The following is a 57,671-nucleotide window of genomic DNA, read 5'->3' on the forward strand; positions in this document are numbered from 1 at the left end:
ATTACCAGAAGCAGAAGCGTAAAGTGGCAAGACGCCATGAAAAGGTCAGAAACCAGAGGAAGGATTATCTTCACAAGCTCAGCTTCAGACTGGCAGAGGAATATGATGCTATAGCAGTGGAGAATCTGAATCTGAAAGCAATGAGCCGGAGCCTGAACTTCGGGAAAAGTGTGTTGGATAATGGATACGGGAGCTTTCTGAACATGCTGTCCTATAAGCTGGAAGAACGGGGAAAGGTACTCGTAAAGACAGACCGGTTCTATCCCTCTAGCAAGAAGTGCAGCAAATGCGGGAAGGTGAAAGAAAGACTGGAATTATCCGAGCGGACCTATCATTGCAGCTGTGGAAATCATATGGACAGGGATGTAAACGCGGCAATCAATATCCGGGAGGAAGGAAAGCGGTTATTATGCGCATAACTGCGCGGAAAAAGATGTCTGTATCCGGACAATAAAAGAACCGCCGGGCCGGCGGGGATAGCCTGTTGATACTTAGCCCGTTGGGGCTAATGAGCAGGAAGCTCCCACTTCAAACCGTCAGGTTAAGTGGCGGGAGGAGGTCACAGTGGGAAACATGGAAGTGAAGAACCGCATCGGTATGTCACCCATGGGAACAAACTCCGCTTTTACAAACGGAAGGAAAGACGCACAGGGGATCGATTATTTTATTGAGAGGGCGAAAGGCGGCGCAGGCATCATTTTCATGGGATGCCAGATGCTCAACGAGAAGATCGCCCAGGAATCTATGGAGGGCTACCTGGATTCCTATACGGTACTCCCGTTTCTGACTTCGGTTTGTGACGGCATGCACAGATATGGGACGAAGATCGTCTGTCAGGTGAGCCCGGGAACCGGAAGAAATGCTTTCCCGGATACTTGATCGACCAGTTCATGTCCCCGGTATGGAACTTAAGGACAGACGAGTACGGCGGAAGCCCGGAGAACTGTGCAAGGTTCCCGGTGGAGATTGTCCAGGCGATCAAGAGCGTGGTCGGAAATTCCATGCCGGTTATCTTCCGTATTTCCCTGGATCACCGCTTCCCGGGCGGACGGACAATGGAGGACAGCCTGAAGCTTCTGAAGATCCTGGAAGCGGCAGGCGTGGATGCATTTGACGTGGATGCGGGCTGTTATGAGACGCTAGATTACATATTGACAAAATGGTATACCGTACAGCTTGAGAAGCTGAATGTGGATGTGCGGCTGAATACGGCAATTACCGGAGACGAGGATATTCTTGCAGAGTGCGACAGGATTATTGTGGGCTGCGGAGCAGTTCCGGTGATGCCCGCCATCCCGGGAATTGACGGGGAGAATGTCATCTCTGTTTTGGATGCGCATAGGGATCTTGACAGGATCAAAGGCGACAATATCGTGGTCTGCGGCGGCGGTGCGTCGGGGTTGGACTGCGCCCTGGAACTGGCGTCCGAGATGGGCAGAAAGGTGACGGTTGTGGAGATGCTTCCACAGTGCGGAAAAGATGTATTCTTCATCAACCAGATCACACTGTTCCGGAAACTGGAGGAGTCAGGCGTCACACTGATGACGGACACGAAAGTCGTGGCGATGGACGAGAGCGGCCTCACAGTGGAAGGAAAAGACGGAGAACAGAAGAAGATTGCGGCGGATACGATTATCGCGGCATTCGGCATGCGCCAGGATCTGTCTGTGGTAGATAAGATCAAGGAAAAATATCACATCAAGACGAGAGTCGTGGGAGACAGCGCACGGATCGGCAAGATCGGCGAGGCTGTGAGAGACGGATTCTACGCGGCGACAAGTCTGTGAGAGAGACAAGCCTGTAAACTGTAAAAAAGAGGTTACTGGAGAATACAAAAAACGGTCAATGAACATTGCTTTTACATGGAACCGGGAGCAGGGCAGCCCGCAGGAGGAGAAAAAACCTTCTGCGGGCTGTGAGTTATTTTTCGATACTTTGGCACTTTAAAAATCGGTGATTTGGCACTATTTTTTTTCGGAAGCTTTGCAGAAATCAGTCTGCTTCATACAATCTGTTTTGCTTCCGACTTTTCTTCCGGATCGTCATCTTCCGCCTTTCTCCTTCCTCTCATCATCAAAACTGCCGCCAGAATAAAAATACCATACCCGGCAACCGCAAATGCAGACGCCTCCACGCCGAAATCTCCTCCCGTGACCAGAAAATCCCGGCTGGTTAAGACATAATTGAAAATATACAGGTCATTTTTCTCCGTACCGATGTAGAATATCCCTCCGACCAGAAGGATATTCCACACCGCATGCATAAGTGCGCTGTTCCAGATACTTCTGCTCTCCAGCGTAACAAGAGAAAACAGGATCCCGGTCAGGCTTCCGGCGATGAGAAGCTGGAGGATACTGGGAAGATCCAGATAGGCACCGATTACATGGGAAAGTGCAAAGATTACAGATGGAACAAGAACGGCAGCGACTTTATTCCAACGCTTTTCCAGAGCAGTCATGATGATTCCCCGGAAAGTGATCTCTTCCACGATCCCCACTGCGATCCCGTAAAACAGTACTGCGTCTGCAACTGTATAGATCAATTCTCCCATATTCATGTCAGTTATAATCCATCTGCCGGAAGTCTGAGTGACCATCAGGATGACGAGAAGAGGCATGACCGCTGACGAGACTGCCCATATTGGTCTGACGGATACCGGGAAAGTGATCCGACAGCCCGAAAGAGAAGTTTTTAATATTTTTTTGCTGATAAGATTTATGAAGATCAATGCCGCTGCCACATAAAGGATGGCGGAGATAACACTGGATATGATAGAACCGGTTATGGTCCCCGCCACAGACTCTGCTGCAGTTCCTGCCGTAGTTCCCAACACAGTGCTGACTGCATTTCCCGCAGCCTGCCCCGCCAGAAGTGCGAGAAGCTGTGCGGCAATCAGGGCAAAAAAAGACAAAATGCACCCGCCCACAGCTCGTGCTGTAGTAATCTGTTTCTGATTTTCTGTTTTCATTTCTTTTATTCTCCGTATTTTTTGATAAATTTTCTGAAATATAGACGATGCCTGCCCAACGCAGCAGAGCAGGCAATATGCTGAAAAGCTTATGACGGATTCTGCTGCGGTCGCTCCAAAGGAAAACGGATTTCAACCATAAAGGTATTCCCTTCAAGATCTGCATGGATCTCCCCGCCCATTCTTTCGACGAGTCCTCCGGCAATAGAGAGACCAAGTCCGGCAGACGTGTGTGTCCGGGCAGAATCAGCTTTGTAAAACCGGGTAAATACCTGTGATATATCGATCTCCTCCGGATGTTCTGTATTGTTGGAACAGCGGAAGAAGGCGATTCCGTCTTTTTCTCCCAGGGTGAGCGAGATGGAGGAACTGCCGTGTACCAGGGCATTTTTAATCATATTCTGCATGGCGCGGCGTATGGCTTCCGCATTTCCGAGGATAAAGAGATGACCTTCACAGAAATCGATCTGCGGTTCGATTCCTTTCTTCTGAAATTCATCGTAGAAGGAAAAGGTTGTGTCGAACGCGCAGCCGGCAAAGTCAGTTCTCTCCAGATCCATCTCATACCCGGCGTCCTGAAGCCGGGCGTAGGTGAAGAGCTCTTCCAGCATATCCTTCAGACTTGCGATACGGGACTGGATGATGGCAGTATATTTCCGGTGTTCTTCCTCCGACCCGCTTGTGCTCAGGAGCTGAAAATATCCGTCCAGGGAGGTCAGGGGAGTGCGGATATCGTGGGAGAGATTGGTGACGGTTTCCCGAAGCTGCGCCTCTTCCTTCTGCGTCTCCCTGCGGTTCTCTTTTTCACGGTCCAGTACGTCGTTGACCGAATCGATCAGATCGTTGAATTCCGGGAGGGGCAGATCTGAGGTGAGCCGCAGATTGGTCTGATTGTTTTTCAGAAAATCCAGCTGCCGGATGATTTTGCGGATCTGCCTGCGGCAGAGGATTAAAAGGATAATGGAAATAATCGCCGCTGCAGTTGCGGCCAGCGCCCAGATCAGCATAGAAGTCCCTCCTGTATGTTTCGTGTTCTGCAAGATAATTTCTTAGATCCGTGGATGAATTCCACGGATAAATTTTGTGGCTGCATACCGCAGATACTTCTGAAAAAAGGGCTTTAACGTACATCCCTTTTCTGCATGACAGTCATGGCCGCTGCCGCTGATACAATGAGGAAAACTAATCCCACTGCCACGGCGCGCAGCATGGTTCCGGCCGGTGCGCCGATCCCTGCCATCTGAATATTCCCTTCCAGCATATAAAGGCTGAGGTTGAAATCTTTCCCGGGCAGGATGCTGCTGATTCCCCGGCTGATCAGGGCGTAGACAGAAAACAGCACGCCGAGGACCATGAGGATCCCCGCTGTCATACCGAAGGCGGAGCTTCTGGTCAGAGTACACAGAAGGAGAATCAGCGCGCAGAACCCCATGTTCAGCAGGTACTGCGTTCCCAGGCAGGCAAGAAGGTCTGAGAAAGAGCCTGCGACAATCCGCCCATGCCAGAAGATCTCTCCGGAGAGCAGAGTTGACAGGATAAATACTGCCATGATAAACAGCACCTGGACCGCGCACGCAGCAAGCTTGGATAATATAAGAATTCCGCGGTTGGACAGCTGTCCGGCGATGTTTTTGACGTAGCCGTTTCTCTGTTCTGCGTTTACGAATACTGCGGTGAAAATGATGCACAGAAGCGCCAGAATTCCGCTCTGTATCTGTGTGCCTACCAGCTCTCCGGCGTCGATGTCTCCATTTACCCAGTTCGGGTCTGTCACGGAATAGAGTCCGATCTGCAGATCCTCCGGGGCGCTTTCGGCAGCGGGGGCTTCATCAAACATTTCCTCCAGGTAGGCAGGATCCTCCGCCATGGATTCTATATCGATGTTTACCATGGAAACGCAGAAAAGCGCGGCTCCCGCGGTAAACAGCAGGACGATCCAGGTTGAGAGGGAGTGAAACATGCGGTAGAGATCCATTTTTATCAGATTAAGCATTGCGGTCACCTCCTGTGAGATTTAAGTAGTAGTCTTCCAGAGCTTCATTTTTCACGGTAATGCCCATGGTGCGGATCTGATTTTCCGCCAGTGCCATGGTAATTTCACCGCTGTCACCCAGCCGCTCGAAGATGTGGATGGTATCCGGGTCCACGACTTTGTACCGGGTGATTCCCATCCGTTCCAGCACGGTGCAGGCTTTCCGGGTATCGTCTGTCTTTAACTCGATCCGCTCACTGCATCTTTCCAGCAGTTCCTCGCGCGTGAGCTCCTGGAGCAGCACACCGTCGTGGATGATGCCGTAGCGGGTGGCGATCTTTGAAAGTTCCTCCAGAATATGACTGGAGATAATCAGGGTGATATTCCGCTCACGGTTGAGGCAGGACAGAGTGTCGCGGATCTCCGCGATCCCCTGGGGGTCAAGTCCGTTGATGGGCTCATCCAGGACGACCAGGTCCGGATCTCCCACAAGAGCCAGGGCGATACCGAGGCGCTGCTTCATACCGAGGGAGAAGTTCTTTACTTTTTTCTTTCCCGTATCTGCAAGTCCTGCGATATGGAGAAGCTCCTCCACCTCATTTTTCCTGCGGACGCCCATTGCCAGACATTTCAGGCGGAGATTGTCAGCCGCGGACATATTCGGATAGACGCCGGGAGACTCGATCAGAGTTCCCACGCGGGAGAGATATCTGCAGGCTTCTTTTCCGCGCGCGCCGAACAGAGTAAAATCCCCCTCCGTCGGGGACGCCAGCCCGCTGATCAGCCTGAGGAGCGTGGTCTTTCCCGCTCCGTTGCGGCCGATCAGCCCGTAGATGTCGCCCTGACGGATGTGGATATTCACGGAATTTACCGCTTTATGCCTGCCGTACTGTTTGGTCAGGCTGTTTGTACTTAACAAGTATTCCATCATGTATGCCTCCTTTGCTTTACGTTCTTTATCTTATCTGTCAACCTCTAAAAAAGCGCAAAGCAAAGTTTAAGAAATGTTAAAGATCATTTCTTCAGCCGGAAGCCGATCCCCCATACGGTTTCAATATATTCTTCTTCCGTAACCGCCTTCAGCTTTTTCCGGATATTGCTGATATGTACGTTTATGGTCTTATCTTCACCGATGTAAATATCATCCCAGGCATAGTCGTAAATGTCCTGTTTGGAAAATACTTTGTTCGGGTGGAGCAGGAGAAGTTCCAGGATCTTGAACTCCTGCCTTGTCAGGTCGAGCGGTTTCCCGCAGACCGATACAGAATAGGAATCCATATGAAGTTCCATTTCCTTAAAGGTGAGGACATCCGCCTCCGGTGAACCGCTCCCGGATAAATCTCTGGCAAAGCGCCGGATCTGCACTCCCACCCGGGCGATGAGCTCCTGGATGTCAAAGGGTTTCGTGAGATAGTCTTCCGCCCCGGAAGTCAGAAGGTTCACCTTGCTGTCAATGCTGTCCTTTGCGGAAATCACAATAACAGGAATGTCCTGCTTTGCCCGGATCTTCGGGAGCAGATCCTCGCCGTTTAATCCCGGAAGCATGAGATCCATGATCACCAGGGAAAAGGGCTCTCTCTCAATATACAGAAGTCCTTCCGTGCCGGAAAACGCCTGGGTGGATTCATACCCTGCTTTTTTCAGGGCTTCGGCTGTCATGTTGTTGATGTCGGTGTCATCTTCGATGATTAAGATTTTATTCAATGGGGAGTCTCCTTCCGGTTACAGTTTCCCGTGCATTTTCAGCAGCTGAATCAGCATCTTATCCCGGTATTCTTCCAGAGATTCCCGGGTGTTTCCGGTCTCGGGAGCCCGGTTTTTCAGCTCCTCGTTCACTCCGTCCTGCGCTACCTGCGCCCACTCCTTCGGAAATTCCTTCCAGTCAGCCATGTCGTTGAGCCAGAGGGTGATAGAGTCGTTCAGGTGGTTCATCAGACCGGATACGCCGCCTTTGCCGCCGCCCAGTTCAAACACAAGAGAGGGTCCCATGATCCCCCAACGGATACCCGGACCGAAAGTGACCGCTTTATCCGCATCCTCCACTGTGCAGACTCCGTTCATCACCAGATTGCACACTTCACGGTAGAGCGCCATCTGCAGCCGGTTGCAGATGAATCCGAGGGCTTCTTTCTGCAGGACCACAGGCTCATTTCCGATTTCCTTATAAAATGCCTTCGCTCTTTCCACTGCGCTGTCACAGGTCTTATCGCCCTTCGTGATTTCAACAAGGGGAATGAGGTGAGGCGGATTGTAGGGGTGGCCGCCGACGAAACGCTCCGGATGTTCTGCATATTTTGCAATCTCTGTGACAAGCAGACCCGAGGTGGAACTTGCGATTACCGTATCTGCAGGAGCGTACTTCTCGATCTCCTTTACGAGCTCGTGCTTTACCTCATAATGTTCTGCTGAAGATTCCTGGATAAACGCCGCGTCCCGGACTGTTTCCTCAATGGAGGTCGTGTAGTGGATGCGTTCCCTTACTTTCTGTGCATCCTCTTCTGTGAGCACTTCGTTTTTTATCAGTGATTTCAGGCTTTCCTCCACGTTGGCTCTGGCGCCTTCCGAGGATGCTTCACTGCGGTTCCATGCGTAGGTCTCATAGCCCGCCATGGCGAATTTGAGCGCCCAGCTGTAGCCGATAACGCCGCAGCCCACGGAAGCGGCTTTCTTTGTGTCAGTTGACATATGTATCCCTTCTTTCCTGTAATTGGGGCGTGATGTACGGAAAGATCTGTGTACATTACGTTCCAGGGATATTGTAGCGCGGGGGTGAGGGGATGGCAAGGAAAATAAGAGGGGCCGGCGTGATTTACGACTTATCACGCCGGCCCCTGTGGGATTTACATTTCTGGAGCATAATCTGCGGCAATATTTTCTTTCATATCATCCTCCGTAGAATGTTCCTGCACCGGTGCCTGGCTTATGGCAAGCGTATGAAGCCGGTGGCGTCATCCAATTCCATCTCCGCCACAGCGATCCGTTTATGCATCAGGGTACACTTCAAGCTGTTCACCTCATTTCAAAAGGAGTATATCCTTGTTAACTTCCTTTTGTCGAAAAATTTTTATCCATCCTGACTTTTTGCCCTCCTCAGTTGTTATACTCGATAGAAAGGGATAAACGTTTTGAACTTCAACAGACGGGAAAGGAGGATTTTGTGGATATTGATTTTCTTTTGATCAGAAAGATGAAGCAGGGCGACGATGAAGCTTTTGATACATTTGTCCGAAAATATTACGGAGATATCCTGAAATACTGCGGATATCACTGCTCCGATGCGGAGTATGCCGAAGATCTGACGCAGGAGACTTTCGCCAGCTTCTTCACAAAATTGTCTGATTATCGTCATAAAGGAAAAACAAAAAATTATCTGTACACCATAGCAGGAAATCTGTGTAAAAACTATTATAAGCAGCAGAAACCGGCTTCCATTGATGATGAAAAAATGTCAGAAATAGAGGCCTCCGGAGACCAGGAGAAGAAGATCACGGACAAGGTTACGCTGGAATGGGCGCTGGAGCAGCTCCCGGCTGAATTCCGGGAAGTGATTGAGCTGTACTATTTTCAGGAAATGAAACTGACGGAGATCGCAGAACTTCTGGGAATCGGGCTGTCACTGGTAAAATACCGGCTGACGCAGGCCAGAAGCCGCCTGCAGGATTTGCTGGGAAAGGAGGAGACGGAAGAATGAATCTGGATGAACAGCTCAGGGAGTATAAAGGGAAAAAAGAAATGAATCCCAGAGAAGAGAAGATAAGGGAAACGGTTGAGACTTCGAAGGAAAACTTCCTTCATGCCGAAGCGGAGAAAATATTGTCTTACCGCTCTTTCCTGTATATACAGTTCCGGATGATAAAGAAAAGATGGTGGCTCTTCCAGATCCTGGTTCTGGTCGCTTTATGGGCGGTGTTCCCTCTTGCAGACGACGCCCTGTATGCATACAGAAGTATGGGAGTCGCGGCGGCGCTGTTTATTATTCTGATCATTCCGGAACTCTGGAAAAACAGGACAAATCAGTGCATGGAGATCGAATCTGCCACCTATTATTCGCTCCGCCAGGTTTACTCTGCGAGAATGCTGCTGTTTGGCATTGCAGATGTTGCCATTCTCACGGTATTCTGTGCGGCGGCATCCGTCTCGCTGAAATTATCCTTAACGGATCTTCTGATACAGTTTCTGTTTCCCATGGTGGTCACCGCCTGCATCTGTTTTGGCATTTTGTGCAGCAGACGGGCGTTCAACGAAGTGATCGCCATCGGAATGTGTATGATCTGGAGCGCTCTCTGGTGGTTTGTCCTGCTGGATGAAAAGCTCTACGCTGCCATCACGATTCCTGTATGGGTCACACTTTTTGGTATTGCTCTGATATTTATGGTATTTACTGCATACCGGTCCGTCCGTCAGTGCAGTAAGATATGGGAGGAAAACACAGATGGAACTGAAAATGATTAATCTCACGAAACAATTCGGCGATTTTACGGCAGTCGACCATATGAATCTCACCATGACAAACGGGGTCTATGGTCTGCTCGGTGTAAACGGCGCCGGAAAAACGACTCTTATGAGGATGATCTGCACGCTGCTGCAGCCTACCGGAGGGAGGATCATCTGCAACGGGAAAGATGTTTTTAAAATGGGGGCAGATTACCGCAGGCTGCTGGGATATCTGCCTCAGGATTTCGGATTTTATCCGGAGTTTACGGTGAAAGATTATCTCCTTTACATTGCGGCATTGAAAGGGCTCCGGCCGGCGGTGGCAAAAAGGCGCGTGCGGGAACTGACTGCAAAGGTCGGTCTTTCCAAAGCGGCGAACAAAAAAATGAAAAAGCTGTCCGGCGGAATGAAGCGCAGGGCGGGAATCGCACAGGCGATGCTGAACGACCCGAAGATCCTGATTCTGGACGAACCTACGGCAGGTCTGGATCCAAATGAAAGAATCCGTTTTCGGAATCTGATCAGCGAACTTTCCGAGGACCGGCTGGTGCTGCTTTCCACACATATTGTGTCTGATGTGGAGTATATCGCCAACGAGATCTGGCTGATGAAGGACGGACGGCTTCTTCATCAGGGCACATCCGATGAACTGATCGGTTCCATGGAGGAAAATGTGTGGAAGTGTTATGCGGCAAAATCGGATGTTCCGGCGTTGATGAAGCGGTATAAGATTTCCAATATCAAATCCGAAGCCCATGGCGTGGAATTAAGGATTATCTCCGGAGAAAAGCCCCTGCCGGATGCGGTTATGGAGGAGGCAAATCTGGAGGATGTATTTCTGTATTATTTCGGAGAAAAGGCGGGTGTTCATGATGCTGTTATTTGAAATAAAAAAAGTTCTTTCAAAACCTTTAAATAAAGCTGCCCTTCTGATCCTGGCGGCAGTTCTGATCATAGGGAGTATTCTGACTATAAGAGATGTGAAGTATATTGATGCGGACGGAAATTCATCCGCAGGCATATCGGCGGCCAGAAGTCTGCGGGCAGAAAAGAATCAGTACAAAGGATATCTGACTGAGGATGTCATAAGGCAGGTCATTGAGGAAAATGCGGCGGTTTCCGCTTCCCCGGAAGCGCAGTCGGAAGATGCGCAGGAGAACAATAAGGCTGCTGCAGAGGCGCAGGGATTTGCCGATATCCGGGAGATGATCAACCTTGCCTTTGGAGAAATGGAAAATTATGACTACTACAGAATCAACAGTGTATCGGAGGACGAGGCGGGGAGCTTTTATGAGCAGAGAATTGCCGGGCTGAAAGACTATCTGAACAGCGATGATGTAACAGACAGTTTCACGGAAGAAGAAAAAGAATGGCTGATTAATAAGTATGAGAGTCTGGATACACCTCTGTACTATGAGTATGCGGATGGATGGAAGGCGCTGATGGATTCCCAGTATCTTCCCACACTGATGATGATTACGGTTCTGATTACCGGATTTCTGGTATCCGGAATCTTCTCCGATGAATTTGCCTGGAAAGCAGACTCGATTTTCTTTTCCGCAAGACTGGGGAGGGGAAAGGCCATTCTCTCCAAAATGGGCGCGGGTTTTCTGATCACAACTGTCCTGTACTGGAGCACGGTGTTCCTGTTTGGCTTTATCGTACTGGCTGTACTGGGATTTGGCGGGGGAAACTGTGCGGTGCAGACCGGGGTGAGCAACTGGAACAGTATCTACAATATTACGTATTTTCAGGATTATCTGCTCAGTACCGCCGGCGGATACGTGGGAAGCCTGTTTATTACAACACTCGCCATGCTGGTCTCCGCAAAAACCCGTTCCACGGTATTTGCAATCACGGTCCCGTTTATACTGACCTGCGTTCCGCCTTTTGTGGGACGGCTGGAAGCCTTTGCACGGATCATGACACTGTTTCCGGACCAGCTTCTGTCCATCAATAAAAATCTGGAAGATTTCAGCCTCTACCATATCGGCGGCGGTATATTCGGCGGGGTAACAGTCATCATCCCGCTGTACCTGATCCTGTTCTGCCTGGTATTTCCGGTTCTGTTCCTTGTATACCGGAGAACGCAGATCAGGTAGCAGGAGATATCCGTTCTACACTTCTTTTTCTGTAAAACCTTCTGCAAAGGGTCCCGGAAGGGCGTTCAATCCGCGGGGATCACCAAAGTAATCTCTGTTGAAGATGATCGCTCTTCCGTCCGGCTCTTCGAAGCGCTGCTCCGGTTCAAAGGCTTTCCCGAGAGTATCGCTGTCGATTATGCCGGTGGTCCAGTTTTTCAGGAGTTCGTAGACATTTGTCTCAATATAATACTTCCCGTTCTTTTCTGTGAGCTTTACACAGGCTTTCACATCATCGGAAGCGATAAATTTTTCTTTTTCGTTCTTCCAGTTCACTGCACCGTTGAAATATGCGTTCCCGTTGATCCATACAGGAAGCTTTCCGAAATGATAGTCCTGCATCGCGCCCATATCAGGCTGGGGATTCTCCAGTTCAAAGGGGACGATCCACTCGTCGTAGGTCGGGTAATCGTCAAATACCCCTGTTCCCTGCACTTTGGTGTCATACTTGACGAATCCCATATCTTCTGTTTCTTCCGCCGGTTTTACCGGCCAGTTCTGGATAAAGATATTGTTGTATATACGGTCGTCGCCGTGGAGGATCGTCATCATTCCCGCAACCTCTGTCCTGTGGCGGATGTGATAAGGCGTATATCTGGGAGTCATGGTTCCGTCTTTCAAAGCCATGTCCGTACCGCTTCCGATCGAATTCATTGCGCCGAGGGACAGGTTGTGGACCAGTGCGCAGCCCTGGGTGGCGAGTTGGAATGACACCCTGGAAAGAGAGATATTATTGTCAATCAGAGTCGGACCGTGGCTGACTTCCACGAATACATCACAGCTTGACATTCCGCCCGGGACAAGGGGAATCTTTTCATCCGGGGCATGGTTGTCGTGGAAGAGGTTCTGGGAGATCCGTGTTCCCTGTGCCTGCCAGTCGCACCAGACCCCGATCGTCGAATGATGGATGTGGTTCCTCCGGATCGTGACATCGATCGCCGCGTGGAGCTTGATCCCTGCCACCTCGGCCCCGGCCAGCTCCTGCATACAGTTGATATGGTGGATATGGTTGTCTTCTATGGTGGAGAAAACTCCGCCCATCCTTCCCACAATTCCTGTCTGCTCACAGTGGTGGATATGGCACCGGCGCACGATGTGGCTTCCGATGCGCTCTTTCGTCCAGCCGTGATACTGCCCCCTGCACACGGCGTCCCGCTCCATCTGTGTCGGACTTTTTACATGTTTTCTTGTGAAATAGTGATCATTTTCCGGGTCATAATATTTCCCCAGGGAGATGCCGCAGCATCTGCTGTTGCTGATCTCGCAGTCTTCGATGATCCAGCCCTTCGACCAGTGGGGACCGATCATGCCGTCCTGGTACGCCGCAGGCGGAGCCCATGTGGTTGCGGCCTTATTGATGTTAAAACCGCTTACCGTGATATATCCGATCTCTGTCCTGGAAGGCATGAAGCAGTTGCGCCGGACATTGATCTCCACATCTTCCTCATTTGGATTCTTTCCCTGGAAGTTTGCGTAGATCACGGTTCTGTTCTCTTCTGTGTCCTGTTCGGTATACCATTTGTATACAGACCATTCCGGCTCCCAGGAGTGGATATAGGTCTCGCCTTTTATGCACTCCTCCAGTGTCTGCGTCTCATAGAACTGGCGCCCGTTCAGGTAGACTGCGCCCGTGTGCCTTACAAACGGTCCGAAATACCAATCCCCCATGATCAGTGTGGTGTAAGGGTTATATGCGCCGAATATCCCGTTGTCCACACAGAGCATCCATACATTACCCTGAAAGTGCTGCCAGCCTTCCGCCTTTTCCGCTCCTGTGATGACAGCTCCCAGAGGGATCTCGCTTCTGTATGTGATCCTTGCATCCTCACGTCCGGCATTTCGCGGGTCTACATATTCGCGGTAGACGCCGGGGGCAACGACTACTTCATCGCCGGGGCATGCAGCCCGGGCTGCGTCGTTTATATGCTTATAAGGATACTCCCTGCTTCCGTTCCCGTCTTTTCCTGCGTTGACATCTACATAGATAACCATGGACATTTTCCTCCTTGTTCTTCGTATTTTTCCTGCTGTTTCATGTCAGGGATAAAACAGTCAGGGCTAAACGCGCTTGATGTGCCTTCGGGCTTATTATATAATCGTGATATAAGTTAAATAATATCGGAAATAGAAAAGGAATACATAAAATGTATCTGAAATCGACTTTTACCAAAGAGGAAAACACCAGGGAGCAGGATGATATCTCCGGGAGAAGGATCATCCGGGCAGACGACATGAATTATACGCATCTGATCCTTCACGATGAGGATGGCTCCGTATATCAGTCCTTTGATATAAACATGCCCTATCTTATTCTGTACAAATCTGTGGATGTGAGAGCGGATACTTATGTTTATCAGGAATTCAGTGAAAACTCCAAGGTACTGACAGGATCGTCATATGCAGAATTCATAGCTGCCACGGAGACGGAAAAACAGCATTTTCACAATTTTTATGAGCTGACTTTCGTACTTTCCGGAGAACTGACGATGAAGATCGAGGACGAATTTGTCGTCTATCATCAGGGAGACTGCTGTCTGTGCAACAAAAATATCCATCATCTCGAGTTTATGGAAAAAAATGCGGAGATCTTGCTAGTCCTGATGAAAGAAGAGTACATCCATGACGTCTTTGACAGAAATTACTATTATGACCGTCTGGGCAATCCGCATCCGATCAGGACGGTATTTGATGTGTTCTTCTCAAACAACCGGAAAAATCCGATGTACGACGCAAAAGTGTATGCAGATTACAGATGTAAAAATGCGGAATTTTTAGAGTCTGCTCTGGGGATCGTCAATCAGATGATCACGGAGATCGCGGGGACGGGATCCGGCAAATGCCACATGATGAAAGCTCTGCTGTGCCGTTTTTTTGAGATGCTGGAGGACAGCCGCATCTACCGCGGGGAAGTACACCGGGCAAAGCTTTCAAACGAGGAACAGGTCATCTGGAAGATCACCGAGGCGTACAGAAAAAAAGACGGACTATTTTCCCGGGGAGAGATCGAGCAGATCACCGGCTATCACGGAGATTACGTGGAGAGGATCGTAAAGAAGCTTACCGGAAAGACCCTTCTTGCGTTCGGAAGAGAGTTCCTCGTCCAGAAAGCCGCAGTGCTGTTAAAAGACACGGATCTGAGCATTGAAGAGATATGCGGAAAGATGGGCTACTCCAACCGTTACTATTTCAACCGCATATTCGCAGAAAAATATGGCATGACCCCATCCGAATTCCGGCGCCATTCTGCATAGTTATAAAAAGAAAAAATAAAGAAGAGAACTTGCATTTTTATTTATAATTGCATATAATATAGATGTGAAAGGAGTGTTGGATATGGCACAGACAGTAAACGTGAATTTTAAACTGGATTCTGATGTAAAAAAGAGCATGGAACAGGTTTGCTCTGAATTGGGGCTTTCCATGAGTGCAGCATTTACGATATTTGCGAAAAAAGTCGGAAGAGAGAAACGGATTCCCTTTGAGGTTTCAGTCGACCCGTTCTATTCAGAAAGCAATATTCGTTATCTGGAACAGAAAATGGCAGACTATAAAGCCGGACGGTTAAAGTTGGCGGAGCATGAACTGATAGAGGAGTAGTCTGCAGATGAAGAAATTGCAATGGGATTTTGATGCATGGGAGGATTATATTTATTGGCAGGCGCAGGACAAGAAAATTCTGAAAAGGATAAATCAACTAATAAAAGATGTTGTGCGTAGTCCGTTTGAAGGAATAGGCAAGCCGGAACCGTTGAAGGGGAAGCTTTCCGGCTTTTGGAGCAGACGTATCGATGGAGAACACAGACTGGTTTATGTGGTGGAAGATCATGCGGTTTTGATAATCTCATGCCGAGGACACTACGACGATTAGAGGACGGCTATCCGTCCTCTTTCCATCTTGTAAATATCCGGTTTCTTTTCCTATCTGCGCCGTTGCCCAGGCAGAAGAGCCCCATGCTGCCATGAAGGCCCGTAGTGGAGCGCCGGTCCTTGGACCGCGTCCTTTGCGGTCCTATGTACCGCTGCGCTCCGCTCCCGAGCGAAAGCGCGGCCGCCGTGGCAGTATGGGGCTCTTCTGCCGGAAACTTCGCACAGTTGTGAAAAGTGACCGGATTTCCCCTTTTTCATTGCCCATCCGCTTCAAACATGGTATATTAATAGCAGGTGTTGTATTATTTACACAAAAAATATAAAAAGAAAGTAGTAGGAGTGGTTAAAATGTATCAGGAAGATTATAAGCGCTGGATGGAAGCAGACCTGGAAGACCCGGATCTGAACCCGGAATTATCCCGGATCGAAGGAAATGACGATGAGATCAAAGAGCGTTTTGCTGTGGCGCTGAAATTCGGAACAGCAGGACTCAGAGGCGTTCTTGGAGCAGGTACGAACCGGATGAACATCTATGTTGTGCGCCAGGCTACACAGGGACTTGCAAACTGGGTAAAGACCCAGGGCGGTACACAGACGGTGGCGATCAGCTATGACAGCCGTATCAAGAGTGATGTATTTGCAAAGAACGCGGCGGGCGTTCTGGCGGCAAACGGGATCAAGGTAAGGATCTACGATGCACTGATGCCTGTTCCGGCACTTTCTTTTGCAACCCGTTACTATAACTGCAATGCAGGAGTTATGGTGACAGCTTCCCATAACCCGGCAAAATACAACGGATATAAAGCATACGGACCGGACGGATGCCAGATGACGGACGACGCGGCAGCGATCGTTTACGATGAGATCCAGAAGACGGACGTGCTGACAGGTGCAAAATACATGTCATTCGCACAGGGCGTTGAGGAAGGTCTGATCCGCTTTGTGGGCGACGACTGCAAGAGAGCGCTTTATGATGCCATCGAGTCCAGACAGGTTCGTCCGGGTCTCTGCAGGACTGCAGGGCTGAAGCTTGTTTACAGCCCGCTCAACGGTTCCGGTCTCGTGCCTGTGACACAGGTATTAAAAGACATCGGCATCACGGATATCACGATCGTTCCGGATCAGGAGTATCCGAACGGCTACTTTACAACATGCAGTTACCCGAACCCGGAGATCTTCGCAGCTCTGGAGCAGGGACTGAATCTGGCAAAAGAGACAGGCGCGGACCTGATGCTCGCCACAGACCCGGATGCAGACCGTGTGGGTATCGCCATGAAGTGCCCGGACGGCTCCTATGAGCTGGTGAGCGGAAATGAGGTTGGAGTTCTTCTTCTCGATTACATCTGCGCAGGAAGGATCGAGAAAGGTACCATGCCGGAGAATGCGGTGGCAGTGAAATCCATCGTTTCCACTCCGCTTGCAGATGCGATCGCAGAGCACTACGGAGTAGAGCTCAGAAGTGTGCTGACCGGATTCAAATGGATCGGAGATCAGATCGCACAGCTGGAAGAGGCCGGAGAGGTTGACCGTTTTATCTTCGGATTCGAGGAGAGCTACGGATACCTTGCAGGGCCGTATGTACGCGACAAAGACGCTGTCATCGGCTCCATGCTGATCTGCGAGATGGCGGCTTACTACAGAAGTATCGGAAGTTCTCTGAAACAGAGAATGGAAGAGATCTACGCAGAGTACGGACGTTATCTCAACAAGGTTGACAGCTTTGAATTCCCGGGACTCAGTGGAATGGACACGATGGCAGGCATCATGCAGAAACTGCGTGAGGAACCGCTGACAGAGATCGCAGGATACAAGGTAGTATCTGTGACAGACTACACGAAGCCGGAGGAGACAGGTCTTCCGTCGGCAAATGTCCTGATCTACAAGCTGGAGAATAAAGAGACGGTTATCGTCCGCCCGTCCGGAACAGAGCCGAAGATCAAGATCTACTACACGACTCTCGGAAAAGATCTGGATGAGGCGCAGGCTGAGAAGGACAAGCTGGCAGAGGCTATGAAGCCGATCATGGCGTAGGGATACTGTAGAAGCAGGAATGTTGAAGAAGCGGTCTGGAAACAGGCGAAAGTTTTCATAGAAAAGGACAGAAGAAAGAATAAGACCGGGGAGCGTACGGGAATGTCAGATAGTGCGCTCCCCGTTTTTACTTGTATGAAATCCTTATGGATCGGACGGTAAAAAGCTATAACAGTACCGGGAAGGGAATGATCACAAATGGATAGTGTATTTCTGGAAAAGTTGTATGAGTTATTTCAAGTTCCAGTCTCTATTTATGAATTTGGAGAAGAGTATATACAGATGGTAAGACCCAGGCGGTGTCAGGTATCTGTCAGATCAGACCCGTCTTTTGCCGACGGAATTGTAAGTGCAGTAAAGAGCCAGAAATGGCCGGTTTTATTTCTGGAGGAAGAGTTTATTTTCTACGGACTTTTTAAGCAGGAAAAAACCTGTTGTATCTTCGGGCCGGCTGCCAGAAAAACGATCGAACAGGAAAAGATCAGATCATATAAGTACAGGCATCCTGTATTTGCACAGACGGATATTTCATACATCAGTGTAGAGAAGCTTTCCAAACTGCTGGTCATGGCATTTTATCACTTTACGGGGGAAGATGTGGAGTACTATCATTTGCCGCTGGTCACGAAAAACGGGGAGTTCAGCAGATGGACGCCGGAAAGTGATGTGGAGAATTATCAGCTTGAGCAGTCCGAATTTGACAGGGGGCATAACAGTATTGAAACGGAGAACCAGATTCGCCGGATCGTGATGGAAGGCGATATGGAATCTATGAAGAAAATCCTGAGTGCCGATGGATTTGATATGAATAATGTCGGGGCGGTAGCGGAAAATAATGCAAAGCAGTGGGAGTACATGATCGTATCTATGATCGTGCTGTTGTCCCGCGCGGCAATAGAGGGCGGATTGAATCCGGAATTGTCTTATGAGATGTCGGATGTGTACCTGCGGAAGCTGGAAAAGTGTAAGAGCATAGAGGATATGATGCTTCTGGGAATGAAGGCACAATATGAATATACGGAAAAGGTACATGAGGCGAAAGAGCAGCTGAGCCACCTTACCTATATTGAGGAATGTAAGGATTACATTGCAAAAAATCTGAGGAAGCCGTTTAAGGTCGGGGATATCGCGCCGGCGATCGGAGTGAGCAGAAGCTATCTTGCAAGAAAGTTTTCGGAAAGCGAAGGGATGACGATCCAGCAGTATGTGATGAAGGAACGCTGTAAACATGCCGCAAACCTGTTGAAATATTCAAAATATCCGATCTCTATCATATCAGAATATTTTTGCTTCTCCTCTCAAAGCCATTTTGGAAAGCAGTTCAGACATTTTTACGGGATGACCCCGAATGAGTATCGGACACAGAACAGGTACATAGAAAGCTACAGTAAATAGAAGTAAAATTGGTGATAGAATACGAACATTCGTAATATATGGATGCTCGTATTTTTTTTATGCTTCCGTTATCAGGTCTTTTATTTATCAAAAAACAGATACAAAAAGGAGAACGTGACAATGGGTATGGAAGATTTTTTTGCAAGTCTGCCGACAGGAAAAGAAGATAAGCCGTTATTATTTGGGATTGGGCCGCTTACATATGATTTTCATGATGTGGATGGTCTGTACTACATGCTGGACAGAAGACTGTCCGGATGCATGATCATGATGTGGTCCAAGCAGATGAATCCTGAGATCAGAGGGAAGGTCACACTGGACGGAAAAGAAATCCGGGGATCCGTCCTGACATCTATGCAGCAGATGAACTATATGTGGATCCTCGGGATTCCTCTGAGAGGGCATATCGCGGAATGTGGAAAGGAATATGCGCTTCATGTAGAAGGATATGAGGACACAGACGGAAATCAGATGAATCCGCAGGATTTTGTGATTCAGTCGGCTGCCTGGACAGACGCGGAGGAGAAATATGCCGGGCATGAACAGATCGCCTACCAGGCGGCGGTGGAAGGGACTGTTTTGCTGGAAAACAAAAACCACGTGCTTCCGTTAAAAGAAGGCACGGTCTGCAATCTTTTCGGGAAAGGGATCCATCAGTTCAGAAATGGGGCGGTCGGAGCCGGCAAGATCAATCCGCGCTACAGCCGGAACCTGGCAGAGGCACTCAGGATGAGCGATGTGTTTACTTTGAATGAGGAGCTTGTGGAGTTTTACAGTTGTGACGAGGATGAGATTCCGCCAGAGCACATCATGGAAAATGCAAAAAAAGCGTCCGATACAGCGATCATGCTTATTACGCGGGCAGCCGGGGAAAACATGGATAATTCCACCGCAAAAGGAGAGTATTATTTATCCGATAAAGAAGAAGCGCTTATTCAAACGCTCTCGCAGGAGTTCGCCCACGTCGTTGTCATTCTTAACGTCGGCTATCCGATCAGTATGTCTTTTGTAAAAAAATACGGTATCGAGGCAGTGCTGTACACAGGTTTCGGAGGAATGCTGGGAGGACCGGCAGTTGTGGATCTTTTGTCAGGCAGGCAGTATCCTTCGGGAAAACTTCCGGATACCTGGGCGGAGGATTATTTTGATATCCCGGCGAGCAGAAATTTCTACGACTGTGTGGACAAACCCAGGCTGGATGCAGAACAGGATGTATATGTGGACACGGTGTACGAAGAGGATATTTATGTAGGATACCGCTATTTTGACACTTTTGGAAAACCTGTGGCTTATCCGTTCGGATATGGACTCAGCTACACCGAGTTTTCCATGAAAACAGAAGAAGTGGATTTTGATGGTGAGAATCTGTCCCTGAAAGTGATCGTGAAAAATACGGGAGACAGAGCGGGCAGGGAAGTGGTTCAGGTCTATGCCGGAAAACCGGAGGTTGAACTGGAAAAACCAAAAAAAGAACTTGTATTCTTTGAAAAGACGAAAGAACTTCTTCCGGATGAAGAACAGAAGATGGAAATTGTCATCCCGAAAGCGCATCTGAGTTCCTACAGCGAAAAAGACGCGGCCTATATTCTGGAGAAGGGAGAGTACCTGGTGTATGTGGGAAACAGTGTGGAAGCAGACGCGTGCGGAAGTTTTACTCTGAGTGAGAAACAAATTACCAGGCAGGCGGTCAACCGGATGGTCCCGCAGACCGCATTCACCCGCCTTTCCAAATACAATAGTGAAAGTTATCCAACAGGAAAACCGTCGGGGGTAAAGGAAGAAAAACATACTTTTGAGCCGTATGCGCCAAGAGAAAAGTTCAAAGCAGAATTCAAGGGAGAAAAGCCGTCAGAGAAACTGACTTTTGCTGATGTCAGAGAGGATCTGTCCAAAGCGGAAGCATATGTGGCACAGTTTTCTCTTGAAGAACTGGCCAGGATCTCGGTATGTGCCCAGGCAGGCTGGGGGATGGAAGGCGTAGGCGAAGCCGGAAGCATGTATCAGATGGAAGGATTTGATATTCCAAGGTTCCCGGTTTCCGATGGAAACTGTGGAGTCAATCTGCGGATCCCGAATATCGGAATGCCTTCAAGCGTAACAGTCTGTGCAACATTTAACAAACAGCTTGCCGAGCAGGCGGGGCGGGTGATCGGAGAAGAAGCGAAAGAACTCGGCATGCCGATGATCCTGGCGCCCGCCATGAATATCCACAGGAATCCGCTGAATGGACGTCAGCCGGAATATTTTTCTGAAGATCCATATCTGGCCGGTGTTATGTCCGGATGTTTCAGCAGAGGGCTTGAGAATGCCGGAGTCGGCGCCTGTATCAAACATCTTATAGCCAATAACTGTGAATCCAGCAGAAAGCGGAATCAGAGTATCGTCAGCGAGAGGGCGCTTCGGGAAATTTATTTCAAGGCCTTTGAATATTCGATGGAGGAGCATATGCCTGCAGCGGTAATGACCGCCTATAACGCCTGCAACGGACAGCCTGCTTCTACAGACGCAGAGCTTATTCTGGGAATGCTCCGGGAAGAGTGCGGATTCGACGGTTTTGTGATGACGGACTGGACTTCCTATGATACAGCGGATGTGGCTTGTATGATCGAAGCAGGCAACTGCTGGATCACTCCGGGATCTACCGATGATACTTTCACCAGCCGGATCATCGCCGGGGTAAATGAGGGAAGGATCCAGCTTGCACGCCTGCAGCAGAATGTAGTGTCTATGATCAGAACGATGGCAAGATTCAGTTAGGGAGGCTGTGCCATACAGAGTGAGGGAATTTCATGAGAAGAGAAGATTTTAATACGGGATGGAAATACAGGAATGTGAATGACAGGCAATGGAGGGAGATTACACTGCCTCACGATGCAATGCTGTTTGAAAAAAGGAGAGAGGATGCACCGGGCACGAACGCTGTCGGGTATTTTGAAGGCGGGCGCTACATATATGAGAAGACCTTTCTTATTCCCAAAGAGTGGGAAGGGGATTATTTAGCGGTTGAATTTGAGGGCGTCTATCAGCATGCAAAAGTGTATTTAAATGACACATTGGTGAAGGTCTGCGAATACGGATACATTCCGTTTCGGGCAGAACTCATGGGCGCGGCTGTCTATGGGGAAAAGAATGTGATCCGGGTAGAGGCGGATAACTCGGATCAGCCCAACAGCCGCTGGTATTCCGGCAGCGGGATCTACAGACCGGTACATCTGATCCATGCCGGCAGTACGCATATCGACTGGCAGGGAGTCAGGATAAAAACCCTCTCTTACGAACCGGCAAAAATACAGATTCGGACATCAGTCACCGCAGAGACGGAGGTAAAGATCATCCTCCATGTTACAGAGGCGGGCAGCGATACTGTGATCGCAAAGGCAGAAGGAACGGAGGCAGAAATAGAGATACCCGGCGCGAAACTCTGGGATGAGGAGCATCCGCATCTGTACCGGTGCAGAGTTCTGCTTATGGAAAATGATACTGTGCTGGATGAAGCGGAAGAAGAATTCGGGATCCGGCTGGTTGAATGGACGGAAAAAGGACTGTTTATCAATGGAAAAGAGACGCTTCTTAAGGGGGCATGCGTTCATCATGACAATGGGGTGCTGGGAGCAGCCACTTATGATAAATCCGAAGAGAGAAGAGTCCGGCTGTTGAAAAAATATGGATTCAATGCGATCCGGAGTTCCCATAATCCGGCAGCAGAGGGGATGCTCCGCGCCTGCGATAAACTTGGCGTATACGTCATGGATGAAACCTGGGACATGTGGTATGGACATAAAAACAAGTATGATTATGCCGATGCATTTATGGAAAATTATCATTCTGATATCAATGCAATGGTGGAACGTGATTACAATCATCCCAGTGTCATCATGTACTCTATAGGAAATGAAGTCTCTGAGCCAAAAGATGAAAAAGGTGTTCAGCTTGGCAGAGAGATCGTGGAGTATGTTCACAAAGCAGATGATACAAGACCGGTGACTGCCGGGATCAATTTAATGGTCATTGATATGGCGAGCAGAGGAAAAGGAGTCTATAAGGAGGAGGGCGGACGTTCGGATCAGGAAAAAGCAAAGAAGAGGAAAGCGAAAAAAACGAAAGCTTCCGGAAGTCTTTTCTTTAACATGATGACATCCATGATCGGAACGAACATGAATAAGATGGCAAATTCCAGGCATGCGGATGAGGTGACATCGCCAATCCTCGATGCACTGGATATCGCCGGTTATAACTATGCATCGGGAAGATATCCGCTGGAAGAAAAAGCCCATCCGGGGCGTCTGATCATCGGTACGGAAACGTTCCCTATGGATATTGCCAGAAACTGGGAAATGGTAAAGAAGTACCCCTATCTTCTGGGAGATTTCATGTGGACGGGATGGGACTATCTGGGGGAGGCCGGGATCGGAGCCTGGACTTATACGGCAGACGGGGCCTCGTTTGACAAACCGTATCCATGGCTTCTGGCGGACGTGGGTGCACTGGATATTCTTGGAGATGCGAATGGAGAAGCTTATTATGCCAAAACAGTCTGGGGACTTTCCGACAAACCCTATATCGGCGTAAGACCTGTGAACCACCCGGGGATCAGGGTACGGACAGCAACATGGAGAGGAACGAACTGTTTCGCGAGCTGGAGCTGGAGCGGATGCACGGGAAACAAGGCGGAGATAGAAGTGTATGCCGACGCTGCCCGGATCGAACTGCTGTTAAACGGAAAATCCCTTGGGAAAAAGAAAGTGAAAGCATATAAAACATTGTTCCGCGCAAAATACCGGCCCGGAAAGCTGGAAGCGGTCGCATATGACGCTTCGGGAAGAGAGACAGGAAGAAATACCCTCGTATCTGCCCGGGAAGATCTCAGAGTATCTGTGCTCCCGGAGGAAGAAAAGGTGAAAGCGGGAGATATTATCTATATACCCGTGTGCATTACGGATCAAAATGGGATCGTGGAATCCAATATGGACAAAAAAATATCCGTATCGGTCGAAGGAGGAACACTGCTTGGATTTGGCAGTGCCAGGCCATGCACACTGGAATCTTTTGTAACGGGAGAATATACCACATATTGTGGACGGGCATTGGCTGTTGTGAAAGCCGGAGAAGGAGATAAAGTTAGGGTTTATGTTCAGGCGGAAGATTTGGGAAGCGCAGAACACTGGATCGATATTGTTCAGTAATTAATATTTGCGATTGTAATATTCGTGATAAAAATAAAACATTCGTAATATTGGGAAGAATATCCGGATCATATAATACAGTCAATAAAGAAAAAGGAGGCTGGCTATGAAACATTATTGTAACCCCATGAACCTGGAATACCGTTATCAGTTTTACCGCAAGGTAAATGCAGCGGAAAAACCTGAGCCGTTTAAAGTTTACAGAGAGGCGGCAGATCCTTCGCTTATCCTGTTTAAAGATACATATTTTCTGTTCCCGTCCATGACAGCAGGTTTCTTTACAAGCGATGATCTGTATAACTGGGAGTTCCATGAGTTCAGAGGAAAGATTCCGATCTATGATTATGCGCCGGATGTGAGGGTGATGGGAGACTATATGTATTTTTCTGCTTCACATATGGGAGAGGCGTGTGATTTTTATCGTACCAGGGACCCCAGAACAGAGGAATTTGAGAAAATTCCAGGTACATTTGCATTCTGGGATCCGAATCTGTTTATTGACGATGATGGAAGAGTGTATTTTTACTGGGGATGCTCCAATCAGGAACCGATCTATGGAGTCGAGCTGGATCCGGAAACGATGGTGCCGACAGGAGAGAAACAGGTGATGTTCGATACGGATCCGGAACATCGGGGATATGAGCGCTTCGGGAATGAGCACATCCCCCCGAAAACGCAGGAACAGATCGAGGCTGAGGTGGATCAGATGTATCAGGGCCTTCTGGCACAGTCTGCAGCAGAAGGCCGGGATATGGGGATGAATGAAGAAGAACTAAGGAACATGCTGCGCGGATACTTTGGAAACAAGCCATATATTGAAGGGGCATGGATGACAAAACATGACGGCAGATACTATCTGCAGTACGCGGTTCCCGGTACAGAATATAATGTGTATGGAGACGGGGTATATGTAAGTGATCAGCCGCTCGGACCGTTTAAGCCTGCAGAGAATAATCCGTATTCATATAATCCGGGAGGGTTTATGACAGGGGCAGGCCATGGATCTACATTAGAGGACAGGCAGGGGAATATCTGGCATACAGCGTCTATGAGAATCAGCCATAATGAGAATTTTGAAAGAAGGCTCGGACTTTGGAAAGCGGGATTTGACGAGGATGGAGAATTGTATTGTGATCAGCGGTTTGCGTGCTGGCCGATCGCAATGGATGCAAAACCGTTCGATCTGCCGGACTGGATGCTTCTTTCCTACCGCAAACCGGTAAAGGTCTCAAGCGGTACAGGGGCTGAGAATATCACGGATGAAAATATTCAGACATTCTGGAAAGCAGCGTCAGATCAGCCGGGAGAGTATGCGGTCGTTGATCTGGGAGAGGAGATGCGTGTCTCTGCAATCCAGATCAATTTCGCAGATGACGGTATGAGAAAAGAACTTCCGGATACGCTGGAAATGCTGCGCCTGCCCTATGAAGAACGATGGATCGATACGGAAAAACAGAGTACAAACTGGCTGCTGGAAGGTTCGGCTGACGGAATAAAGTATTTTGTTATTGCCGACAAACGGGCAACAGATACAGATTATGCGCATGATTTTATTGAACTGGCGCAGGAGACCAGGATCCGTTTTGTAAAACTGACAGTGGAAAAGCTTCCTTATGGACAGTGCGCAGCTGTTTCCGGCATCCGTATATTTGGAAAAGGAAACGGCGAATCTCCGCACAGAGCAGAAGGGGTTCAGGCTGACTATGACGGCGCCATGGATATGGACGTCAGCTGGAGAGCAGAGGATGCAATCGGAGCAGTGATCCTCTGGGGACATGCTCCGGAAAAACTCTACCACAGCCGGATGGTCTATGGCAGAGAGGAAGGACATGTCGGCGCGCTCGTAACCGGGCAGTCTGTTTATGTCAGAATCGATACGTTCAATGAGAACGGAATAACGGAAGGCGAGGTGATCACAGTCTATGAAGGCGATCATGGTGATGTATGATTCCCTGAACCGGAATATGCTGGAACCGTATGGCTGCGACTGGATCCGGACCCCGAATTTTATTCGGCTTGCAGAGAGATGTGTGACATTTGACTGTAATTATGCGGGAAGTCTGCCATGCATGCCCGCGCGGCGGGAAATCCACACAGGAAGATATAATTTTGAACATCGAAGCTGGGGGCCGATCGAACCTTTCGATGACTCAATGCCGGAGATACTGAAAAACAACGGGATCTATACCCATCTGGTGACAGATCACGATCACTACTGGGAAGACGGTGGAGCGACCTATCACTCCAGATATTCTTCCTTTGTATTCAGCAGGGGGCAGGAGGGAGACCACTGGAAGGTCAACTGTGATCTGATCCGCGCGGTGCATGAGAGGAATCTGTACAGCGGGAAAAACTATTATGACCTTGCCAACAGGGAGTATATGGACCGGGAGGAGCGGATGCCGCAGGCGGTCACGTTTTCAGCGGGATTGGATTTCCTGGAGAAAAACCATGCTGAGGACAACTGGTTCCTTCAGATCGAGACGTTCGATCCCCATGAGCCTTTCTTTACCCAGAAGGCATATAAAGAAGCGTTTGCTCATGATTATGACGGGGATATGGGAGACTGGCCGCCTTATTATTTCGTGACGGAAGGCGGGGACGCCGTCCGTCATGTGCGGATGGAATATGCGGCGCTTGTCACTATGTGTGACCATTATCTGGGACTGGTGCTGGATAAGATGGACGAATATGATCTGTGGAAGGACACGATGCTGATCATCAATACGGATCATGGTTTCCTTCTGGGAGAACATGGCTGGTGGAGCAAAACCGTCATGCCTGTCTATGAGGAGATCTGTCATACGCCGCTTTTCATTTATGATCCCCGCAGCGGCGTGCATGGGGAGCGCAGGAGCGCCCTGACACAGACCATCGATCTTGCGCCTACGATACTGGAACATTTCGGACAAAAGATCCCGCAGAATATGCAGGGGAAACCACTGCAGTCTGTGATAAGACATGGCGGAAAGATCCGGGACTATGCAATGTTCGGCTATCACGAGGGTCACTGCAATATCACTGACGGAAGGTATGTGTATATGAAAGCGCCTCTCGAAGGAACGGAATTTTACGAATACACCCTGATGCCGACCCATATGCAGCGCCGGTTCGGAACAGAGGAACTTCAGGATATTCATCTGCAGGAACCCTTCTCCTTCACGAAAGGCTGCCGGACCATGAAGATCCGGGCAAATGAGGGGATGAACCATCTGGCGAATTTCGGAACAAGACTCTTTGATCTGCAGGATGATCCCAGGCAGGAGCATCCGGCTGACAATATTGAGAAAGAGACGGAACTCGCCAATGCCATGATCCGGATGATGCATGAGGACGAGTGTCCGGCAGAGCGTTTCGGGCGTTTTGGATTCCCGGAAGAAGGAGAAGTCACTCCGGAGGATATCAGAAGGCTGCATGAGAAGGAAAAACAGGTCCGTATTCCGGACAGATTCTCCGATATGGAGTGGGAGGAAGGCGCGGCAAATATGTGCCAGGTGATCGCACGTTTCCTTCCGGAAGAGGCAGCAGAGCAGGCAGTTGAGAGAATCTGCCGCAGGAAAGAGGACAGCGGAGGCAGAGTAACGGCGGACCGGATGCTCGAAGTGATCAAAGAAGCGGTCCCGCAGGAACAGCAGCCGATTGTGTACTATTTCGGCATGCTGGCGGCCCGTACCGTGTGATGTGTGCGGATATAGGGAGATAACGGAAATCACGTATAAAGAGAGATAACAGAAATCACGTAGTGAAAGGAGAAACAAATGGAAAAGAAAGATAAAATGGGAATCGGTAAGTTCTGGGGATGGCAGGCAAGGGCAGTTTCTATGGGATGTATGGTCATTATCCTGGGGTATCTTAACATTTACTGCACAGATACTCTGATGCTTTCATCCGCAGTAGTGGGAATACTGCTTCTCGTATCAAAGATCACAGACGGTATTACCGATCTGATCGCGGGATATATTATTGACAATACACATACGAAATGGGGAAAGGCAAGACCTTATGAGGTGTTTATTATCGCTCTGTGGATCTGTACATGGCTTTTGTTCAGCTGTCCGGCGGAGTGGTCTGATGTTTTGAAATATATATGGGTATTTATCATGTATACGCTGGTCAATTCCATATTCGCAACTTTCCTGTATTCTAACCAGACTCCATATATGCTGCGGGCGTTTGGTTCACAGCAGCAGATCGTCAAAGTAAATTCTTACGGCGGTATTGTAGTAACGCTGGGCTGTGCAGTAGTTTCCATGCTGTTCCCGCAGATGATGGCGACAATGGCGACCTCTGCGTCAGGATGGTCGAGAATGGTGGGGATGTTCGCAATCCCGCTTTGCGCGATCGGTCTGCTGCGTTTTCTGCTTGTAAAAGAGACGGTTGAGATCGACAATGGTGAGACCGAACGTGTAACACTGAAAGATATGCTGGGGGCGCTCAAAAGCAACAAATATATCTTTATGGCGGCAGGGATTTCACTGTTGTACAATCTCGTTCAGGGAATGAACGCTTATACATATTATTTTACATATATCGGAGGGGGGATTGATAAATATACTTCACTCGCAGCGCTTTCCATGCCGCTTCTGATCGTCATGTTTATCTTTCCGCAGGTGATGAAAAGAGGAATCACCACTTCCAGGATCATCCTGTTCGGCGCGATATGCGGTGTTGTCGGATGGGGGCTTAATTTCTTCGCGGGAGACAATATGGCCATTCTGATGATCGCAGCAGTCCTTTATACTTTTGCAGGACTTCCGATTGCGTATATCAGCGGACTTCTGCTTCTGGACTGTTCGGAGTATAATGTGTTGACCGGGAAAAAGAGGATGGAGACAACGATGAGTGCCGTGAGCAGCTTCGGCACAAAGATCGGTCAGGGCGTAGGCAATGCGCTGTTGGGAATTATGCTTGCCGTATTCGGATATAATGGGGCAGCAGAGGTGCAGACGGCAGACGCAGTGATGGGGATCAGATGCCTGTACAGCGTGATCCCGGCTGTGATCTATCTGCTGATCGTCATTATTTGTATGAAATATGATCTGGAGAAGATTCTTCCCGGACTGCGCGAAAAGGCAAAGGCAGGAAAACGGGCGGAATAAAGAAAATTCCAATTGATGGAGCAGGAGGAAACGGTAAGATGCCAAATTCAAGAAGAGATTTTATGCGGGGAACTGCAAATGAAAAACCGGAGTACAGTGAAAAACGCAGACCTGTCCAGGTGCATGAATGTGATGTACTTGTGATCGGCGGAGGAATTGCCGGCATGGAAGCAGCACTGCGTGTTGTGAGCAGAGGGAAAACGGCGATTATTGTTGACAAAGGGGTATTCGGGCATTCGGGAACATCCGGCATGAACTGGGGGCATACTTATCAGAGCATGGAGTTCAGTCCGGATGATGACGCAGCAATAGCAGGCACTATCGCAGTAATGGATATGGTATGTGAGGGACTGTTAAACCAGCCGTATTTCTATAATCTCCTTAAGGCGCATAAAGAGGAAAAGATTATTCAGAATGGCTTGAAATATGGAAGTATTCCTTTATACAACGAGGACGGAACTGTTCTCAGCAGAAATGAAGTGAATCCTCAGTTCCCGGTGACGCATGATCAGGGATTCTGGCCGAGGATGATGGCGCAGTGGTGTCAGAGAAATGGTAATGTAACGGAGATCATAGATAATACTTATGTTGTAGATATTCTTCTGTCGGATGACGGGCATGCTGCGGGCGCAGTAGCCATTGACATGGTGAACGGTATTCCGCATGTGTTCCGGTCCAGGGCAACCATTATGGCAACGGGAAGCTACTGCTGGATTACCGGATGGAACGGCATGGGGGCAGAGTCCATGGCCGGAAAGGAGAATACCGGGGACGGAACTGCCATTCTTCTGAGGCATGGCATCCCCATGGCTGACATGGAGCAGTACTGCGGCGATGCTTCGCAATGGACGCCTGCGGGTACGAGACAGACTATGGGGAACTTTAACTTTGATGCAAGTCAGACACCAAAGAATATGATTTACGATAAGGACATGATTTCCTGGGCGGAGATGCTGGGAGATAAACATCCGATGATAAATATGGGCGGAACCATGAGGATCTTCTATGGTCTGAGACTGCATGGAAGAACGACGGAAAACGGAGGCTGCTATCTGGATAAAGCGTCAGCACCGGTCAGCCCGCGTTATTTCAGGCGGGTAGAAGAGAGGCAGAAAGCTTTGATGGACTATGAACTGCCGCAGTATGTGGAGGTTGTGCCTGAGACATGGGACAGTGCCGGATGTCCGCGTGAATTGTCAGAAACTTCAGAAACGGTCATACCGGGATTGTTCTTTGCGGGAGCGGCGCCGGGAGCAGTCGGAGGCATGACACAGATCGCAGCCCAGTCCGGCGGATGGATCGCGGCAAACGGAGCGGTCGAGATCGCTTCAAAGATCAGTATGCCGGCAGTGGATAAAGAGCAGGTGGACAGGATCATTGAACGGGCATTCCACTATATTGAAAAAGAACCGGAGAATCCGATCAGGCCGAATAAGGTGATGCGCAGGATTCAGCAGACCTACTGGGACAGAGAGAACGGGCCTCTGAAGGATGAAAAGAAGATTAAGGATATCATCCGGGAACTCACAAGGATCAAGGAGGAAGATATCCCAAGAATGTGGACTTCAGACAGATCTTATCACATGAACTGCGAATGGAGAGACTGTTTTGAGGCGGAAAACATGCTCTACTGTGCGCTGGGAGCGTCATATGCAGGATTGATCCGGAGAGAGACAAGGGGATTCAATATGCGTACGGATTATCCGAATCTCGACAACAGTACCGGACTGAAAAATACAGTGGTAAAACTGGAGAAAGATGGGACATGGCATTCGGAGTTCGCTCCGAAATACGATCAGATTATTCCGTCAGCGGTTGTAGCTCAGATGGTTCCGACAGATATCGGACTTGATACATTTGCAAAAGGAGAAAAGGATGACGCAAAGGAGAACAGATAATGGAAAAGAAGATTACTGCAAAAGTGTTCAGGTATGATCCTTCTGTGGATGAAAAGCCATATTATAAAGAATATGAAGTCCCATGGCAGGAAGATAAGAGCGGATTTATGACAGGCCTGCAGGTACTGCACTATATTTACGAAAATATCGAACCGATCGCATATGATTATAACTGCAGAGGAAGCATATGCGGAAGATGTTCCATGGTGATTGACGGCAAGCCCGGCCTGGCATGTTATACAAAGCTGACACCGGGGCGTCATACGTTTGAACCGCTGGAGGGTCAGCCCATTATCCGGGATCTGATCATAGACAGGAAACCGGTCATGCAGAAATTTGTTGAAACGCAGGTGGCAAAGAAAACACTGAATCCGGTAGAAAAATCAGAGAATATTGATTATGACCTTTACTGGAATACTCTGGAAAGGTTAAATAACTGCCGGGAGTGCATGCTCTGCTACGATGTATGTGCCGCTTTAAAAGTGAATGACTGGGATTATATAGGACCGGGGGCAATGATGCAGGTCGCGTTCCGGCATCTGGATCCTCACGATGAGGCTGACCGTGTAGAGCAGGCGGTCCATTCGGGATTATGGAAATGCGTGATGTGCGGAAGCTGTGAGCTCGTCTGTCCTGCTCAGATCCCACATTTATCACTCCTTAAGAGACTGCGGGACGACGCTGAGAAACGGGGCCTGAAACCGGAAGGCTGCGATGACCACAATTTCTGGAAGAACAGTCAATAAGTACGATAAAGTGTGAAAGGAATACAGTTATGAGTTCGGTCAAATTTAGTGAGAGCGTGATTCAGAATGCGGATAAGATCGTTCATGAATGCATGGGACATGAAGATGCCTTCTGTATGAGCAGATGTCCGATGAGTACGGATGTAAAAGCGTATATCGGCCTGATCGCAGAACGCAGATATGAGGAAGCGCTGAAAGTGATCCGGGAGAAACTGTTCTTACCGAATACTTTGGGGAGGATCTGCGCGCATCCCTGCGAAAATGCATGCAGAAGAGAGATGGAATTTCACCAGCCCATGGCGATCGCTGCGCTGAAACGGTTCGCGGCAGAGCAGGCAGATGATGAGTCCCTGTGGGATCTGGAAACAGGAGCAGATACCGGCAAACGTATAGCGATCGTAGGTTCCGGGCCGGCCGGGGCACAGGCTGCGATCGACTTGAGAAAAGCAGGACATGAAGTAACGATCTACGAAAAAATGGATAAGGCAGGCGGAATGCTCCGGATTGGAATTCCTGTTTACCGACTGCCCAGAGAGATCATCGATCATGAGTATCGTTATCTGGATAAACTTGGCATAAAATTCAGATTTGGCGTCCAGGTAGGCAGAGACTGCTCATTTCAGGAGTTAAGAGAACAATACGACGCTGTATTGATCGCGGCAGGCGCACAAAAGGGTAATGTGATCAAAGTGCCCGGTTATGATGCAGAAGGAGTATTTACTGCAGTTGAATTTTTGAGAGAAGTAAATGAGACAAAAGATTTCAAGGCTGCGGGAAGAAGGATCATGGTGATCGGCGGCGGAGATGTGGCTATGGACTGCGCGCGTTCAGCAGTCCGGTTAGGAAATCGTGAAGTATATCAATGCTCGCTGGAGAACCTGGAGATTCTGCCGGCTTCTGATGAGGAGAGGGATGAGGCGCTGGAAGAAGGCGTTCAATGCAATTTCGGATGGGGACCGGCACAGATACTGGAAGAAAACGGAGCGGTGAAAGGAATCGTTATTCAGGAAGTCACCTCTGTATACGATGCAGAAGGAAGATTTGCTCCTCAATATGGAGAGAAAACGAAGACCATTGAAGTAGATACTGTTATTATGGCAACGGGACAGATCGTGGAAGATATTACAGACGGAGCTGTAAAGCAGATCGGAGGAGGAAGATATCAGGTCGATCCGGATACACTTGCCACGGAAATCCAGGGCGTATTTGCAGCAGGTGATGCGGCAGGCGGAAAGATCGTGGTAGAGGCCATGGCCCTGGGCCGTAAGGCGGCTGTCAGTATTGATCGGTTTGTCTGCGGCAGAGATCTGAAGGAAGACAGAGATCTGAAGAAAGAATGGGCATATGAAACAAAATTAAACGTTCCGCTTCCGGAAGGAACGAAAGATGAGCCGAGAGTACATAAGAATCTCAGACCGGTCAGTGAACGCATCCGGGATTTTGAACCGATTGACGCCGGATTCAGTGAGGAAGATGCGGTAAAAGAAGCATCCAGATGTCTGAAATGTGAATGCAGATTATGCATGAAAGAATGTGTCATGATGAATGAGTACGGCAGCTGCCCGGAAGATATTTTCGGCCAGCTCGCTTCTGAAGGAAAAATGGAGGCAGTGGTATCATATTCATGCAATGATTGTGACGGATGTACCAGAGTATGTCCGCTCGAGCTTCCGATCAAAGAGATATTCATGGAAGCGCGCAGAGATTTTGTGAAAGCAAACTACGGACAATCTCCGATGAAAGGCCACCGGGCGGTAAACATACACCAGGAACTGGGATTTTATTCCATGTATACAGCAAAAGCCTGTGGAGGTGAGAACGATGATCGATAAGGCAAAACATTATGGATTTATGCCGGGATGCAGTCTGGCTTCTTATAATCCGGAGGCTGTTGCAAAGACAACGGCATATCTGAAAAGCTGCCTGCCCAAATTCTCAGCGGTATTAAAGTGCTGTGGGAAACCGACAAAAGATATCGGACAGTACGAGCTTTTTCGGGAAAGATTTGCCGGACTGGAGCAGGATCTGGAAGAGGTACATGTAGAAGAACTGATTCTTGCCTGTCCAAACTGTAAAGCGGTATTTGAGAAGGAAAGCAATACGAAGGTGCGTTCTTTATGGGAGATTCTCCCGAAGACAGGACTTCCAGAAGAAGTCAGGGGAAAAGCAAAAGACAGTGATATGATTTTTACGATTCACGATTCCTGCTCCGCACGTTATGATAAGGAGGCGCAGGAAGGGATCCGCTGGATATTGAAGGAATTGGGATATCAGTATGTCGAATCTGAATACTCAGGTGAAAAGACGAAATGCTGCGGATTTGGCGGGCAGGTCAATCCGGCCAATCCGGATATGACGCGAAAAGTCATGCGGCGCCGTATCGAAACACTGGAGGATTATCCGGTTGTAGTATATTGCTCGACCTGTCGTTCTGCTTTCATGCAGAATCATGTTAAGGCATGGCATATATTAGATCTGATCTGGGGACCTGTTGTGCATATGGGAGATGAACCGGGATGTGATGTCCTGGAAAAACCGGACAATGTATGGCATAATCGTTTTGAGACAAGAAAACAGATGATGAAATGTTTTGAGTGAAAGTGTGTGATATGGAAGAGAAGATGGGGATGTCTGTCGGGAAGAGCAGACATCCCTTTTTCCCTTCCTTTACTTTTGGCTCCACTTAGAAAGAGCGTCAGCGTCTGTGACAGCTTCTCCTGCCAGTTCCATAACTTCATCTGTATCTAATTCAAGAAATTCGGCAATGGCTTCCGGGGACATGCCTTTATCCAGCTTTTTTCGGATCAGTTCTTTTAAAGCGGCACGCTTGCCCCGCCGTTCTGCGCTGTTCATCTGCGTATTATAATCATGAAGCGCCCGCTCCCTTGCTTCATACTCCAGGCGTTTCTGCTCATCCAGACTCAGTTTTTTCAGTTCGTTGTATGCTTCTTCAATATATTCATCTTTCTTTGCCATATCCTCGAACTCCTTCTTGGTCTTCCCACTTAAGAAGCGCATCCAGCGGATCACACCTTCCTCGTTCTGGTCTTCCTCAGGCAGTTTTTTCAACTCCAGGATATGCAGTTCCATAAGGTTTGTATACTGCTTTCCGGTTTCAACATCACAGAATGCGATCTTTCTGTAACAACGCTTATCCTCTGGAAAATGGATGAAATCAAGAATACTTACATGAATACAGGGTTTTAATGTTTCGTAAGGCTCACCCCTTTTGATCTGGCTGGTGTATACTTTGCATTCATAAAACAGGACCCGGTTTGTCCAGAATTCAAAATACGGTACCTGCATTTCCATGTTCAGTTTTGATCCGTCATCCAGCTCCACCATCACATCCAGGATTCCAAGCTTGTCGTCAGAGGATTCTCTGCGCAGTTCCGAGGGAATCAGGATCGTATTCCGGATTGATACTGGATCTTTCCCGAGGACTGCCGCGATGAAACCTTTCCTGACCTTGGGATTTTGCATCAGTTCTTTAAAACAGAAGTCCACTGTGGGAAGCATGATAAAGTTGTCATGTTCATTTTTACACATATCGTTTCCTCCCTTATCTTACCACGTTCTATATGAAAACACCACCGTTAATGTTTCGTCTCTTCTTTGGAGTAGGCCAACCATACCACGCTGGAAAGATTCTTTCAATAGCTGAAGCATAAAAAAACGAGTTATCAACAAACTTACAGGAGATAGAAAAAGTTTTCCGCAGCATGAGGATTCTTATAATGAGTTTCTGACAGAAGAGCCCATTAAATAAACCGAAATATGATATGTCCGATCAGGCTCTGGATTTTCACAATACAGAATGATACAATGAAAAAATAACGGAAAAGTTATTTGATTAAGCGGAAAATTTATGCAAAAAGGTGAAAATATGGGAGTGAAAATGAAGAAATTGTTGAGACAGCTGGATAAGCGCCTGATGTTCTTTATCTGTCTTACGGTGATTCCGGTTAATATCCTGGCAATTTTTCTCAGCTATGTGGCAATCAGGGAAGCCAGGGAGCGGATCGCCGTTTCTTACAGGACGGAATTTGAGATATTTATGGAAGGACAGCTTGGCAGTCTGGAAACTATTGACAGATGGTATGCAGGGCTGATTTCAGAAAATCAGCAGGAATTTATGGGAGCCGCAGAAGTGAATGAGGTAGCAAGTATTGTACTGGCAAATGAGGCACGCGAAGCGCTGAATTTGTATGGTATCAGCGGCTTTTTTTATCTGGAGGAGAAAAAAGAGAACGGGAAGATATATATGAGCTCTTCTTCTAAACTTGCAAATCCAGACGACATCCAGATGATGAAAACAGAACTGCAGATGAAGGAAAAAGAAGCAGGCAGTATGGGAAAATGGAAAATTACATGCCTTCAGGAAAGGTATTTTTTCCTTTCTTTTACCACATACCGTAATTACAATGTATGCATCGGTCTGGACTTTAATACAGAGGCTGAACAGTGGCTGATGTCAGATCATATGGAACAGTGCGGCATACTTTATTCAGATTCTGTGAACCAGATCTTCCTTCAACCGGGGAAAAACATAGAAATGTTCCCGGAAGATGCAGAAACCGGCAATAGCATGGGAAAAGAAAGATGGGAATCGGTGAGCCGCATCTCAAACGAAGGCTCCAGAATATACGCTGAGCTCTTCCATTATGGCAGATGGACTGCGACGCCTGCCGCTTATCTGATCCTTCAGTTTATTGCATGGCTGGGAATAGCAATACTGGCGCTTTTGTGGATACTGATCCGCAGACAGGCAGTTCATCCTATGAAGGTACTGGAGAACGGCCTCCAACAGTTAGAACAGCGCAATTGGGCTTTCAGGATAAATGAACGTGCGGCGACGGAGGATTACGATTATATTTATTGTAAGTTTAATGAGATGGCAGAAGATATCCAGATGGCCAGAGAACAGGAAAAAATGCTGTACGAGACTCAGCTTAATAATCTGAAGCTTCAGGTAAATCCGCATCTTCTTTTGAATTCCCTGAACATGATCTATTCCCTGGCGCAGACCAAACAGTATGAAGTAATCCAGAAATATACGATGAATCTGGTAGAATATTTCCGATACTGTCTGAGGGAAAATAACGATCTCGTTACAGTTAAGGCAGAAATGCGCTTTGTTGAAAATTATCTTGATATTCAGAAGATACGGTATCCGGGAGAAATATCAAGTGTATATTATATGGAAGAGGGTATTGAGAATGCTTTGATACCGTCACTCCTTATCCAGAATTTTGTGGAAAATGCAGTGAAATATGCACGAAAATCAGATGAAGCGATTGAGATACTCATCTATATGCGAAAAGAAGAGGATAAACTCTGCATTTCTGTAAATGATACAGGTGAGGGAATGGAATCGGATCTGGCGGAATGTCTGAATGAGGGAAAAATGTATATTGATAAAAACGGAGACAGGCACATAGGGGTATATAACTGCCGGAAACGTCTGGAGGCCTTTTACGGCGACAAAACAGAACTTCACATCAGCAGTACGGCGGGAGAAGGCACGCAGGTATGGATCACGCTGCCATTTACGGTGAGCAAAGATGAGATGTCCGATTTGTGTTAGTTTATGCCCGATTTATATCCATACAATTTTAAGTGGAAAAGAGATAATAAGCTTACCAAATACAAGGAAAGCAAAGGAGGAAATTGTATGAGAAAACAGTTCAAAAAGGCAGCGGCGGTCCTGCTGTGCACAGCAACGGCCTTGTCTGTTTTGGCAGGATGCAGTACGCAGACAGAACCGGAGCAGAGTGGCAGTGAGAAGGAAAACACCAGTGAGACGGATCACATTGTGGTGACTTACCTGACGCTGGGGCAGACTCCTGCAGATCTGCAGGAGGTGCAGGATGCTCTGAATGAGCGTTCGGTCAAAGATATCGGGGTGGAAGTCGAATTTAAGCCGGTATCGGCATATGATGCCATGTCCCAGTTCACAACATGGCTTGCCACAGGGGAACGATACGATTTGATGATGCCTCTTCTGCAGGATCTGAACACATATAAAGAGCAGGGGCTTATCCAACCGCTGACTGACCTGATAGCCGAGAACGCACCATATATCCAGCAGATGACAGATGAGGGCTGGACCTATGCGAGCAACAACACTATGGACGGGGAAATCTGGTCGGTAATGGCCGTGCCGAATGTGACAGGATCTGGCGGCGGCTTTGTGGTAAAGAAGCAGTATGTAGATGAGACGGACTGGGCTTACGATGAGAATAAAGTATATACTCTCGATGAACTCGGAGAACTGTTCGCAGCAATCAAGGAAAATCATCCGGATATGTATCCGTGTGGACAGACAGGCGCCACTGCAAGCTACGGATATGTAGGAATGTTTGATGCGATGGGCGGCGATCAGGCGACAGGAGTTCTGATGGATACGGAAAGTACGGAGATCGTTAATCTTTATGAGACAGATGAGTACAGAGATTATCTGCAGCATATGCGGGACTGGAATCTGGCGGGATATATTTATCCGGATGCTGCCGTGACGGATTCCAGCCAGGAAGAACTGGTGGATTCCGGGGTCGCAGCAGGCTATTTTATGGTAAGTGCCCCGGTACAGGCAGATGATTCAGAGTATATGATCCGTTTGACAGAGGTTTTCCAACCGACTCAGGCTATGGGAGGATGGGTTGTACCAAATACGGCGGAAGAACCGGAAGCGGCAGTGCGTTTTCTGAACTATGTATGGGAGAATCCGGACATAGCAAATCTGATCCAGTGGGGAATTGAGGGCGAACATTATGTAGTATTGGATGAAGAAAAAAATCTGATCGGTTTTCCTGAGGGAAAAGATGCTACAAACAGCGGATACTACAACACACTGGGGCTCTGGGGAGATACCAGGGAGGTATATGTATGGAGCGAGAGCCAGTCTCAGGAAAAGAATGATGCATATACGGAAGAAGCAATGAATAATCCCATGAAAGATATAGGAGTGCTTTACAGTCCATCGGCAGAAGCTTCGACGAAGATCGCAGCGATAACAGCGGTTGTTGAACAGTATGAGCCGTCTCTGGAGACCGGGAGCGTAGATCTTGATCAGTATTATGAAGAGTTCATCAATGCACTTAAGGCAGCCGGAGTGGACGACGTGATCGCTGAGAAACAGGAACAGCTTGACGCTTTCCTGAAAGGAAAATAAACCAATACAGACAGGAGATTCAGAAGAAGCGCTGTACAGAAAAATGAGGCAAAGAAATCATTTGAGGTGCGGCGCTTCTTTGCTATACGGAGGGAAAAGGCAGTGAGGAGAGAGAAAAGTCCGGAGATTCAGCCGTTCCTGAATATCTGGGATACAGATACTGAGGATGAGATCCGCAGCAGACTTCAGGAACTGAAAAAGATGGGGATCAGTTCCTTTGTGATTCAGTACGCAGCCAGAGAAAACGACGGACAGAAAAATTGGGGCATCAGCCCTTTTGACGAGAGATATTTTTCGGTACTTGGAAAGATATCGAATATATGCCGGGAAATGCAGATGACATATTGGACGCAGGATGCGGCGCCTTTTCCTACAGGAGCTGCAAACGGGGCGTTTCGACAGGAGGAATATTTTCAAAGAGGAAAGCTTTATATAGAAGAACGTCATACAAATGTGCGGGGACCGTTAAAAAGTGCCCGGATTGCAGCAGACCGGTTTAACGGACTGCTCACAGGCGGAATGGAAAATATTATTGCAGGAATGAAAAAGACCGGTCCGGAGAAAAACAGCCGGGCACGACTTCTTGGAGTGACAGCAATGCCGGAGACAGAGGAAAATGAATATGATGCAGGAAAGGCGATCAGCCTTACGGAATACCTGAATGAAGAAAGCGGCATACTTCAGTTTGATCTTCCGGCAGGTATATGGCGCATATTTTTTATCTTTGAGACACATATCGGAAACGGCAGGAAGTTTTACATGAACCTGTTGGATAAAGAATCCGTAAAAGTACAGATAGAAAAGGTTCATGAACTGCACTACAGCAGATTAAAAGATGAGCTTGGAATTACGTGGGAGGGATTTTTCTATGATGAGCCTGAAGTAGGAAATGTAGGAGGATATGATTTCAACTGTCTTCCGGGGGATGTGAAGGGGAGAACGCCGGCAGCTATGCCATGGAGCAGAGGGATGCCTGAAGCCATGAAGAAAAGGCTGGGAGAAAAATGGCTGGAGCTTCTTCCGGGATTGTGGTATGAATGTGGCGAAACAAGCCGGATAGTAAGATATCATTATATGGATGCGGTAACAAGAGCAATTCAGGAAAATTATAATGGTCAGGTTTTTTCATGGTGTCGTGACAGAGGTATCCGCTATATCGGTCATGTTGTAGAGGATGAGAATTCCCATACGAGGCTTGGGTGCGGAACCGGACATTTTTTCCGAACACAGCGGCATCAGGACATGGCGGGGGTGGATCTGATCGGAGGTCAGCTGCGGCCGGGGATGGATATGAAGGGGGTGTGCTGGTACGGATGCGCGGATGGAGACGGAGAATTTTACCATTATGGGCTGTGCAGGCTTGCCGCATCGGAAGCGCATATTAATCCGGAAAAGCAAGGAGGCAGCTTCTGTGAAATAAATGCGGTGTACCAGGAACTATCGAATGGGAAGTTTTATAAATTCCTTTTAGACCATTTATTTGTTAATGGGATTGACCATCTTGTGCCGGTGATCAGAAAAGCGCTTCTTCCGGAAGAAGGCGCGGTACTTTTCCGCTATGCCGGAAAGATATGCAGAATGCTGTCCGGAGGAAAGGCAGTGATACCGGCTGCAGTCCTGTACCATGCAGAGGCTGAATGGAGCGGGAGCTGCATGTATTTCCAGAAGGCAGGGGCAGTGCTGCAAAAGGAACAGATCGCTTATGATGTAATTCCTGGAGATGTATTTGTAGAGAGGGAGTATTATCATACCATGATTATGCCGGGCAGATTCTCGGTAAACGGACAGGAGTACAGGGCACTGATCATTCCGAAATGCAGTTATATCCGGGAAGATGTTCTGAAAGGCGTTCTGGAGCTGCATGAGAATGGGACAGAGATCATGTTTATCGACTCCCTGCCGGTCGGCTACTGTGAAAGGGCAGGGAATATCGAGTGGAAAAATAAAAATTTTTCTCCGGTACCGCTGCAAAAGACGGCGGTGAGACTTAAGGAAAAAGGAATATATGATGTCCGCGTTATAGGATCGGCCCCCTGGCTGCGGTATGCTCATTGGAAAAAGGAGGAAAGAGATTATTACCTGTTTCTGAATGAGGATGACAGAAATGGCCTTCAGACAAAAATCATTTTTCCCGGATCGGAACACAGGTATATAAGAAGGGTAGATGCAGAGGAAAATTGGATTGAGACAACTGGTGCCGGAATGGTGGATTTGTCTCTGGGCTGTCTAGGGAGTGCTCTGTATATTATCGGGGAACCTCTCCGGGAAGAAAAAGAACAGAACCATGTACCGGAGGGGACTTTGTCAGGCAGACTTCCGAAGATCGGGTGGTCTCGGGGAAAATGGACGGCAGAGTACGAAAAAGAAGGAACAAAGCAGATTCGGGAACTGGCGGAACCGGAAGATCTGGAAATGCAACAGGATATGATAAGATTCACCGGTGAGCTGGTATACAGGACGAAAGCTGTTTTTATCGGACTGCTTCCCGATTTCCTTAACCTGGGGGAAGTTTGTGACAGCGCTCATGTGTATATAAACGGGATAGATGCAGGATACCGGATTGCGGCACCGTACATATTTGATGTTTCTTCAGTGGTAAAAGAAGGAAGCAATGCTGTAGAGATACACATACAGCCTTCCCCTGCAAGAGGAATACCGGATATAAGAGATCAGGATATGGAATCTATTGTGAGTCCGTGCGCATATGTATGTATGCCACGGTTGGGGCTGATCGGACCGGTATGCTGGCAGAAGGCGGCAGAATAAAAAAGAGGTGATATGATCATGAATCTACTGATCGTTGATGATGAACAGCAGATCATTCAGGGAATTATGCAGGGAGTACAGTGGGATCAGCTGAAGTTTGACAGGGTATTTACCGCAAAGGGATACGATAAAGCTGTGCAGATTTTTGAATCCACGCAGGTGGACATTCTGCTTTCCGATATCGAATTAGACAGAAAAAGCGGTCTGGATCTTATTGAGTGGGTGAATGAACATTCGCCAGAGACAGCCTGCCTGATCTTATCCTGTCATGAAAACTTTAATTTTGCCCGCAGGGCAGTGAAACTAAAGTGTCTGGAATATATCCTGAAACCGGTTCCTTATGGACAGCTGACAGAAATTCTGCTGCGCACAAAAGCTCAGGTACAGTCTCAGCAGAATGCGGTATTACTGGAAAATTATGGGAAGACATATATAAAGCAGATGAAAGAAACTGCTGCACCGGAAGCAGGGGGGAATGCCGTAGAGGAGGCAGCAGAATATATTCATGATCATATTTCGGAGAATATAACGGTAGAATTTCTTGCGGCAAGGTCACATGTGAGCATAAGGCATCTGAACCGTCTGTTTCAGAGAGAGTTCGGGCAGTCTGTCGGAGATTATATGTCCAAACAAAGGATGATTTTGGCAGGAGAGCTCCTTAAGGATTCCGGAATGTCTGTAACGATGATCTCGGACAGGGTAGGCTATGGAAACTATTCCTATTTTACAAAGCAGTTTAAAAAATTTTACGGCATGACGCCAAGGGAATACAAAATGAAAGAGTCAGGCAACAGGAGAGGAGAAAACGATGAAAAGGAAAGAAAAGTATAAGAAGATACGATGGAAGTGGATGGTGCCGTTCTACATTATGATGATCCCGGGACTGGTCTATTTCCTGATTAATAATTATATGCCTATGGCGGGGATTGTAATGGCATTTAAGAAAATTGACTACAGCAAAGGAATCTTCGGGAGCGACTGGAATGGTTTGGCAAATTTTGAGTTTCTGTTTGCTTCCGGACAGTTCGGGACAATGGTAAGAAATACAATCTTGTATAACGGAGTTTTTATCATATTTAATACGGTGCTGGGAATCACAGTTGCAATACTGCTCAACGAAATCCGCGCTAAAATTGCAAACAGAATTTACCAGACGGTCATTCTTCTTCCATATCTGATGAGCTGGGTTGTAGTCAGCTATCTTGCCTTTGCCTTCCTGAGCAATGAGACCGGATTTATTAATAATGGTATTCTGGAAAAACTCGGACTTACCCAGATTAATTTCTATCAGGAACCGAAATACTGGCCCTGGATTCTCCTTTTTGTAAACGAGTGGAAAAATATCGGGTTCTCTATGATCATATATCTTGCCGCTATTGTCGGGATAAGCAAAGATTATTATGAAGCGGCAAGCGTTGATGGGGCGACAAGATGGCAGCAGATCACAAGGATCACACTGCCCTGTCTGAAGCCCACAATTATCACGATGTTTATACTGAGTGTCAGCAAAATGTTCTATTCGGACTTCGGATTGTTTTTTCAGGTTCCGAAAAATTCAGGGATTCTGTATCCGACAACTATGACGATTGATACATATGTATATAACGCGCTGATGAAGCAGAACAATCCGGGAATGTCGGCTGCGGCAGGTTTTCTTCAGGCAATCGTGGGATTTGTTCTGGTAATCGGTGCAAATGCACTGATCCGTAAGATCAGCAGAGAAGATGCGATATTTTAAAAGGAGGAGCGGATTATGAGTGATGTTATGTCAAAACAGGGAAAGATCATGCAGATTTGTTCACATATAATACTCGCGGCGATGTCAGTTATGGCTGTTGTGCCGTTCTGGCTTCTGATTGCAGCGTCCTTTTCAGATACCAATTATGCTGTGGCGGAAGGATATCAGTTTTTCCCGGAGGTGTTAAGTCTTGATGCCTATGAATATATTCTCCGTCAGTGGGCGCAGATCGGGAGGGCATATCTTGTGACTATTGTGGTGACCGTAGCAGGAACGGCGGCGTCTCTTATTATTGTTTCCATGCTTGCATACGGGCTGGCACAGGAAAAACTGCCGGGCGGGAAAGTGATATTTGCGCTTATACTGATCACTATGCTGTTTAATGGCGGGATTGTCCCACAATATATGATATATAACAATTTCTTTCATTTGAAAAATACAATCTTCGGGCTGATTATACCGAATCTTCTTTTAAATGGTTTTACGGTGGTGCTTGTCCGAAATTATTTCAGATCCAGTATACCGGGAGAACTTTCGGAAGCTATGCGGATCGATGGGGCGGGAACGTTCTACATATACAGACATCTGATCCTCCCGCTGTCAAAACCGATCCTTGCGACAATAGGGCTTATGGAAGCTGTGTCGTATTGGAATGACTGGAATAATGGTCTGTATTATATTACGGACAGTAATCTGTACAGTATGCAGCAGCTTCTGAACGAGATAAATAACAATGTAAATTTTCTTGCCAATAACAGTTCTATGCTTGGAGGTGTAGATCCGGGAGCTCTGCCCACGGCAACGATGCGACTTGCCATAGCAGTTATTGCGATTCTGCCGGTGTTGGCTGTTTATCCGTTTTTCCAGAAATATTTTGCAAAAGGAATTACTATGGGTGCAGTGAAAGGATAGAAAATGAATAAGGATAAATTTATGGTGAAGGAGTTTCCGGAAGAGGTTTTTTCCGTCAGCGCACCTGTATGGATGACCCGTGGAAAAAAAGGTGGTGCAATTATGCAGACATGGGCCGTATGTGGAAGCCGGTGCGTGCTCGCTGTAGACTCGCCGGCACCGGAAATCCCGGGACTGAGGGAATATATAGAAGATATTTTTCAAAAGCCTGCCATAATGATAAATACCCATGGTCATATTGACCATATCGGATGTAACAGACAGTTTTCTGAGGTATATATGTCCAGAAAAGACTGGAACCTGGCAGCGGGCGGCGGGATATTCCGCAGTGGGAAAACAGATACGGCGGGAGGGCTCCCTTATAAGCTGAACGACATGCCGGAAGGAAAAAGATTTTCCCTTGGAGACCGGAGCTTTACGGCAGTCAGTGTGCCGGGACACACAGCAGGAAGCATGGTTTTATATGAACAGGAGACGGGAATACTGTTCGGAGGTGATGCTATTGCAAGGCGGATACTGTACGGACTGTCTGACTGGACGCCTTTGGAACAATATAAATCAGGATTAAGAAAAATTGCCGGACTGCATATAACAAAGGTCTGTTCCGCACATGACGATTTCCCGCTTCCGGGGAATATGGCGGAAAGAATTCTGGAAAATATAGATAAATATCTGCCCTATACGGAGAAAGTATGGACATCTCCTGTAGACGGACGGATTTTTAAACAGATCGTGACAGAAGCGGGAGAAGAAAGCATAGACTATTTCAGTTTTGTGATCCCGGCAGACAGATGTGAGGAGAAAGAAAATGAAAGTATATGACCTGAAAACATTACATATGACAAATGCCTTTGGAATTGATCAGATTCCAGAGTTTTCCTGGAAGCTTTCAAGTGACAGAAAAAATGTGATCCAGACGGCATACCGGATTACGGTGAAAAAAGGCAGAGAAACAGTCTGGGATAGTGGAAAGAAAGAGAGCAGGGAACAGTCCTTTGTGGAGTATGAGGGAGAAAAACTGGAATCCGGGACAGTCTATACATGGAGGGCAGAAGTCTGGAATAATTATGGAGAGCAGGCGTGCGCAGAAAGTTCTTTTGAGACGGCGCTGCTTTGTAAAGAGGACTGGAAGGCATCCTGGATTGCCTCTACAGTTGAGAGAAAGCCGGTAACACAGTATAAATATGGAGATACTTATGCGCCGGTGATGTTCCGCAGAAATTTCCGGTTGGAGCAGAAAAAAATAGCGTCCGCCAGGATGTACGCATCTTCCTATGGAAATTACCGTCTGTACATAAATGGAGAGAGACCGGATGACCGGGAATTTGCCCCCGAGTTTACTGTCTATAATAAATTACTTTATTATCAGACTTACGACGTTACAGAACTGCTTCGAAGCGGCGATAATAAGATTGCCATGTACGTGGGGGATGGATGGTATTTCAGTGGTCAGACCGGTCCTTCTGAAAAGAAAGTGAAAGAGCCTTCTGTGATTTACCAGCTTGAGATTCGATATGAGGACGGCAGCAGGGAGAGAATCATGTCTGATGGTACCGAGCAGTGTGGGACGGCTTATATTTTATACTCAGATCTTTTTCAGGGAGAGAAGCAGGATCTCGGAAAGAGCGGGACGGAAGAGACGGCCTTTCCGGTCAGGACAGAAGATTATGGACATGAAATGCTCTGCGCCCAGCCCATGCCCCCGGTCCGGCCGGCTGCACTGATCCCGGCGGCAGAAGTGTTCCGGACACCGAAAGGAGAGACTGTCGTTGACTTTGGACAGGTACTGTGCGGAAGAGCCCGGATAATGATCAGCGCGCCGGAGGGAAGCGAGATCACTTTTGATTATTTTGAGATCCTTGATGAGAATGGAAATTACATTAATACCATGTTTGCTCCTCAGAGAGACATTGTGACTGCTGGAAAGACACCGATGGTGCATGAGGCGTTATTTACCTTTCACGGGTTCCGGTATATCCGGGTAAGCGGTATAGAGAATGTGAAAAAAGAAGATTTTACAGCAGTTGCGCTGTCCACGGAAAAAGAAAACTCCGGGGAGTTTGAGTGCTCGGATGAGCGTCTCAATCGGCTGTATAAAAATATCCGCTGGTCACAGCAAAATAATATGATGTCCATCCCCACGGACTGTCCCTCACGGGAAAAAGCAGGGTGGACAGGCGATATCCTGATCTACGCAAAGACCGCACTTATGAATGAAAATATGACGCCATTTTTAACCAGCTGGCTGAAAAATGTAGCTGCGGACCAGCAGGACGACGGAACAGTAATGATCACAACTCCGTTTGCCAATCTGTATTCCGGACTGGTGAAGGCACAGTGTGCTGCATTTGGAGACGACAGGCCGACAGGAGTAGCCGGCTGGAGCGATGCGGTTGTCTGGGTGCCCTATATGATGTATCAGGTGACGGGAAACAGGCGGATCCTGCAGGAGATGTACAAACCGATGGTAAAGTGGTGCGATTATATTATCCGCACTGCAAGGGAAAAGCGGGGATATCAGGACTTCCCGGAGGAATATGACCGGTATCTGTGGAACACGGGATTCCACTTTGGCGAGTGGCTGATCCCGGGTAAGGAAGACGGCGGGAATTTTGAGGACTGTAAGAAATCCTCCTACTATATCGCCCCATTTTTCGGATACAGGACGTTGACTATGATGGCAGAAATCGCCGGAATTCTGAAAGATAAGGAAAAAGAGGCGATTTACAGTGCCACGGCAGAAAAAATGAAACATGCGATCCGGATGACACTGTTTGCGGAAGACAGGATGCCGGAGAATCTGATGGGGGCGTATGTGCTTGCCTTTGCATTTGATCTGGTGCCGGAGCATCTGACCGGAACATATAAAGAAAGACTGATCCGTCTGATCCATGAGAACGGAGACTGCCTGGGAACAGGATTCCTTGCCACGCCGTTCCTGATGGATGTACTGGAAAAGCTGGATGAAAAAGAGATGGCCCATGACCTTCTGTGGCAGACGAATAGACCGTCATGGCTGTATGAAGTAGAACACGGAGCAACCTGTATCTGGGAAGCCTGGGATGCGGATGATGCAGAAAGAACAGGACGTTTTGTCAGTTTTGACCACTATGCCTTTGGCTGTGTGGACGACTGGATCTGTCGGAGACTCTGCGGTATCGATTCAGATACTCCGGGCTTCTCGCATATCATCATAGCTCCGGAAGATGATCGGAGACTTTCATACTGCCACAGGGTTTTTGAAAGCGAAAAAGGAAAGGTTGAAGTGACATGGACAGACAGATCCTTGAAGATCACTGTACCATGCAACGCATCGGCCACGGTGATTTGGAAAGGAAAACAGTTTGAGACAGGCAGCGGGGACTATTTATGGGAAATATAACAGAGAATACAACTTTATATGAATTGAATCAGGATGAAAGTCTTATACAGGTCAGAGATAAACTGATCGGCGGAGGCAGGCAGATGTTTTACGGAGAAATGGGCAATATGACACTTGCCCAGCTGTATGAAAAACAGCCAACCTGGTATGTGAATGATATTATCTATGGGATGAAGCGACTGCAGAAAGTCGCAAAGTCTGCAGAGCAGTGCGTTTTTTGTCCGGCTTCCGGAAAGGAAGAAAATGTTCATCTGATCTATATGCCGGCAGAGGAGCGGAAAACAGACTGTTTTGTTATCCTGAATGCCGGCGGCGGATACGGAGCAGTGTGCAGTATGGTGGAGGCCATTCCCGTCGCGGCACGTCTCAATGAAATGGGGATCGACTGTTTCTGCCTGAATTATACAACGGCAGATGAAGAGAGCATGAAGACGGGGCTGATGCCTGCTCCTCTTGACGATCTTGCATCGGCGTGGAAATTTATCCGGGACAACCGGGAGAAGTTCCGGGTAGATCCTGAAAATTACTATGTGGCAGGTTTCTCTGCGGGAGGCCATCTCGCCGGTATGTGGGGGACCGCACTGGGTGCTGCCAGATACGGGATCCCTCAGGCGAAGGGCCTTATCCTGGTCTATCCCCTGATCTCTGCCAGCGCATTGGAGGGGGAATTTAAGGATATTTTGCAGAAAGGGCTCACCGGAGAAAACAGTTCATCTGTGGATGTGGATGCATACAGCATCGAAAAAAATGTTGAGTCGGACTATCCGGCAACCTATCTGATCCAGTGCGAGGATGACGATGCGGTTCCGATCAGCCATTCATATATAATGGAAGACGCTCTGAACCGGGCTCATGTTAAAAACCTGGTTGAGAGACATGAAAAAGGTGGTCATGGCTTCGGACTCGGCTCCCGGATCGGAGACGGAAACTGGGTTAATAATGCAGTAGAGTTCCTGCAGATCCTGAAATTTGATATCGATGAGCAGATGAACCATTATCTCCGGAATCAGGAAACATCGGGGGCAGCGCTGATAGTAAGGAAAAGAGGAGATGTCGTTTTTCAGGGAACATGGGGATACCGTTCGCTGGAGACAGGAGAGAAGGCGGAATATGATACGATTTACCGGATGATGTCAATGACAAAGTTGATCACGACGACAGCGGTACTGCAGCAGATCGATGCCGGAACGATACAGCTGGATGACCCGGTGGAAAAGTTCCTGCCGGAATTTGCAGATAAGCGGGTGGCGGACGATCCGCGCTATGTGCTGGATGATCCGGATAACATGTTGAAAGTATTAGAATGGAGCAGAGATTTTGATGTTTCTGCTGTAAAAACCGTTCCATGTGAGAGACTGCTGACGATCCGGGATCTTCTTTCCCACTGTTCCGGTATTGATGAGGGAGTGATCGGCGTCCTTCTTCTTTTCACCAGGAAAGGAACGGACGTTTCACTTCAGGAGCGTGTGAGCAGATATGCAGAGTATCCGCTGGGATTCCAGCCGGGGAGCGCGACGGGATATTCCGCAGTCGGCAGCTGGAATATCCTCGGGCGGATCGTAGAGATTGTTTCCGGATGCCGATTTGAAGACTATATCCAGGAACATATCTGCAGACCGCTGGGGATGAAGGATACCACTTTTTTCCTTTCGGACAGTCAGAAAAAGCGCCTGGCTGATCTGTATAAGAGAGAGGATGGAACGCTGAAAAATATTACCGGGACAGAAGAAGATCTGTATGGATTCCTTTCAATGGAGCCGGAATCTTTTGAGGAGCCCTGTGGCGGCATTTATTCTACGGTGAAGGATTTTGAGAAATTTGCGGCTATGCTGGCAGCAGGCGGTGTCTTTGAGGGAAAACGGATCCTCTCTGAGAAGATCGTTCAGCGGATGCATCAGGAAGGTCCGGATAAGCACATAGAATTCCAGCCGGGAATGGTCTGGGGCCTGGGTGTTTTGATACGCCAGGATCCGGTGAAAGGGGACAGTTATGCTTCACAGGGGGCTTATGGATGGAGCGGAGCATTCGGCACACATATGGTTGTCAGCCCGGCAGACGGACTTGATTTTGTCTTTGTGACAAACCGTGCAGATCTGAACGGCTCGGGAAGTTATATCAGCAGAGAAGTGGAAAGAATGGTGTTCGGAAACTGGCGAGATTCATAGTGGTGCAAGAGAAAACAGCAGCGAAAGGATAAATAAAATGACAGTGAAAAATCATCAGGAATTTCTCCGGAAGATAGCGCCGGAGTGTATGGTTCTGCTGAAGTCAGATGGTTCCTTTCCTTTAAGCGGTCCGCAGAGCATCGCTCTGTATGGAAATGGAGCCAGGTATACGAAAAAGGGCGGAACCGGTTCGGGGGACGTTAATGTAAAGCAGTTTTTAAATATAGAAACAGCTTTGAAAAAAGCGGGTTTCGAGATCACAACAACAGAATGGCTGGACAGTTATGATGCGGCTTACGAAAAGGCCTGGAGAAAATTCCGGAATTCTCTGCGCAGGCAGATCGCGGAACAGGGACTTTCCGCATTTCTCTCCTGTATGGGGGCGGCCATGCCGGAGATGGAGTATGATTTCCCAATGGAAGCGGGCGGAGATGTATGTCTGTACGTTCTTTCAAGAAACAGCGGAGAGGGAACAGACAGAGAGGTGAAAAAAGGAGATTTCCTCCTCACAGACACAGAAATCCGGGATATCAGAAAGGCAGGGGAAAAATATGAAAGATTTCTGCTCGTCCTGAATGTGGGAGGAGTGATTGACATTTCGCCTGTAGTGGATGCGGCACCGAATATTCTTCTTCTGTCGCAGACGGGGATGATGACAAGTGAAGTCCTGTGCGATGTAATCCTTGGAAAAAGTTATCCCTCCGGAAAGCTTGCGTCTACATGGGCTGCATGGGAGGATTACTGCCACGAGGGAGATTTCGGAAAACAGGATGACACAAGATATCGGGAAGGTATTTATGTGGGATACCGGTACTTTGACACTGTATGTAAAAATCCCCTGTTCCCTTTCGGTTTTGGACTTGGTTACACTTCATTTCAGACAGAACTGCTTGGACTGGAGAAAGAAGCTGCCAGGATCCGCGTAAAAGTATCCGTGACAAACTGCGGAGAAAGAAACGGGAAAGAGGTTGTTCAGGCTTATGTCTCAGTTCCGGAGGGAAAGCTTGATCAGCCGTATCAGGTGCTCGCGGCGTTTGAAAAGACGGACGAATTAAAGCCGGGGGAGTCTCAGGTTATTTCCCTGGAATTCAATCTGAAAGACCTGGCCTCCTACTGCCGGGAAATCTCTGCGCGGATCCTGGAAAAGGGAAGCTACCGGATCTATATCGGGAATTCGAGCCGAGAAACAGTACCTGCGGGCACGGTTATATTGAATGAAGATATTATTACAGAAAAAGTCACGTCAATTGCAGACCAGCCGGATTTTATGGATTACCGTCCGGAGAAGAAATGCCAGTCCGGGCAGGCACAGGAAGAAGAACGCCGGGAGACGCTGTATATCACCAGGGAGGATTTTGCATCCTGTGAAGATATGAGGCAGATTTGCCCGAAAAAGACCGATGATGAAATTCTTGCAGTGATGGAAACAATGGATAACTGTGAACTTGCATACCTCTGTGTCGGTAATTTTCAGGACGAGGGAAATAAAAGTGTAATCGGGAATGCCGGAACCGTTGTGGTCGGAGCAGCAGGGGAGACTACCCGAATTTTTCAGGAGAGAGGAATCTCTTCAATTGTTATGGCAGATGGTCCGGCAGGCATCCGGATCGCGCCGAAATATGGAAGAGACGAAGAAGGCGTCTATAGTGTAGACGGCGGGAATCTGGAGGAATTGGCAGATATTCTTCCGGATGAGATGAGAAGATTATTCCTCCAGAAAGACAGGACAGAAAAGCGGAAGGGTGAAATCTTTGAGCAGTACTGCTCTGCAATTCCCGTGGGAACCGCCATAGCCCAGAGCTTCAGCAGAAAAGCTGCAGAACAGTGTGGAGAACTTGTTGCGGAAGAAATGGAGCAGTATGGTATTTCGCTCTGGCTCGCTCCGGCATTGAATATTCACCGGAATCCGCTGTGCGGACGAAATTTTGAATATTATTCAGAGGATCCCCTCGTAAGCGGGTGCATGGCGGCAGCAGTTACGCGGGGAGTCCAGAGCCGGAGCGGGTGTGGCGTAACTTTGAAACATTTCGCCTGCAATAATCAGGAACAAAACCGGATGCATTCCAACAGTATTGTTAGTGAGAGGGCGCTGCGGGATCTGTATCTGCGCGGATTTGAGATCGCTGTAAAAGATTCTTCGCCGGCTGCCGTCATGACTTCCTACAATCTGCTCAATGGCGAACACACTTCTTCCAGAAAAGATCTTTTAACCGGAATCTTGCGGGACGAATGGGGCTTTGACGGCCTCGTCATGTCTGACTGGGTTGTCACAGGCGTGGTGAGTGGAAAAAAGTATAAATATCCTTCGGCATCTGCTTCGGCCGCAGTTCGTGCCGGGAATGATCTCTTTATGCCGGGAGGAAAAGCGGATTATGAAGATATCATCAGAGCAACAGAACAGCCGGATGCTTTATATCCGGTTACAAGAAAAGATTTGATGACAAGTGCTTACCGGGTTTTAAAAACAGTGAAAAGGCTTGCACAGAAAAAAAGTGAATAATGTGAATAAGAAGTGGGGCATTGCCATAACTGTAATATCTGAACACGGTTAAGGCAATGCCCTGATTTTTAAAGGGCAATGGACATTCGAAGTGATCGGTTATCCCCATTAGTTTATGGACATGAGCTGAGAGAGTGATCTGATTATCTGACAGAAGGAAATCAGTGGGGCAGATTTTCTGCGTTTGCGACGGGTTCACCTGCCAGCTCCAAGATCACGCTTGTATCTAATTCAAGGAATTCGGCAATATCTTCCGGGGACATGCCCTTATCCAGCTTTTTTCGGATCAACTCTTTTAAAGCGGCACGTTTGCCCCGCCGTTCTGCACTGTTCATTTGCGTATTATAATCATGAAGCGCCCGCTCCCTTGCCTCATACTCCAGGCGTTTCTGCTCATCCAGGCTCAGCCTCTTCAGTTCGTTGTATGCTTCTTCAATATATTCGTCTTTCTTTGCCATATCCTCGAACTCCTTTCGGGTCTTCCCACTTAAGAAGCGCATCCGGTGGATCACACCTTCCTCGTTCTGGTCTTCCAGTGCATCTACCATATCACGACGAGTTTGATATTACAACAGCTGTTTTGGAAAAAACAGGGTTATCAACAAACTTACATGAGTTATAAAAAGTTATCTGCGTTGTGTTAATATTTTTCAAGATTTTCTGCGTCTGACCTGATTGGGAGTACACAGATATTTCTCTTTAAATTTTTGGACAAACATTGCATAGCTTGCAAATCCGTTTTTCTCTGCAACATAGTTTATCGAATAATCCGTGGTAAGCAGATCGGTGTAGGCGTGCTCCAGACGGACACTGCTGATATATGAGGTCAGAGTGGTACCGGTTTCCTGCCGGAAGAATTTCGACAGATAGGACGGGGCAACAGATACCATATCCGCAAGTTTTTCAAGAGAAAGCGATTCGCTGTAATGCTCATTGATGTACGTTGTAAGAAACGAAAGACGTTCATAGTGTTTCATATTCTGTCTCCGGGATGCCGGCTGAAAAACAGAGAAAGAATGAAACAGAATATATAAAATCCGGTAAATATTATTCATGATCAGAATCTGATAAAACTCCGGTCTGCGGGACTGCAGTTCATAACACGTAAGGATCAGCTCTTTTAAATGGCTGATCTGAGCCGAAGCATCACAGGAAAGTGTCCCGGAAGAAACGGCGGGAACCTCAAATACAGACGTCTCTCCGGAAGGATAATAAGGTTGAAAAAGCCCATGAGGAATCTGAAGGACATACGCTGTAGTGTCGGATACTTCCGAAAGCGTGGAATGGATCTCGTTTGAGTTAAACAGCAGGAGATCTCCTGGAAAAAAAGTGCGCCGTTTATATCCGGAAGAAACAGTCAGACTTCCGGACAGGAGATATATCATTTCAATATCCTCATGAAAATGGGGCGGGACATAGGAAGGCCTCCGGTCATTGCTGAAGAAGATGCGGACCGGCACATTCTTCTCCGGCGAAACAATCTCATGATAATATTTTCCGTCTTTGTCTGAAAACATTTTGCAGTATCCCTCCTCTCTTGCAGGATCCGGGCAGGCAATCCGGTGCAAATGTCTGTGGAATGCTGTGCCCCTGTTTCTGTAAGTTAAATTCTAAATACAGAAAAGGAAAAAAACAATAGATTTTTGATAAAAAAACTATCTGTGTGGACAGACGGAGCGATGATATAATGACAGCAAAGCAGCGGAAACGGATGCAGATGAAAGTGAGGAGCAGAGTATGGGACTGGAGATAACGAAGATATTAACAGAAGATATGGACAATCCTCTGGGGCTGGACTGTGAGAAGCCTCAGTTTGCCTGGATACTGGCGTCCGACCGGGAGAACACGTTCCAGGAGGCTTGCCGGATCCGGGTGTTTACAGAAGAAGTTCAGATGCCGGTGTGGGATTCAGGGAGGATGGAGACGGACTGTTCGCTTGGGATTTCATACGATGGAGAAAAACTGGCAGCATGTACCCGCTATCGGGTCAATGTGGAAGTATGGGACAATTACGGAAGAAAAGCGGAGCAGGAGAGCTGGTTTGAGACCGGATTTCTCTGTCCGGATATAGAAGCGTGGGATGGCGCAGAATGGATCAGCGCGCCCCGGTTTCACGTGCAGGCGGATACAAGAGGTGTGTTTGTGATCGAGAGCACATTCCGGATGGAGAAAGGAACCAGCAGAGCGGGGATCGTGTTTGGTGCAGAAGATTACCGCCTCAAGAGCAGTCATCTGAACGAATATGGTCTGGAGGGGGAGAACTATATCCGCTATGAGCTCTGTATCCGCCAAGAGGAAGCATATCTGGATATTTACCGTGCGGGGTATACGGAGGATGACCGTGCAGATGTACCGTTTGCTTCTGTATTTCTGCGACAGTATGGTGTGCCGGACGGACCATGCCTGATCACAGAGGAGAACAGATACGAGTTCCACACTTTGAAGATCGAGGTGCAGGGGAATTCTGCGCTGGCGTATATAGATGGAATCCTCGTGGATGCGGTCCCGGATCAGCTCCTTCACACCATTGCGGGCAGGACGCTCAATCCCCGCGGGTTTAATGACGTCCCGACGTATCCGAGGATCAACGAGATCGGTTTTTTTGCGGAGGAGCAGGGGACGGCATATTTCAAAGATATTACAGTCAGAAATTTAAGAGAGCCGGGACGCGTCGTGATAAAAGAGACGCCCCGGGGAAATCTGTATGGCGAAGAGTCGATCTTTTACGATGTGTTAAACGAAGCGGATGGATGCTTTAAAGTAGAAGGAGAGCAGGTGACGCGGGATCCTTCCGGAGGAGGGATGCCGATGTTCCGGAGAGCATTTGTGCTGAAAAATGAAAAGATCCGTTCCGCAAGGCTGTATATAACTGCCCGGGGAATCTATGACTGCCGCGTGAACGGGGAATCGGTCACAGACATCCGGCTTACGCCGGGGCTGACCCAGTATGATAAACGCATCAATTACCAGACCTATGACATTACAGACAAACTGATGCCTGGGAAAAACGCGGTGGGGGTGACTCTGGGCTCCGGATGGTGGTGTGACGCACAGACATTTGTGGTGAAAAATTATAATTATTTCTGGGATAAAGAAGCGCTGCTGGCGAAGATCTGTATCCGTTATGAGAACGGAGAAAAGGAGACGATCGTGACCGATACATCCGCTTGGAAATATTCGGATCAGGGACCGTACCGCTACGGCGGACTGTTCCAGGGAGAACATTTCGACGCATGCAGGCGGGAAATCTATGAGAATTATTCCAGGGGAGAGTTTGACGACAGCGGATGGGAAAGTCCGGTTGCGGAGACGATAGGCAGGATCGGCGCGACAAGGACCATGCCGGAAGGATTCGGGCGGAGCTGGCCCGAGATAAATGTCACAGAACCAAGGTATGAAGGGGGATATGATGCCCCGGTGAGGATCGTGAGAACCCGTCAGGCGCAGGAACGCAGGAAACTGGAAAAGAACGTGTGGCTCTATGATTTCGGGCAGGAAATGGCCGGAGTGCCGAGGATCCATGTCCATGAAAAGAAGGGAACAAAGCTGATCCTGAGGTACTGTGAAGTGCTCTATCCGGATATGGAAGAGTACCGGAAGAACAAAGAGCATCCCAATACCGGGCGCCCCATGGTGGAAAATTACCGCGATGCTTCAAGTACGGATATTTATATCTGCCGGGGCGATAAAGAGGGAGAAGTGTATCAGCCGAAGTTTACGTTTCACGGCTTCCGCTATCTGGAGATCACAGGGACAGAAAATCCGCCGGAACTTACGGAAGTGGAAGCCCTGCAGTACTCCTCGGTGGAGAGGCTGGACGGAAATTTTGCAAGCTCCGAGCCGCTGTTGGACCGGTTTGCGGAAAATGTTGCCTGGTCTCAGCTGTGCAACTTTATCAGTATCCCCACAGACTGTCCCCAGAGAAATGAGAGGATGGGGTGGGCAGGAGACACCCACGTATTCTGCCATACAGCTCTGCAGAACAGTAATCTGAAAAAGTTCTACGAGCGGAATCTGCAGGCAATGTCCGACCTGCAGACGGAAGAGGGGAGATATCCGGAGATCGCTCCCATAGGAGGAGGCTTCGGAGGGATCACTTACGAGTGCGCATCCATATTCATGGCGTGGGAACTGTATCAGCAGTACGGGGATATCAGGATTATGGAACGATTCTACCCCGGCATGGACAAGTACATGGTTTATATGGAGGACAAAGGTCTGCCGGGGCAGGGAGATCCGGCGAAGATCGGACCGCTCGGCGACTGGCTGGCACCGGAGGAGACGGACCTGCAGCTTCTGTGGAACGCATTTTATTACCGGGAAGCAGATACAATGGGGAAAATCGCAGCAGTCCTGGGGAAGAATGCAGATCGGGAAAAATATGAAAAACTGGCAGAGGCGTGCAGAAAATACTGGAACGATACATTTGTCGATCCCGTTGACGGGAAGACAAGAGGCGCGGACGGAAAGCTCTGTGACAGCCAGTGTTCCTATGTGATCGGGCTGGAGTACGGACTGATCGAAGATCGCGGCCGTGCGGCAGAGAATCTGAAGAGAAAGACCAGGGAGCTGGACTATACGGTGGGAACCGGCTTCTTCGGAACCGGGCTTCTCAATCAGGCTCTCACAGATACAGAAAATGATGCGGACGCATACCGGCTGATGCTTCAGACAAAATGTCCTTCCTGGCTGTATCCTGTGACCCAGGGAGCTACGACAATCTGGGAACGGTGGGATTCCTACACACCGGAGAAAGGATTTGGCGGGAACAACACCATGAACTCCTTTAATCACTATTCTCTCGGCAGTGTCCTCTCCTGGATGTACAGCTATATTCTTGGTATACAGAGACTGGAGGAGTACCCCGGATACAGCCGGTTTGTGCTCTGCCCGGGAATTGACGGACCGCTTTCGGAAGCACGGGGAAGCGTGTCCACGCCTTACGGTCCGGTTCAGAGCGGATGGAAAAAGGAAAAGGACGGCGTGATTTATGAGTGTGAGATTCCGGTAAACACCCGGGCAATGGTGAAGCTGCCGGGAAGAGAGCCGGAGTGGATCGGATCCGGGAAGCATGAGTTCCGGGTGGAGAAGGGAAGGTAAGGCGGTTAAACAGGTAAAAGAAAAGGGCAGAATCCCAAAGATATGGTTCTGCCCTTAAATTTTTATCTACTCTCCCAGGAAATATCTTCCATATGCGTCCGCTGCCTTGATCGCCGCGCATACGGTTTCCGGTGTTACCTCAAATGGCATGTTGTGGAGAGTATCTGTGGGTGCGCATGCCGCTTCTGCCACAGCCATAA

The 57,671-nt window shown here is 48.3% G+C and carries 43 protein-coding genes (1 of these 43 running past the window's edge); 32 read left to right on the forward strand and 11 right to left on the reverse strand.

Features of this window, described 5'->3' with window-relative positions; all coding sequences use genetic code 11:
* The 3 genes from B5F07_RS12100 to B5F07_RS23290 all read left to right on the forward strand — a co-directional run.
* Positions 1–419: RNA-guided endonuclease InsQ/TnpB family protein (locus B5F07_RS12100; protein ID WP_140398011.1), on the forward strand; the 419-nt coding region annotated here is incomplete at its 5' end.
* 154 nt (positions 420–573) lie between these two features.
* Positions 574–879 (forward strand): oxidoreductase, encoded by a 306-nt coding sequence (locus tag B5F07_RS23095; RefSeq protein ID WP_275533120.1) that lies wholly within the window; start codon positions 574–576, stop codon positions 877–879.
* Entirely contained in the window at positions 876–1,787 is a 912-nt protein-coding gene (locus tag B5F07_RS23290; protein ID WP_275533119.1) for an FAD-dependent oxidoreductase, read from the forward strand. Before B5F07_RS23095 ends, B5F07_RS23290 begins: the two co-directional genes overlap by 4 nt.
* Before the next feature lie 215 nt (positions 1,788–2,002).
* On the opposite strand, the gene B5F07_RS12110 is transcribed toward B5F07_RS23290, so the two are convergent.
* From B5F07_RS12110 to B5F07_RS12135, 6 genes are all read right to left on the reverse strand, one after another.
* On the reverse strand, positions 2,003–2,968 hold the full coding sequence (locus tag B5F07_RS12110; RefSeq protein WP_087161551.1) for a CPBP family intramembrane glutamic endopeptidase: 966 nt from the start codon (positions 2,966–2,968) through the stop codon (positions 2,003–2,005).
* Positions 2,969–3,057: 89 nt separating this feature from the next.
* Positions 3,058–3,975 (reverse strand): sensor histidine kinase, encoded by a 918-nt coding sequence (locus B5F07_RS12115; protein ID WP_087161552.1) that lies wholly within the window; start codon positions 3,973–3,975, stop codon positions 3,058–3,060.
* A gap of 113 nt (positions 3,976–4,088) precedes the next feature.
* Positions 4,089–4,961 carry an ABC transporter permease subunit gene (locus B5F07_RS12120; protein WP_087161553.1) on the reverse strand — a complete coding sequence of 291 codons (873 nt, stop codon included), beginning with the start codon at positions 4,959–4,961 and terminating at the stop codon, positions 4,089–4,091.
* The gene (locus B5F07_RS12125; protein ID WP_242972517.1) at positions 4,954–5,871 is read right to left on the reverse strand and encodes an ATP-binding cassette domain-containing protein; all 918 of its coding nucleotides are present in this window, start codon (positions 5,869–5,871) and stop codon (positions 4,954–4,956) included. Before B5F07_RS12125 ends, B5F07_RS12120 begins: the two co-directional genes overlap by 8 nt.
* Positions 5,872–5,954: 83 nt before the next feature.
* Positions 5,955–6,644, reverse strand: a complete 690-nt coding sequence (locus B5F07_RS12130) for a response regulator transcription factor (protein WP_087161555.1) — start codon at positions 6,642–6,644, stop codon at positions 5,955–5,957.
* Positions 6,645–6,662: 18 nt separating this feature from the next.
* A complete protein-coding gene (locus tag B5F07_RS12135) occupies positions 6,663–7,625 on the reverse strand; it encodes a 3-hydroxyacyl-CoA dehydrogenase family protein (RefSeq protein WP_087161556.1) in 963 nt (320 codons plus the stop codon).
* 472 nt (positions 7,626–8,097) lie between these two features.
* On the opposite strand from B5F07_RS12135, the gene B5F07_RS12140 reads away from it, so the two are divergent.
* From B5F07_RS12140 to B5F07_RS12155, 4 genes are read left to right on the forward strand one after another with little or no spacing between them, the layout of a single operon-like run.
* Positions 8,098–8,631: an RNA polymerase sigma factor gene (locus B5F07_RS12140; RefSeq protein ID WP_087161557.1), complete on the forward strand. Its 534-nt coding sequence runs from the start codon at positions 8,098–8,100 to the stop codon at positions 8,629–8,631.
* Positions 8,628–9,392, forward strand: coding sequence for a hypothetical protein (locus B5F07_RS12145; RefSeq protein ID WP_087161558.1), 765 nt, complete (start codon positions 8,628–8,630; stop codon positions 9,390–9,392). Before B5F07_RS12140 ends, B5F07_RS12145 begins: the two co-directional genes overlap by 4 nt.
* Positions 9,373–10,260, forward strand: a complete 888-nt coding sequence (locus B5F07_RS12150) for an ABC transporter ATP-binding protein (RefSeq protein WP_087161559.1) — start codon at positions 9,373–9,375, stop codon at positions 10,258–10,260. The genes B5F07_RS12145 and B5F07_RS12150 overlap by 20 nt, the downstream gene beginning before the upstream one ends.
* Positions 10,244–11,476 (forward strand): hypothetical protein, encoded by a 1,233-nt coding sequence (locus B5F07_RS12155; protein WP_330397807.1) that lies wholly within the window; start codon positions 10,244–10,246, stop codon positions 11,474–11,476. Before B5F07_RS12150 ends, B5F07_RS12155 begins: the two co-directional genes overlap by 17 nt.
* A gap of 15 nt (positions 11,477–11,491) precedes the next feature.
* Here the strand turns inward: B5F07_RS12155 and B5F07_RS12160 are convergent, their stop codons facing one another.
* Entirely contained in the window at positions 11,492–13,507 is a 2,016-nt protein-coding gene (locus tag B5F07_RS12160) for a right-handed parallel beta-helix repeat-containing protein (protein ID WP_087161560.1), read from the reverse strand.
* Between the two features lie 152 nt (positions 13,508–13,659).
* Between B5F07_RS12160 and B5F07_RS12165 the strand changes: the two genes are divergently transcribed.
* The 14 genes from B5F07_RS12165 to B5F07_RS12230 all read left to right on the forward strand — a co-directional run bounded on the left by B5F07_RS12165 (position 13,660) and on the right by B5F07_RS12230 (position 34,332).
* Positions 13,660–14,766, forward strand: a complete 1,107-nt coding sequence (locus B5F07_RS12165) for a helix-turn-helix domain-containing protein (protein ID WP_087161561.1) — start codon at positions 13,660–13,662, stop codon at positions 14,764–14,766.
* Positions 14,767–14,848: 82 nt separating this feature from the next.
* On the forward strand, positions 14,849–15,112 hold the full coding sequence (locus tag B5F07_RS12170; protein ID WP_087161562.1) for a type II toxin-antitoxin system RelB/DinJ family antitoxin: 264 nt from the start codon (positions 14,849–14,851) through the stop codon (positions 15,110–15,112).
* 7 nt (positions 15,113–15,119) lie between these two features.
* Positions 15,120–15,383: a Txe/YoeB family addiction module toxin gene (locus B5F07_RS12175; RefSeq protein WP_087161563.1), complete on the forward strand. Its 264-nt coding sequence runs from the start codon at positions 15,120–15,122 to the stop codon at positions 15,381–15,383.
* Positions 15,384–15,730: 347 nt separating this feature from the next.
* Entirely contained in the window at positions 15,731–17,413 is a 1,683-nt protein-coding gene (locus B5F07_RS12180) for a phospho-sugar mutase (RefSeq protein WP_087161564.1), read from the forward strand.
* Between the two features lie 282 nt (positions 17,414–17,695).
* Positions 17,696–18,808, forward strand: a complete 1,113-nt coding sequence (locus B5F07_RS12185; protein WP_162613123.1) for a helix-turn-helix domain-containing protein — start codon at positions 17,696–17,698, stop codon at positions 18,806–18,808.
* 120 nt (positions 18,809–18,928) lie between these two features.
* Positions 18,929–21,565, forward strand: coding sequence for a glycoside hydrolase family 3 protein (locus B5F07_RS12190; protein ID WP_087161566.1), 2,637 nt, complete (start codon positions 18,929–18,931; stop codon positions 21,563–21,565).
* Between the two features lie 32 nt (positions 21,566–21,597).
* A complete protein-coding gene (locus tag B5F07_RS12195) occupies positions 21,598–23,991 on the forward strand; it encodes a glycoside hydrolase family 2 TIM barrel-domain containing protein (protein ID WP_087161567.1) in 2,394 nt (797 codons plus the stop codon).
* Between the two features lie 106 nt (positions 23,992–24,097).
* Entirely contained in the window at positions 24,098–25,939 is a 1,842-nt protein-coding gene (locus tag B5F07_RS12200; protein WP_087161568.1) for a family 43 glycosylhydrolase, read from the forward strand.
* Positions 25,914–27,671, forward strand: coding sequence for a sulfatase (locus B5F07_RS12205; RefSeq protein ID WP_087161569.1), 1,758 nt, complete (start codon positions 25,914–25,916; stop codon positions 27,669–27,671). Before B5F07_RS12200 ends, B5F07_RS12205 begins: the two co-directional genes overlap by 26 nt.
* Before the next feature lie 78 nt (positions 27,672–27,749).
* On the forward strand, positions 27,750–29,090 hold the full coding sequence (locus B5F07_RS12210; RefSeq protein WP_087161570.1) for an MFS transporter: 1,341 nt from the start codon (positions 27,750–27,752) through the stop codon (positions 29,088–29,090).
* A 38-nt stretch (positions 29,091–29,128) separates the two neighbouring features.
* Entirely contained in the window at positions 29,129–30,988 is a 1,860-nt protein-coding gene (locus B5F07_RS12215; RefSeq protein ID WP_087161571.1) for an FAD-dependent oxidoreductase, read from the forward strand.
* Positions 30,988–31,734, forward strand: coding sequence for a succinate dehydrogenase/fumarate reductase iron-sulfur subunit (locus tag B5F07_RS12220; protein ID WP_087161572.1), 747 nt, complete (start codon positions 30,988–30,990; stop codon positions 31,732–31,734). The genes B5F07_RS12215 and B5F07_RS12220 overlap by 1 nt, the downstream gene beginning before the upstream one ends.
* 29 nt (positions 31,735–31,763) lie before the next feature.
* Positions 31,764–33,566 (forward strand): FAD-dependent oxidoreductase, encoded by a 1,803-nt coding sequence (locus B5F07_RS12225; protein ID WP_087161573.1) that lies wholly within the window; start codon positions 31,764–31,766, stop codon positions 33,564–33,566.
* Complete coding sequence (locus B5F07_RS12230) at positions 33,556–34,332, forward strand: (Fe-S)-binding protein (RefSeq protein ID WP_204248842.1); 777 nt, start codon at positions 33,556–33,558, stop codon at positions 34,330–34,332. The genes B5F07_RS12225 and B5F07_RS12230 overlap by 11 nt, the downstream gene beginning before the upstream one ends.
* Positions 34,333–34,401: 69 nt before the next feature.
* Here B5F07_RS12230 and B5F07_RS12235 read toward each other — a convergent pair whose 3' ends face one another.
* Positions 34,402–35,283 (reverse strand): Rpn family recombination-promoting nuclease/putative transposase, encoded by an 882-nt coding sequence (locus tag B5F07_RS12235; protein ID WP_087161574.1) that lies wholly within the window; start codon positions 35,281–35,283, stop codon positions 34,402–34,404.
* A 349-nt stretch (positions 35,284–35,632) separates the two neighbouring features.
* Between B5F07_RS12235 and B5F07_RS12240 the strand changes: the two genes are divergently transcribed.
* The 10 genes from B5F07_RS12240 (at position 35,633) to B5F07_RS12285 (ending at position 52,371) form a co-directional block, all read left to right on the forward strand.
* The gene (locus tag B5F07_RS12240) at positions 35,633–37,321 is read left to right on the forward strand and encodes a sensor histidine kinase (RefSeq protein WP_162613124.1); all 1,689 of its coding nucleotides are present in this window, start codon (positions 35,633–35,635) and stop codon (positions 37,319–37,321) included.
* 87 nt (positions 37,322–37,408) lie between these two features.
* Positions 37,409–38,908 (forward strand): ABC transporter substrate-binding protein, encoded by a 1,500-nt coding sequence (locus tag B5F07_RS12245; RefSeq protein WP_162613125.1) that lies wholly within the window; start codon positions 37,409–37,411, stop codon positions 38,906–38,908.
* Positions 38,909–39,010: 102 nt separating this feature from the next.
* A complete protein-coding gene (locus B5F07_RS12250; protein WP_087161577.1) occupies positions 39,011–41,674 on the forward strand; it encodes a hypothetical protein in 2,664 nt (887 codons plus the stop codon).
* Between the two features lie 18 nt (positions 41,675–41,692).
* A complete protein-coding gene (locus B5F07_RS12255) occupies positions 41,693–42,505 on the forward strand; it encodes a helix-turn-helix domain-containing protein (protein WP_162613126.1) in 813 nt (270 codons plus the stop codon).
* Positions 42,483–43,412, forward strand: coding sequence for an ABC transporter permease (locus B5F07_RS12260; protein WP_087161579.1), 930 nt, complete (start codon positions 42,483–42,485; stop codon positions 43,410–43,412). Before B5F07_RS12255 ends, B5F07_RS12260 begins: the two co-directional genes overlap by 23 nt.
* A 15-nt stretch (positions 43,413–43,427) precedes the next feature.
* Positions 43,428–44,324, forward strand: a complete 897-nt coding sequence (locus B5F07_RS12265; protein WP_204248843.1) for a carbohydrate ABC transporter permease — start codon at positions 43,428–43,430, stop codon at positions 44,322–44,324.
* A gap of 102 nt (positions 44,325–44,426) precedes the next feature.
* Positions 44,427–45,146: an MBL fold metallo-hydrolase gene (locus B5F07_RS12270; protein WP_162613127.1), complete on the forward strand. Its 720-nt coding sequence runs from the start codon at positions 44,427–44,429 to the stop codon at positions 45,144–45,146.
* Complete coding sequence (locus tag B5F07_RS12275) at positions 45,133–47,706, forward strand: alpha-L-rhamnosidase (RefSeq protein WP_087161581.1); 2,574 nt, start codon at positions 45,133–45,135, stop codon at positions 47,704–47,706. The genes B5F07_RS12270 and B5F07_RS12275 overlap by 14 nt, the downstream gene beginning before the upstream one ends.
* On the forward strand, positions 47,694–49,871 hold the full coding sequence (locus B5F07_RS12280) for a serine hydrolase (RefSeq protein WP_087161582.1): 2,178 nt from the start codon (positions 47,694–47,696) through the stop codon (positions 49,869–49,871). The genes B5F07_RS12275 and B5F07_RS12280 overlap by 13 nt, the downstream gene beginning before the upstream one ends.
* A 37-nt stretch (positions 49,872–49,908) precedes the next feature.
* Positions 49,909–52,371: a glycoside hydrolase family 3 protein gene (locus tag B5F07_RS12285; protein WP_087161583.1), complete on the forward strand. Its 2,463-nt coding sequence runs from the start codon at positions 49,909–49,911 to the stop codon at positions 52,369–52,371.
* A gap of 161 nt (positions 52,372–52,532) precedes the next feature.
* Here B5F07_RS12285 and B5F07_RS12290 read toward each other — a convergent pair whose 3' ends face one another.
* Together B5F07_RS12290 and B5F07_RS12295 are read right to left on the reverse strand one after the other, a co-directional pair.
* A complete protein-coding gene (locus B5F07_RS12290) occupies positions 52,533–52,919 on the reverse strand; it encodes a hypothetical protein (protein ID WP_087161584.1) in 387 nt (128 codons plus the stop codon).
* Positions 52,920–53,021: 102 nt separating this feature from the next.
* Entirely contained in the window at positions 53,022–53,888 is an 867-nt protein-coding gene (locus B5F07_RS12295; protein WP_087161585.1) for a helix-turn-helix transcriptional regulator, read from the reverse strand.
* A gap of 220 nt (positions 53,889–54,108) precedes the next feature.
* Here B5F07_RS12295 and B5F07_RS12300 point away from each other — a divergent pair, with 220 nt between their 5' ends.
* The gene (locus B5F07_RS12300; RefSeq protein ID WP_087161586.1) at positions 54,109–57,471 is read left to right on the forward strand and encodes an alpha-L-rhamnosidase; all 3,363 of its coding nucleotides are present in this window, start codon (positions 54,109–54,111) and stop codon (positions 57,469–57,471) included.
* A gap of 66 nt (positions 57,472–57,537) precedes the next feature.
* On the opposite strand, the gene B5F07_RS12305 is transcribed toward B5F07_RS12300, so the two are convergent.
* On the reverse strand, positions 57,538–57,671 hold the 3' end of the coding sequence (locus tag B5F07_RS12305) for a glycerol dehydrogenase (protein WP_087161587.1). Its footprint extends 964 nt past the window's final position; the window shows 134 of its 1,098 coding nt (coding positions 965–1,098); the start codon falls outside the window, past its right edge; it ends in the stop codon at positions 57,538–57,540.

The organism is Lachnoclostridium sp. An169 (genome assembly GCF_002160525.1).
Taxonomy (GTDB): domain Bacteria; phylum Bacillota; class Clostridia; order Lachnospirales; family Lachnospiraceae; genus Mediterraneibacter; species Mediterraneibacter cottocaccae.

Bases quoted from the DNA above. Each gene is read 5' to 3' on its own strand.
- B5F07_RS12255 (WP_162613126.1), top strand. From the start codon at position 41,693: ATGAATCTACTGATCGTTGATGATGAACAGCAGATCATTCAGGGAATT.
- B5F07_RS12270 (WP_162613127.1), top strand. From the start codon at position 44,427: ATGCAGACATGGGCCGTATGTGGAAGCCGGTGCGTGCTCGCTGTAGAC.
- B5F07_RS12115 (WP_087161552.1), bottom strand. From the start codon at position 3,975: ATGCTGATCTGGGCGCTGGCCGCAACTGCAGCGGCGATTATTTCCATT.
- B5F07_RS12120 (WP_087161553.1), bottom strand. From the start codon at position 4,961: ATGCTTAATCTGATAAAAATGGATCTCTACCGCATGTTTCACTCCCTC.
- B5F07_RS12150 (WP_087161559.1), top strand. From the start codon at position 9,373: ATGGAACTGAAAATGATTAATCTCACGAAACAATTCGGCGATTTTACG.
- B5F07_RS12280 (WP_087161582.1), top strand. From the start codon at position 47,694: ATGGGAAATATAACAGAGAATACAACTTTATATGAATTGAATCAGGAT.
- B5F07_RS12300 (WP_087161586.1), top strand. From the start codon at position 54,109: ATGGGACTGGAGATAACGAAGATATTAACAGAAGATATGGACAATCCT.
- B5F07_RS12185 (WP_162613123.1), top strand. From the start codon at position 17,696: ATGGTAAGACCCAGGCGGTGTCAGGTATCTGTCAGATCAGACCCGTCT.
- B5F07_RS12110 (WP_087161551.1), bottom strand. From the start codon at position 2,968: ATGAAAACAGAAAATCAGAAACAGATTACTACAGCACGAGCTGTGGGC.
- B5F07_RS12145 (WP_087161558.1), top strand. From the start codon at position 8,628: ATGAATCTGGATGAACAGCTCAGGGAGTATAAAGGGAAAAAAGAAATG.
- B5F07_RS12225 (WP_087161573.1), top strand. From the start codon at position 31,764: ATGAGTTCGGTCAAATTTAGTGAGAGCGTGATTCAGAATGCGGATAAG.
- B5F07_RS12260 (WP_087161579.1), top strand. From the start codon at position 42,483: ATGAAAAGGAAAGAAAAGTATAAGAAGATACGATGGAAGTGGATGGTG.
- B5F07_RS12175 (WP_087161563.1), top strand. From the start codon at position 15,120: ATGAAGAAATTGCAATGGGATTTTGATGCATGGGAGGATTATATTTAT.
- B5F07_RS12245 (WP_162613125.1), top strand. From the start codon at position 37,409: ATGAGAAAACAGTTCAAAAAGGCAGCGGCGGTCCTGCTGTGCACAGCA.
- B5F07_RS12160 (WP_087161560.1), bottom strand. From the start codon at position 13,507: ATGGTTATCTATGTAGATGTCAACGCAGGAAAAGACGGGAACGGAAGC.
- B5F07_RS12165 (WP_087161561.1), top strand. From the start codon at position 13,660: ATGTATCTGAAATCGACTTTTACCAAAGAGGAAAACACCAGGGAGCAG.
- B5F07_RS12190 (WP_087161566.1), top strand. From the start codon at position 18,929: ATGGGTATGGAAGATTTTTTTGCAAGTCTGCCGACAGGAAAAGAAGAT.
- B5F07_RS12285 (WP_087161583.1), top strand. From the start codon at position 49,909: ATGACAGTGAAAAATCATCAGGAATTTCTCCGGAAGATAGCGCCGGAG.
- B5F07_RS12210 (WP_087161570.1), top strand. From the start codon at position 27,750: ATGGAAAAGAAAGATAAAATGGGAATCGGTAAGTTCTGGGGATGGCAG.
- B5F07_RS12195 (WP_087161567.1), top strand. From the start codon at position 21,598: ATGAGAAGAGAAGATTTTAATACGGGATGGAAATACAGGAATGTGAAT.
- B5F07_RS12290 (WP_087161584.1), bottom strand. From the start codon at position 52,919: ATGGTAGATGCACTGGAAGACCAGAACGAGGAAGGTGTGATCCACCGG.
- B5F07_RS12135 (WP_087161556.1), bottom strand. From the start codon at position 7,625: ATGTCAACTGACACAAAGAAAGCCGCTTCCGTGGGCTGCGGCGTTATC.
- B5F07_RS12275 (WP_087161581.1), top strand. From the start codon at position 45,133: ATGAAAGTATATGACCTGAAAACATTACATATGACAAATGCCTTTGGA.
- B5F07_RS12155 (WP_330397807.1), top strand. From the start codon at position 10,244: ATGATGCTGTTATTTGAAATAAAAAAAGTTCTTTCAAAACCTTTAAAT.
- B5F07_RS12265 (WP_204248843.1), top strand. From the start codon at position 43,428: ATGAGTGATGTTATGTCAAAACAGGGAAAGATCATGCAGATTTGTTCA.
- B5F07_RS12200 (WP_087161568.1), top strand. From the start codon at position 24,098: ATGAAACATTATTGTAACCCCATGAACCTGGAATACCGTTATCAGTTT.
- B5F07_RS12180 (WP_087161564.1), top strand. From the start codon at position 15,731: ATGTATCAGGAAGATTATAAGCGCTGGATGGAAGCAGACCTGGAAGAC.
- B5F07_RS12295 (WP_087161585.1), bottom strand. From the start codon at position 53,888: ATGTTTTCAGACAAAGACGGAAAATATTATCATGAGATTGTTTCGCCG.
- B5F07_RS12215 (WP_087161571.1), top strand. From the start codon at position 29,129: ATGCCAAATTCAAGAAGAGATTTTATGCGGGGAACTGCAAATGAAAAA.
- B5F07_RS23095 (WP_275533120.1), top strand. From the start codon at position 574: ATGGAAGTGAAGAACCGCATCGGTATGTCACCCATGGGAACAAACTCC.
- B5F07_RS12240 (WP_162613124.1), top strand. From the start codon at position 35,633: ATGAAGAAATTGTTGAGACAGCTGGATAAGCGCCTGATGTTCTTTATC.
- B5F07_RS12205 (WP_087161569.1), top strand. From the start codon at position 25,914: ATGAAGGCGATCATGGTGATGTATGATTCCCTGAACCGGAATATGCTG.
- B5F07_RS12235 (WP_087161574.1), bottom strand. From the start codon at position 35,283: ATGTGTAAAAATGAACATGACAACTTTATCATGCTTCCCACAGTGGAC.
- B5F07_RS12170 (WP_087161562.1), top strand. From the start codon at position 14,849: ATGGCACAGACAGTAAACGTGAATTTTAAACTGGATTCTGATGTAAAA.
- B5F07_RS12220 (WP_087161572.1), top strand. From the start codon at position 30,988: ATGGAAAAGAAGATTACTGCAAAAGTGTTCAGGTATGATCCTTCTGTG.
- B5F07_RS12230 (WP_204248842.1), top strand. From the start codon at position 33,556: ATGATCGATAAGGCAAAACATTATGGATTTATGCCGGGATGCAGTCTG.
- B5F07_RS12125 (WP_242972517.1), bottom strand. From the start codon at position 5,871: ATGATGGAATACTTGTTAAGTACAAACAGCCTGACCAAACAGTACGGC.